Origin of the sequence: Neogemmobacter tilapiae, from assembly GCF_014652215.1 — a bacterium.
Classification (GTDB): Bacteria; Pseudomonadota; Alphaproteobacteria; order Rhodobacterales; family Rhodobacteraceae; genus Neogemmobacter; species Neogemmobacter tilapiae.
Genome location: NZ_BMYJ01000008.1, coordinates 1 through 55,976 on the forward strand (window position 1 = coordinate 1; position 55,976 = coordinate 55,976).

The window sequence follows — 55,976 nt, forward strand, 5'->3', positions numbered from 1 at the left end:
GTCTTGAAGTACCGAAAGGGCGAAGGCTGGGTCATCCCGGAAGGCTAGCCGTCAGAGGATGTCTGGGCAACCAGAGTTCCTCTGACAGTGCCCCGCCTCGCGCAGGGTTTTCTCATTCAGTTTCAGTCGCTTGACCATACATCACGCCTCCTTGCCCAACGACACAGGCCTAGACCCGCGCCACTATCAAGTCGGACCACGGGGTCGGGACTGGAATACAGGCGGAAGGTGGAATTGGGTTGGGAAGGGGCGTTCCGGCAAGCTTTATCAGTGGGTTACGCGAAGGCGTGGGGATGTGCACGATCAATCATCTCTTCATCGGACGCTGACAACAAGTATGCGCACCACAGCGCCTCAGGATTGCATTCCATCGCGGGGACAGCGATCTTGGCAGCATCAATCCATTGGGTGCCGAAATGCTCTTGAACCCTTCAGCTCTGGAAGAACAACTGAGCCATCTCGTCGATGACTCTGTACGCGAAGCCTACCTCGCATTTGCGCATGCCTGGCTTCCCGAGGGAATGACGGTTCGTCCAGCAGGGCATGGGTACATAGCACGGGAGTTGCGTTTTGAGGCTGATGGAGCATGGTTGTTTTCTGCCGTGCTGAATCAAAAGTGGGTCCTGTGGTATTTTCGAAAGCCAGCAATTAACGCTGGAATCGTACAGGCCGACCAAACGCTTGCAAGGTTTCCGACCGCAGAAACCAGTGGGCGGGGCGAGATAAAGCTACGGGTCAGGAATGTTGAAGAGGCGCGGGCTGTCTTGAACTGGTTCGGATGTGGCGAAGTAGTGTGAAGATAGTAGCATGAGATTTCACGCCGACGGACCTTCAATACCGGACATGCTGCTTGAACGGTGCGACGCCGGCCGAGTTGTTTTCCTTTGCGGTGCAGGCGTATCGCTGCCCTCTGGCATGCCTACTTTCGTCGGCCTCACGAAGCATGTCGTCGAGTTTCTTGATCCACCTGCCGATTCTGAAATCATGGCTGCGTTTCGGCCCTGGTTGGATGGCTCATCGGCAGGGAACGTTCCGCTTGATCAAATTTTTAACCTTCTGCACCAGGAGTATGGGAAGGAAGAAGTCAACGCGCTTGTAACGAAAAGGCTGATGGTCGCCTCAAGTGTTGGGAAAGTCGGACGTGAGCATGAACTAATCAAACGCATTTCATCAAGCCAGAGCGGCAAACCGCAGATCGTGACGACGAACTTCGACAGATTGTTCGAGCTGGCACCTAATAGCGAAAAGTTAGTTCTGCACGAGCCACCCGCATTTCCCGATTTGAACTTCGGCACGACAATTGAAGGGATCACGTACCTACACGGGCGATTGGTGGATCCAACCTCGGACCGATATCCTTATGTGCTTAGCAGTGCGGATTTCGGACGAGCCTATCTCTCGGAGGGATGGGCAACAAACTTCGTCCGAAGCCTTCTCGAGCGCTACACCGTAGTTTTGGTCGGTTACCAAGCCGAAGACCCTCCGATCAAGTACTTGCTCCAAGGTCTAAACCATGACGGTCAATATGATCGTTCGCGGCTTTATGCATTTGATCGTGGACTTCCGGAAGAAATCGAAACCAAATGGCGTGATCGGGGCGTGACTGCAATAGCGTATTCCGATCATCCAGTGCTATGGAAGACGATGGAGGCATGGGCGGACCGAGCTGATGATCCGCGATCTTGGCGTGCGTCTGTCATTGCTGCGAGTCGGCATGATCCAAAAGGATTCCCACCTCACATTCGGGGACAAGTGGCACACGTGCTTCGCACTGCACGTGGGGCGAGGTTGTTCGCCGAGAGCACTCCGGCGCCGCACGCGGAATGGATCTGCGTGATGGATGCAAATGTACGGTCAGCCAAGAAGAAGAGCGGCTACCGTGATGACTTGGAGGTCTTTGATCCCCAAGCCGCGTATGGACTCGACGACGACCTGGAGGATTTTTCGGAGGAGGACAAAAGGTACAGAAACGGCAACGATAACCTGCTTGTCTGGCGAGAAGATGATGACAATCCGACCGAGTTTCATCGATTAGTCGGGAGGCAAGCCGAAGGTTTCGAGGCGACCCCTATTCGGCTTGGTCACCTGATAAGCTGGATCGGCAAGTCAATCCAAAGCCCAGTGCTGGCCTGGTGGGCCGTTCGGCAAGACGGCATTCACCCGCGGCTGTTGCAGCAGATAGAGTGGCAGCTTGAACGTGGTGAGGATCTGGACCGGCGAGCCCGCCATGTCTGGAACCTGATCCTCGAACGCCACCGAGACCCACGCAATCGAAAATGGGATGGAGATTGGTTCGATTTCAAGAAACGTGTCGGTATTGAAGGCTGGACAGCAGGTGTATTGAGAGAGTTTCGACGGGTGGCCACTCCTCGTGTCGAAGTCCGGCCCCTGTTTGGAATAGGCGAGGTCAAGCCGCCCTTCACTCCGTGGGAAACAAGCCGTGTCGGCGACATTGGTCAGTTCGAGGTGAAGTTCCTCGAGCGCCACAATGACGACCTTGAAGTACCTGATGAGCACCTCCCCAGTATAATTGGTATCCTTGAGGACCAGCTCAAAGTAGCGTCTGGTCTTTTGGAGGATGTCGGGACGACGTATTTTCAGACCCCTACTTGCTATCCGATGCGAGAGGTCGACGGCAGAGAGCACGTGACAAAGGCTGCTGAGGTCATGAGCTGGTTTATCCAGCTTTTTGATCGGTTGGCGAGCATGTCGCCCAACCTTGCAAATGCGCATGCAGCGACCTGGCCAGCCTCTGACCGATTCTTCTTTCGAAAGCTAAAGCTCTACGCTCTGAACAAGGTCGGGGTATTCGGGGCAGAAGAAGTCGCCAATGTATTGCTGGCACTAGATCAGGAGGCATTCTGGGACATCGACGTCGTCAGGGAGCTTTTGTTCTTGCTTGTCGATCGATGGTCAGAATTCTCAGAAAAGGATAGGGAGCGCCTAACTGATCGGATCTTGTCGGGTCCAAATCAGCTTCCTCACTGGTCTGACGAAGAGTTCCCCGGAATCCGTGACGAGTTCGCTGCCCGTTATGCCCGTTACCTCGAACTTCAAGGCTGTATGTTGGCGGCTGATCGAACTGAACGGCTCGCACAGATGCTGCAGAAAATTCCGAGATGGAGCGACGGGTGGGCAAAATCGACAGTTACAGAGCGAGGGTCGCACGTCAGCTATGTCGGCACAGATGATGCGCCGGATGCCATCATCGACGTCCCAGTGGGTGAGATCGTAGCAAAGGCAAAGGAAGTCCTGAAACGAGACTTCGGCAGTTTCACTGAGAAGCGCCCGTTTACGGGCCTAGTGAAAGCCAGCCCGCGAAAGGCTCTTTCCGCCTTGACCGTCGCGGGGAAGGCTGGCGACTACCCGAAGGTGTTTTGGTCAGCATTGATCAACGAAATGCCACAAGATGTATCCCCTCGTCTTAGGACCGTCTTCCTACGTCGACTGGCAGGTCTTCCGCATGGGGTGGTTGCTGAACTTAGCCATACCTTGGGTCGATGGCTTGAAAAGAACCTGGCTTTGGTACTCGAGTTCGACAACGATCTTGGGTGGAAAGTGTTCGATCACATCGTCGATGGGATCATCAGCGGTGGACTTGAAGCTGCAAACAGTGGACTTGGTGAGGTTCGCCAAGGTGGAGAAGTAGTCAAGCGGTCGCGTCGCACACTCGATCATGCCATCAACGGACCAATTGGTATGTGCACCGAGGCGCTATTCGATGCTGTGCCTGGGAAGAAGCAGGAAGCCGGTTCGTTGGTTCCAAACCATATCAAGTCCCGCTTGGAACGCCTTTTTGCGGCACCAGGCGAGGGTTCAGATCACGCTGTGTCAGTAGCGACCAGCAAGCTCAACTGGCTCATGTTCATCGATCCCGATTGGACCCAAGAACGACTAATCCCATTGCTGGCTTTCGAACACCCGGCTTCAGAGCCTGCTTGGAACGGATTCTTGCACAGTGGCCGCGTGCCTTGGCCACCGCTGGCAGAAGCCATAAAGCCTCTACTGCTGCAACTTTTCCCCTTCATAGAGGGGTTTTCTTGGAACCGTGACGTTTCAAAGGTTGCAGCCCAGTGGTTGGGCTTCATGCGAATTTTTCATCCGGATGAGGCAGGTGGCCTGACGAGATCAGAGATGAGGTCTGTTCTCCGTGAAATGTCCGACGGCACACGAAACGACCTCATATTCTGGCTGGGACAAGTCGGACAGAAAAACGAAAACGGTTGGACGGACCTTGTCATCCCCTTCATCGAAGGTGACTGGCCGCGAGAGCGCCGATACAGGACTACTGCGTCCATGAAGGCTTGGATCAGTCTGCTTGACGATACCGGCGACAGGTTTCCGGTAGTTTATGAAGCAGTAAAGAAGTTCCTCGTCGGTGTGGAAGTGAATGACCAGCCGTTTTACCGCTTCACAAGGGAGATCAGTGGGGAAGTACCTCTGACGACACGGTTCCCGGAAACTACCTTGGACTTGATGGATAGGGTGACACCGCAGGTTGTGACCCGGCGACCGTATGAGCTGCCGAAGATCCTTGCCCTCATTGCTGAAGTCGCCCCTGCGCTGACGTCGGATCACCGTTACCTACGCCTAGTGGACCTTGTGGAACGAAGTTGATCGAACGATTGGACGTCTTGCTGTCTACCGGTTTCGAATTTCTAAGGTCGCCCGACCGACGCGCTTATATATTTCGCGGAGGCTTTGGCGATGATCTTGACGAGAATGATCCGGCGCACTTGTCAACGTCTGGTCAACCGTTGAATTCAGTCTGGGACCGTCCTGTTCCCTCGAAACGCGCTGGCATCCGTCCCGTGTCGAGAAGAAATCTAAACCTTTCAAAGGGATATGGGGCAAGTGCTTGATATGGATGAGGCCTGCAAAATTGTGCGGGTTCGGCTCATAACCTGAAGGTCGCAGGTCGGACCCCTTTCAGGCGTGCGAAAGGTCCATCTCATCTCGCTTGTCCATAGAATCATCAAATTGCCCGCAACATCAGACCTGCGTGACAGCCTCAATCTATCTTGACTGGACTACTTTATTTTGAGGGCCAAACTTTCCGCTATTCAATGCTTGGTTCAATATTCGGTGCTGTCGGCCGCCAGCATTTCATGGGCAATCAGGATGCTCCATTTCTTGCGTAAGGCGCGCATCTGCTTGCGCAACGCAGCGTCGATCCGAACGGGGTACAGGTCTTCGGGAAGCACAATGCGCCAGCGGGCAATCTGGGCGTCTGCGATCTCGAAGTGACGTTTCAGATCTTCGCGTTCCTTGGGGTCGGTCTCGGTGGCGATCGCCTCGCGGCACATTTCCCGCAGGATCACCTGATGGCGCAAGTGGTTGTAGGCACTATCATAGGTCCTTTTCTCTTCTGCCGTCATAGGCCCGCTGATGATGACAGTGCCGCGCTGCATGTCAAAGCGGATATGATCGGGATGGGGCAGCGGATCTGGTTCGCCGACAATACCCATGCGTGCGCGCCGCGTCAGTTCGTTTTCCCAGTTGATCTTGTAATCCAACGCCACATTGAACCACTCGTCATGCAGCGCCTTGTTGCTGGTTTCCACCGCAGAAAGAAGTTCCGCAAAAAGCCGTTGTGAACGGTGCTGGCCTTTGACGGCATTGACCGCCAGGGATCGCAACACGGCCTGCGCAATGGGCACGGTCACATTGCGGTCCCCGTCGCGCACCGTGATGCCGCGATAGGCCTCCGTCAGGATCAGGTCCTTCATGCGCTCTTCGTTCAGCGATGGCTTGCGGTTCTTCGCGCCTTTCGGGCGACCCTGCGGGTTGCCGGATTTCCCCTTCTGGAAACGACTGGCCTGCGGAGGCTTGGCGTAACCTACGGCATAGCCGGGCCGCACCGCCAGCGGACCCGTCTTGCCGGGGCCAGGTTGTTTTGGCGGAGTCAGGTCATCCGGCGTCATGCGACGGCTTCCGCCACAGAAGCGGCCCTTGGCCAACCACAAACCAATTGTTCCGCCATATCCTTGGCCTGGATTTCCCAACGGGTCAGGATCCGGTCACAATAGATTGGGTCGAGTTCCACCAGCCGCGCCCGCCGCCCGGTCTTCTCGGCCGCAATCAAAGTTGAACCTGATCCCCCGAAGACATCCAGCACAATCTCGCCGCGCCCCGACACATCCCGGATTGCATCCGCAATCATTTGCACCGGCTTGACCGTCGGATGCAGACGCAGTTCGTCCATGCGGCCCTTCCGCATGCTGTTCACACCCCGGTAGTTCCAGACATTGGTGCGGTAGCGACCATGCTGGCCCAGCTCAAAACTGTTCACATGGGGCGCGGTGCCCTTCTTGAAGGCAAAGATCAATTCATGGCGCGAGCGGTAAAAGGTGCCCATGCCGCCATTGTCCTTGGCCCAGACGATCAGGTTCTTCAATTCATCATAGACCGCATGACCCGCGGCCAGCATTTCGCCCATATGGCGCCAATCCATGCAGTGGAAGTGAATCGAACCGTCCACACTGTGATTGGCCATGTTTTGCAAAGCCCGTGTCAGGAAGGCGGTGAACTCCGACATGGTCATCTCACCGGCAGCCATCGCGAACTCACGGTGCTTCACCTTGCCGGAACCGCCGACATGGCCATCGATCTTCACATTGTAGGGCGGGTCGCTGAACACCATGCGCGCCTGATCCCCCTCCATCACCGCCGCAACGATGCCCGCGTCCAGCGCATCCCCGCAGATCAAACGGTGAGTGCCAAGCTGCCAAATATCGCCCGCATGGACCCGGCGCGGGGCAAACTCGGGCAGAATGTCATCCTCCGGATCCCCAGGTTCTTCGGGCGTCAGACCCTCCACCAGCGCATCGATCTCGGCCACTTCAAAGCCGATCACCCCGATGTCAAAGCCAATGTTTTCGGTGGCGAGCAGCCCTTGCAACTCCTGCGCCAGAAGTTCCTCATCCCAACCCGCGTTCAGGGCCAACTTGTTGTCGGCAATGACATAGGCCCGCTTCTCGGCCTCGCTCATATGCTCAATCCGCACACAGGGCACTTCTGTCAGACCCAGATGTTTGGCCGCCTCTACCCGGCCGTGACCGGCAAGGATCGTGTTGCTCTGATCGATCAGCACCGGATTGGTGAAGCCAAAGGTCTCGATCGACGCTGCGATCTGCTTCAGCTGCTTCTTGGAGTGTGTCCGAGCGTTCGTGGCCCAAGGCCGCAGCGAAGCCGGGGGGATCATCTCGATGGTCTGGGTCATGACAGCCTCCTTGGCGCATCGCTGAGTCGGGCGACGTATCACCCCTATTCGTAAGATATATCGTCCGCTTGTCTTGCGCAAGATCTGGGCGTATAGATTCGTAAGATGTGGCGAACGAACTGAAGGACCGACCCCATGAGCCTCGCAGAACGCCTGTTCGATCTGCGCCAAGGGACCAAATATTCCCTGCAGCAAGTTGCCGACGCGGTCGGCGTGTCCAAGGCGCATATCTGGGAATTGGAGAAAGGCCGGACCGCCAACCCCTCCTTTGAATTGGTGCAAAAGCTGGCGCAGTTCTTCGGGGTTTCGGCCGAGGCCTTGATCGGCGAGGCCGAGACGCCACCGCCGGTCGCTCAGCAGATCCAGCGCATTCATCGCGATCTGAAGGACCTGTCGGAACGCGATCGAGACATCATCGAGACGATGGTAAAGTCGATGCGGGCCAGTGCCGCCCCACCATCCGCCGAGGAGTAAAGCCCTGCAGCTTGATCGCGTTGATCTGGCCGACATCCATAAGCCCGACCAACTGGCGCAGGCCATTCATCGCCGGATGGGCCCACTGCAGGGCGCTGTCCCCGTTGATCAGATCGCCCGCAGCCTCGACATCGCCGACATACGCTATGAACAACTCGACGGTTTTGAAGGCATGCTGCTGACCGACCGCCTTCGCACCCAAGGCCAAATCCTGGTCAACACCAAGCGGGGGATGCCAGCCGCCCGGTTCAGCCTCGCCCATGAACTGGGGCACTTTCTGCTGGAGCGCCATGTGCTGGGCCTCGACGGCCGGTTCACCTGCACACAAAACGATCTGCGCGAGGCGCGGACGGCGCAACTGCATCAGAGGCAAGAGGCGGAGGCCAATGCCTTTGCCATCGCCCTCTTGGCGCCGCAGGCTCTGGCGGCCCTTTTTACTGTTGCGGAACCGAGCATAGCAGCCGCTAGGGGCCTCAGGGATCGGTTGGAACTCAGCCTGGAAGCCGCCGCGCGCTGTCTTGTCGCACGCCATGATGAACCCCTTGCTGCGGTTTGGACCAAGAACCGCGTCATCCGCTATGTCGTGCGCGGACCGCGATTTCCATGGATCGAACGCGGTCCACAACAGGTGGTTTCAGCACTCAGCCGGACAGCGGAAGCCTTCGGGCGCAGGTTAGAAGGCACCACGGCGATGGGCGAGGTCGCGCCCGCCGCTTGGACAAACGCGGACATCCCCGAACTCTTCGAACAGGTGCGCATTGGCAAGGAGGGTCATGCCTTGACCCTGCTCTGGGCCACCTTGCCGGAATGCGAAGACGAAGAAGATTGAGCGGGGCGGGTGGCTGGTGATCCTTGCTAGTGATCCAGTGCTGATTGGCAACGGCCTCGCGCCTTGCAAGTCTGTCCGAGCAGCGGTTCGCCCTTTTTTCGATCCCGGTGAGTAGCACGGGCTGTCGTCAGATCGACCAGACGCAACGAGCACTGTTCCATAAAATCAAAATCATAACCCCCTATGGCCTCCTTTCCATTGGACTTCACCGTGTTTTGGAGCGTTGGTCTGATCCAAGCCCGGTCCCGTCCGGGCTCGTTCCGGTACGCGTCGTCGCGTTGTGCGCGCCGCAAGTACCGGAGAAAGATCATGACCAGACAGAGGAAGAACGGATCAGCCGTCACCTGCAGCCCTAAGGGCGCGCCCAAGCCCGCGGCTGATGATGGTATGACGGTGCCAGCAACCAACGACCATCTAGATGGTGCCGTCCATTCCGCCGATATCCCGCCCGTCGGCAATACCGTCGAAGATCCGGCGGAAGATTTGGTCGAGGATAATTCAGCCAACATGGATGCGCCATCTGCGGCACAGGCTTCATTGATCGCAATCGCCCCTCGCCAAACCAAAGCCGCGCTTCTGCGGGAGAAGGTACTGGCCCCCGGCGGTGCCTCGCTGGCCGATCTGATGCGCTTGACCGGCTGGCAAGCCCATACCATCCGCGCGGCCTTGAGCGGCTTGCGCAAGTCAGGGCTCGTGCTCACCCGGCGTCGCGAGGGCACGGACAGTATCTATGGCGTGGAAAGTGCCGCGCTGGATTCTAGTGCTGTCGAGATTGCGGCAGCGGGGACGGGGGAAAGGGCGGCTGCAAACATCGCCGAACCCGCAGAAACGGGTGCGACCGATCCGACAATCTCTACGCCTGCCGCAACCGCCCAACTGCCGACAGACCCGGCGGCAGCCAGCCTTGACCCAGCCCCGGTGCGGACATGACCACCGTCAAAGAACTCGACGCGCTGGATCGGGCTGGTCTGGCCACGCTCTGGGCGGAACTGCTGGGCGGTTCTGTGCCGCCCGGCATGAGCCAGTTGATGCAACGCCGCTATCTCGCCTTCGCCCTGCAAGCGCGGAAGGGGGGCGATCTTGCCCCCGCACTTGCCGCGCGGCTTGACCGCTTGGCTGCAGGAGAAGTGCAGAAGGCTGCACTCAGCCTCAAGCCCGGCGCCCGGCTCCTGCGCGCATGGAACGGCACAACCCATGTCGTGGATGTCGTCGCAGACGGGTTCCTCTGGAACGGCACTTGCCATCGCTCCCTCTCCGCCATCGCCCGCGCCATCACCGGGGCCCGATGGTCGGGGCCTCGGTTCTTTGGTCTGATTGATGCCGCCGAGGCTACAACCAAGGCGGGTCAGGTTGTCGTCCCCCGGCGCAAGGCGGGTTCCAAATGACCCAAAAGCCCGCAATCCGCTGCGCCATCTACACCCGCAAATCCTCCGATGAGGGGCTCGATCAGGCCTTCAATTCGCTGGATGCCCAATATGAGGCTTGCGCGGCCTATGTCGCCAGCCAGCGCCATGAAGGCTGGAAGCTCATCGCCGAACGGTTTGACGATGGGGGGATTTCGGGGGGCACGCTGGAACGCCCGGGTTTGCAGCGCCTGCTGGCCGAAATCGACGCCGGACGCATTGGCATGGTGGTGGTTTACAAGATCGACCGCCTGACCCGATCGCTGGCCGACTTTGGTCGCTTGGTCGAGCGGCTGGACGCCAAGAACTGTTCCTTCGTCTCGGTGACACAGGCCTTCAACACGGCGACTTCCATGGGTCGCTTGACCTTGAATGTGCTGTTGTCCTTCGCGCAGTTCGAACGCGAAGTCACCGCCGAACGCATCCGCGACAAGATTGCTGCCTCCAAGAAGAAGGGCCTCTGGATGGGCGGCAGTCTCCCCTTGGGCTATGACCGCCACCCCGATCCCCAACGCCGGGAGTTGGTGATCCATCCGGGCGAAGCCGAGACCGTCAAACAACTGTTCCAACTTTACGCCGAACTGGGCAATCTGCGTCTGTTAGAGATCAGGGCACGTGAGCTTGGCCTGCTTCCCAAATCCAAGGAAGTCCTACTCGCAACCAGCGGCCCCGACATCACATCAGGCGCAAAACCCGACACGAGCCCATTCAGCCGTGGCCAGTTGCATTATCTGCTGATGAACCCGGTCTATACTGGCCGCATCCGACACAAGGACCAAACCTATCCCGGTCAGCATCCGGCCATTATCGATGCCGATCTTTGGCAGCAGGTGCAGACCAAACTCATGTCGGCAAGCGCCCGACCCCGCGGCCGCAGCCCGACGCCGACCGAGGCCCGTGTGCTGGCTGGCAAGCTGCGCGACGAGACAGGTGATGTCTTGACCCCAACCCACACCCAGCGCCATGGCCGCCGCTTTGCCTATTATGTCTCCCACCGCCTGATTGCAGGGGGCAAGGATCCCACAGGTTGGCGGCTGCCTGCCGAGGCCTTGGAAGCCACGGTCCGCCAATTGGTTGCGGCCCATTTGCGGGCAGCGGCAGAGCGCCATGGGCTGCTGGTCACACCGGATGTGACGCAGGCGACACAGATTGCGGCGCGTGCGCAGGGTCTCGCCGAAAAGCTTGAAGCGGACCCGCCGCTTCTGGCAGATCTGATTGCAAAGCTCGATCTTGGTCAGGGCTTTGTGCGCATCAGCCTTGCGCAGGACCCGATTTCCGCCGCCCTCGAAGTATCGGCCGATCACCTAGCCCCTGATCTGCTTTGCTTTGAGCAGCCCTTCTCACTGCGCCGCCGGGGAATTGAGACCCGGATGGTGGCAGGCGAGAGGCTTCCTGCGCCGGACCCTGTCCTTATCCGCGCGCTCGCCGAGGCCCGGCTTTGGGTCAGAACCTTGCGAGAGGGGACATCGCTGGCCGAGATTGCAAAAGCCGCAGGTCGATCTGAGCCCTATGTCCGCAACCGCATTCCGCTGGCGTTTCTGGCCCCAAGCCTGCAGGCCGTCATTTTGGAAGGGCGTCAGCCGCCAGACCTTTCCCTCGCCCGGCTCATCCGCGACGGCATCCCGATGGATTGGGCCGAGCAGGCGCGGAGTTTTGGGATCACCTGATCCAGAGAGGGGGCAACAACGTCTACGGGCACCCCAAACAGCCCTTAACGCAAGTCCCTGTTCTTCCCAATTCTTTCCCTGTTCTGCTGAATTTTATTCCCTGATCACCTTGATTAAATTCCCTGTTATTCCCGAACAGGGAATTCCGCGCTAAGCCACGGGCATTGCAGGATGATTCAGGACAGATTCCACCAGAACCGCCTCTCAGGGACGTCTATTCCCTGATAATTCCCTGTTTCTGCATTGGATCATCGCAAACCGAACCACTTCCAAACTCCGCGGAGACGCGGGCCGGAAAGGCGCGCAAGGAAGGAGGTGGGTTCAGTCTCCGCGCGCAGCGGCACCCGCTAAGCCCCGGAAACACGGGAGAAATTCGGCTTAGAACGAAATACAGGCGCTGAGACAGGGCTGGGTGGCGGAGAGGGTGGGATTCGAACCCACGGTAGGCTTGCACCCACACCGGTTTTCGAAACCGGCCCAATCGGCCACTCTGGCACCTCTCCGGGGTGGTGGCGTGGGCGGGGATTTAGCGAAGGGTTGCTGGGGGTGCAAGGGGGGCTGTGAAAAATAACGCCGGGAAAGGGCGCTCAGGCGGCTTGGGCGGGCAGAAAGGCGGGCAGGTTGTCCTCGATCCAGGCGGCGAGTTCGCGCAGGCGGTCGGCGGCGCCTTGGCCAAGGGGGGTCAGCGAATATTCGACATGGGGTGGGACGACATCATGCGCCACGCGCAGCACCAACCCGTCGCCTTCCAGCTGTTGCAGGGTCTGGGCCAGCATCCTTTCGCTGACGCCGCCTATATTGCGTTTCAATTCCGAAAAACGGTGGGTGCCGTGGCAAAGGACGATCAGCACCAAAGTGCCCCAGCGGCTGGTCATATGGCGCAGCACATCGCGCGAAGGGCAGCGTTCCGACAAGACGTCGGGGGCAGGGATGGGCAGGGAAAAGCGGTCAGAGTTCATGGTGGCACCAGAAAATTCAAACTTACAAAAATGTAGGTACTTCCTATTCGTAAGTAAAGGCGTATGTCGGGGGCAACGCAGCAAAACGCAAAGTAGGAGATGATCATGACAATTGGTGTGACGGGTGCGACGGGGCAGTTAGGGCGTCTGGCGGTGGCCGCGCTGAAGGCCAAAGGCGCGGATGTCGTGGCGCTGGTGCGCGACACGGGCAAGGCCGCGGATCTGGGCGTTGCGGCGCGTGTGTTTGATTACAAAGCGGCGGATGCTGCTGCCTTGGCGGGGATCGAAACGCTGGTGCTGATCTCGTCGAATGATTTTGACGACCGGGCGGGCCAGCATAAGAAGGTGATCGCGGCGGCCAAAACGGCGGGCGTCAAGCGGGTGGTCTATACATCGCTGCTGAAGGGCGACGCTTCGCCGATGATTTTGGCGGGCGATCATATTGCCACCGAAGCGGCCCTGAAGGATTCGGGCCTGACCTATACGATCCTGCGCAACGGCTGGTATCTGGAAAACCACACCGGCAATCTGGGCGGGGCGATTGGGGCCGGGGCGATGATCGGCTCCTCCGGTGAAGGGCGGATTTCGGCGGCGAGCCGTCAGGACTATGCCGAGGCGATTGCGGCCGTGGCTGGGGCCGGGCACGAGAACAAGGTCTATGAACTGGCGGGGGATGACAGCTTTACCGTGGCCGAAATGGCGACGGTGGTCAGTCAGGTGACGGGCAAGACGATCCCCTTCAACAACCTGCCGGAAGACACCTATGCGGGCATCCTGCAAAGCTTTGGCCTGCCGGAAGGTTTCGCAAAGATCTTGGCCGACAGTGACGTGCAGGCGTCGAAAGGCGCGCTATTTGACGACAGCAAGACCCTTTCGCGGCTGATCGGTCGTCCGACGACCAAGATGGCGGATGCGGTGAAGGCGGCGCTTTCCTAAGCACCTTTGCGTGACCGCTTAGCCCCCCGCTTGGCAAATCCACGCGGGGGGCCTAGCTTTCGGGCAGATCATCGAAAGGTCCGCCCATGGTTCTGCGCCCGCTGCTTATCTCGCTGCTGATCGCCACGGCAATGCCCTTGGCGCCTTTGCCTGTGATGGCGGAAACCACCATTAGGGGTGTCACCGCGCAACGGATCGGGGCGCTGACCCAGACGCTCAAGATGGACGACATCTTTCAGGTGATGCTGGATGAGGGCGTCGATTACGGTCAAAGCATTGAGGATGAGATGTTTCCGGGCCGGGGTGGGCCGGAATGGTTGGATCGCGTGCGGGCGATCTATGCCAAGGGGCCGATGCGCGAACGGTTTGAGGATCGTCTGCTGATCGAGCTGGCGTCGGACCCTGCGGCCTTGGATGCGGCGATGCAGTTCTTTGGTTCCGCCCGTGGCCAGCGGATCGTCGATCTGGAAATTGCGGCGCGCAAGACCCTGCTGGACGAGGCGGCGCAAGAGGCAGCGCGGGTGACGGTGGAGGATATGATCGCCGAAGGCCATCCGCGTATGGCGGCCTTGCAGAACTTTGCCGAAACGAATGAGCTGGTGGAACTGAACGTCGCGGCCTCGCTGAATGGGTCGATGGAGTTTTACAAAGGGCTGTCGGAAGGCGGGGCTTTCGGGCCGGGAATGACGGAAGAGGAAATCCTGTCGGACGTCTGGGGGCAGGAGCCGCAGATCCGGGCGGATACCGAGGAATGGTTGTTCGGCTTTCTGGTGATGGCCTATCAGCCCCTGTCGGATGAGGATCTGGCGGCCTATCAGGCTTTTGCCGAAAGCGCTGCCGGGCAAAAGGTGAACCGGGCGCTGTTTGCCGCCTTTGGTGAGGTTTTCGTGCCGGTGTCGCGGGCGATGGGGCGGGCATCGGCGGCGGAAATGGCCGGGGAAGATATCTGAATTCCCTGCAATTAGACGTTGACGAAGGCCCGATGATCCCCGATAAGCGCCCGTCTCTGCCGGGCATGGCCCGAGTGGGGGGATTCGCAATTTTGACAACCGTCCCGAAAGGGGCGCGCTGTCCGAGGCAAAGACCGAACGCTGGCAGAGGCCAGGGCCACAGGACGCGGCAATGAAAAGGAATGAACGCATGTTCGCGGTTCTGAAAACCGGCGGCAAGCAGTACAAAGTCAAGGCGGGGGATATCCTGCGCGTTGAAAAGCTTGCAGCTGTGGCTGGTGACAAAATCCAGTTCAACGAAATTCTGATGGTCGGCGGCGACAAACCCGTTCTGGGCGCTCCGCTGGTGGCTGGTGCGGCTGTGCAGGCCGAAGTGATCGAACAGATCAAGGGTGAGAAAGTCATCCACTTTGTGAAGCGTCGTCGTAAGCATTCGTCGCAACGCACGAAGGGCCATCGTCAGCAACTGACCTTGCTGCGGGTGACCGATGTTCTGGCCTCGGGTGCCGACAAGTCGGGCGTGACGGTTGCCACCGGCACCGCCGACGCGCGCCGTTCGGCCCATAATGCTGGTGCCGCTGCGGCCCCCGCTCCGAAAGCCAAGGCTGCGAAAGCGGCTGCTCCGGCGGCGGACGCTGCCGAAGCCCCTGCGAAACCGAAGCGTGCCGCCAAGGCCGCTGCTGCGAAGGAGTAATCCCCCATGGCACACAAGAAAGCAGGCGGTTCATCCCGTAACGGCCGCGATTCGGCCGGTCGTCGTTTGGGCGTGAAGCTGTTCGGTGGCCAGTCGGCCATTCCGGGCAATATCATCGTGCGCCAGCGCGGCACGACCTGGTTCCCGGGCAACGGCGTCGGCATGGGCACGGATCATACGATTTTTGCAACGGTCGAGGGCAAGGTGACGTTCAAGAAAGGCCTGAAGGGCCGCACGTTTATCTCGGTCCTGCCAGTGGCAGAGGCAGCAGAATAAGCCGAACCTTTACAATCTGATTGTAAACAGGGGATCGGCCAAAGGGCCGGTCCCCTTCTTCATTTCGGACCGGTCTGACAAGCCCCGCGCAAGCGGGTTCATGGTGAGAGAGACTGGAAAAGGAAATGACCGTCACCGGAAAAGATCTGATCGACCTTGGCTTCCCGCAAGGGAAAGCGCTTGCGGATGCTTTGGCCTATGCCAATGCGAATGGCCTGGAGGGCGAGGCGTTGCGCGCCTATGCCGCCAGCGTGATGCCAGCGCCCTTTATGGAACTGCACGAACAGGCCCCGGCTTGGCAGATGAACATTCAGGCCGAAGATGATCTGGAAGCGGTGAACGTTCAAAAGGTGCAGGAAACCATGGCGAGCCTGATGCGCACCCCCACGGTGCGTGGCGGTGCTGTCATGCCCGACGCCTGCCCTGCTGGTCCGGTCGGCACCATTCCGGTGGGCGGCGTTGTCGTGGCTGAAAAGGCGATCCATCCGGGGATGCATTCCGCCGACATCTGCTGTTCGGTCATGCTGACCGAATTTGCCGATGCCGACCCCAAGGCCGTTCTGGATGCCGCGCATGAGGCGACCCATTTCGGCCCCGGTGGGCGGGCCAATGGGCGACGCTTTACCGTGTCGCTGGATCTGCTGGATGGGTTCCGCGCCAACATGTTCCTGAATGATGACAAGATCATCCGGGCGGCGATCGAACATATGGGCACGCAGGGCGATGGCAACCATTTCGCTTTTGTCGGGCGCTCGGCGGCGAAGGGCACGGTTTGTCTTGTCACGCACCACGGCTCTCGCGGGCCGGGGGCGGGGCTTTACAAGCTGGGCATGCATATGGCGGAACGCTTCCGCAAGCGATTGTCGCCCAAGACCGACAAAGAGAACGCTTGGATTCCGTCGGACAGCCCGGAGGGCGTGGCATACTGGGACGCGCTGCAACTGATCCGCCGCTGGACCAAGGCCAACCACAACGCCCTTCATCAGGCGGTGACGGTGGCCTTGGGTCTGAAGGTGGTCGAACGGTTCTGGAACGAACATAACTTCGTCTTCCGGCGGGGGGATTTGTTCTATCACGCGAAGGGGGCTACGCCGATTGCCGCCGATTTCCTGCCAGATGGCAGTGGCACGCAGATTGTGCCCCTGAACATGGCCGAACCCGTGCTGCTGATTCGGGGCACGCCGAACGCCCAGAACTTGGGCTTTGCCCCGCACGGGGCAGGGCGCAACCTGTCGCGGATGGCGCATAAGCGCGGTTTGGGCGACCATTCCGAGGCCGAGGTTTTTGCACGCGAAACGGCGGGCTTGGATGCGCGCTTTTTCAGCGGCGAAATCGACGTGGCGGAACTGCCAAGCGCCTATAAACCCGCGGCGACAGTGCGGCGGCAGATGGCCCAGTTTGGTCTGGCCGAGGTGGTGGATGAAATCATCCCCTATGGTTCGATCATGGCCGGCGATTGGGAACGCAAAGCATCTTGGCGGATCAAGGCCAAGGCGAAACATGCGGCCCGTCAGGCGCAGGTGGCGGCATGAAACCTGCCGAACTTTCTTTGCCTAAATTTTCGCGGTGCCCTACGGGTGCCGCGATTCATGCAGATTGTGGACGAAAGGCGTTGATAAACGCCAATCGGCTATCCATGTGCTTCGAAGGAGGGAAGCCATGACGTTGGACATGATCACCGCGCCCGAAAAGGGTCAGATCGCTGCTGGTCGTTTCGTGCTGCGCCCGGTGCGCCGCTCGGATGCCGGGCTGTTCGCCATGTATGCGGGCGACAAGCGGGTGGCCGAGGCGACGCGATCCATCCCGCATCCCTTGCCGCCCGGCGCGGCCGAGGCTTTCGTGGCCCGCGCGATGGCAGGACCTGCGGATGAGGACATCTGGGTGATGGATGGCAGCGCCACGGGTCTGGCTGAGGTGCTGGGTGTCATCAGCCTGAAAAAGATGGACAGGAACCAGTCCGAGGTCGGCTATTGGGTCGCCCCCGCCTTCTGGAATCTGGGTATCGCGTCCGAGGCGGTTCAAGCACTGATCGCCGCCAACCCGCAAGGCAACTGCACCATCTTTGCCGAGGTGTTTCAGGACAATCCCGGTTCGGCACGCGTGCTGACCCATGCCGGTTTCCAGTATCTGGGCGACGCCGAAACCTTTTCGGTCGCGCGCAATGCCCGCGTGCCGACCTGGACCTATACCCGAAAGCTGGGCTAGCCTGCGGCTTCCTCCTCCCGTTCTCCCAATCTCCTCGGGGGGAGGAAACCACGCCACCGTGAGGGCCGAAAGTCCTCAGCCCGGAAAGAGCGGCTCGATGCCCCGAGAGACCGGTTTCAAGAGTGAACGCACCATGACAGACAGCACGATCCGCATGGCCGAACCCGTCGATCTGCCGCAGATCATGGCGATCTACAATCATGCGGTGCGCGAAACCACGGCGATCTGGAATGATACGCAGGTTGATCTGGACAACCGCGAACGCTGGTATGCCGACCGCATGGGGCGGGGTTTCCCGGTTTTTGTCGCCGTGCTGGGCAAGCAGGTTCTGGGCTATGCCTCGTATGGCGACTGGCGGGCCTTTGATGGCTATCGTGGCACGGTGGAAAACTCGGTCTATGTGGCGCCTGACATGCAAGGCCGGGGCGTGGGCAAGGCTTTGCTTCAGGCCTTGGTTGACGATGCCCGCGAACAGGGTAAACATGTGATGGTCGCAGGGATCGAGGCGGGCAACATCGGCTCGATCCGGTTGCATGAAAAATTGGGGTTTGTCGAAGTGGCACGGATGGAGCAGGTGGGACAAAAGTTCGGGCGCTGGCTCGATCTCGTCTTCCTGCAACTGCGGCTGGACGAACGACCAGAACCAACGGCCTGACGGACCTTGATCCTTTGCGGTTAGGGGTTTATCGCCATTCGACGCCCCCAACCCGAAAGTTTCCCCGATGAAGTTCCTCGATCTTGCCAAAGTTTATATCCGCTCGGGTGGCGGCGGTTCGGGCTGCGTGTCTTTCCGGCGGGAAAAGTTCGTCGAATTCGGCGGGCCGGATGGTGGCGATGGGGGCAATGGCGGTTCGGTCTGGGCTGAGGCTGTTGAAGGCCTGAACACGCTGATCGACTTTCGCTATCAGCAGCATTTCTTTGCCAAAAGCGGCCAGCCGGGGATGGGCAGCCAGCGGACGGGCAAGACGGGGGATGACATCATCCTGCGGGTTCCGGTGGGCACGGAAATCATCGACGAAGACGAAGAAACGGTGATTGCCGACCTGGTGACGGTGGGGCAGCGTGTGCTGTTGGCCAAGGGCGGCAATGGCGGTTGGGGGAACCTGGCCTTTAAGACCAGCACGAACCGCGCACCCGCACGGGCCAATCCGGGGCAAGAGGGGATCGAGCGCACCGTCTGGCTGCGGCTGAAGCTGATTGCCGATGCGGGGCTGGTGGGTCTGCCGAATGCGGGGAAGTCGACGTTCTTGGCGGCCGTGTCAAATGCGCGGCCAAAGATTGCGGACTATCCCTTTACGACGCTCGTGCCGAACCTCGGCGTGGTGGGCATCGACGGGGCCGAATTCGTGATGGCGGATATTCCCGGTCTAATCGAAGGGGCGAGCGAGGGGCGGGGTCTGGGCACGCAATTCTTGGCCCATGTGGAACGCTGTAAGGTGCTTTTGCATCTGGTGGATGGCACGTCCAGCACGATCACCAAGGATTACAAGACCATCGTGACCGAGCTTGAGGCCTATGCCGACGAGCTGGGCGACAAGCCGCGGGTCGTGGCGATCAACAAGATCGACGCTTTGGACAGCAAGACGCTTTCGTCCCGCAAGAAGGCGCTGGAAAAGGCTAGCGGTGGGCCGGTCTATGCCATTTCTGGCGTGGCCGGAAAGAACTTGCAGGATGTGTTGCGTGCCTTGATGACGGAAATCCGGGCGGAGGCCCCAGTTGTGGAGTCTGCGCCGTGGCAGCCCTGAAATCCTTGAAAGCGCCCGACATTCTGGCGGGCAAACGGATCGTCGTCAAAATCGGCTCGGCCCTGCTGGTGGACCGGGCGACGGGTCTGCGCACCGATTGGCTGGCGGGGCTTGCTGCCGACGTGGCCGCCGCGCGGGCGCGGGGGGCGGACGTGGTTTTGGTGTCCTCGGGGTCGATTGCTTTGGGGCGCACGGTGCTGAGCTTGCCGCATGCAGCGCTTCCCCTGGAACAGGCGCAGGCCGCGGCAGCGGTGGGGCAGATCCGGCTGGCGCGGGCCTATGAGGAAGTCTTGGCCCCCTATGGCATCACGGCGGGTCAGGTTCTGGTGACGCTGGAAGATACCGAGGATCGGCGGCGCTATCTGAACAGCCGGGCGACGATGGAAACCCTGCTGGGTTTGGGCGTGGTGCCGATCGTCAACGAAAACGACACGGTGGCGACGGATGAAATCCGGTTCGGGGACAACGACCGTCTGGCCGCGCAGATTGCGGTGACGGTGGGGGCGGATCAGTTGATCCTGTTGTCGGATGTCGATGGCTTCTATTCGGCCAATCCGAAAGAGGACCCCAGCGCGACACGCTTTGATCTGGTGGAGACGATCACGCCGGAAATCGAGGCGATGGCGGGCGATCCGATTTCCGGCCTGTCGAAGGGCGGGATGAAGACGAAACTGCTGGCGGCGAAAACGGCGGTGGCGGGGGGCTGCGCCATGGCGATCATGGAGGGGTCCGTTCTGCGGCCTTTGCAGGCCTTGGCCGAAGGTGCGAACCGGACGTGGTTCCTGCCGAAAGGCGATCCGCAGGCGGCGCGGAAGCGTTGGATCAACGCGATGAAGCCGCGCGGCGAATTGCGGCTGGACGCGGGGGCGGTCAAGGCGCTTTTGGCGGGCAAGTCGCTGTTGCCAGCGGGGGTGACGGCGGTGACGGGCCGCTTTGACCGCGGCGATCCGGTGGCTATTCTAGGGCCGGATGGGGTGGCTTTGGGTAAGGGCTTGGCAGGCTACGGCGCCACCGAGGCGCGGGCGATTGCAGGGCACAGGTCGGGAGAAATTGAGGCGATCCTGGGCCATGCGGGCCGGGCGGCCTTGGTGCATCGGGACGATATGGTGCTATGATGCCCGAGACCGCCTGCCAGCAGTGGGGTCTTGCAGGGCTTGATCCCTTTGCCGAAACAGCAACCAGCCGTTTGTGGCGCGCCGAAAGCCCGGACCACGGCCCTGCGGTTCTCAAGATATTAAAACCCTATGGTGCTGACGAAATCCATGGGGTGCAGTTGATGCAGGGTCTTGCCGGAGTTGGCATGGCGCAGGTGTTTGAGCGGTCTGATGACGCAATCCTGATGGAGTATCTGCCCGGCCAGACCCTGTCCGAGATGGTGCGCAAAGGCGAAGATGTTGGAGCAAGCCGGGTTATTGCTGATGTGGCGCGCCTGATCCGTCAAGGTTCGACCCCTAGGTTGGTGCCGCTGGAACGCTACCTGCAAGCGCTGTTTTCCGACGATCCGGCCAAACTGCCCATGGCCATCCGGCCGCAGATCCTTGCCGCTCGCGAGATAGGGCTGCGTTTGTTGGCAGAAACGAAAGCGACGGTGGCGCTGCACGGTGATCTACATCACGACAATATTCTGCAATCCACACGCGGTTGGCTGGCGATTGATGCCAAGGGTCTGGTGGGGAATGCGGCTTTTGAATTCGCAAATGCTTTTCGCAACCCGCACGACTGTCAGGAGTTGGCCCGCAAGCCGATACGGATCGCTGCAATGGCGCAGGTTTTCGCGGCAGAGTTGACGGTTGATCCGGCCTATATCTGTGCTTGGGCTGCCGTGAACTGTGCCTGTTCGCTGTTCTGGTCTGCTGCCAGCGGGAATAATTTGCAGGATGACCTGCATTTGCTGCCATTGCTGCTATCTGCGGCGAACAAAGACTGGGGTTTCTATGAATGATGCGAATAACATGAGCCGTCTGATGGCGGAAATGGGCGCCAAGGCCCGCGCGGCGGCAGCGGAATTGGCCTATGCCTCACAAGAGCGCAAGTATGCGGCGCTGATCTCGGCGGCCCATGCGGTTTGGGATCGTCGGGCGGAAATTCTGGAAGCCAACGCCAAGGACATGGCAGCGGCCAAGGCGCGGGATCTGACGCCTGCGATGTTGGACCGGCTGGCGCTGAACGAAGACCGCTTGCGGGGGATCGTGGATGGTCTGCGCACCGTGGCAGAACTGCGCGATCCGGTGGGGCGGGTTCTGGCCGAATGGGATGTGCCCAGCGGTTTGCATATCCAGCGGGTGGCGACACCTTTAGGCGTTGTCGGCGTGATCTATGAAAGCCGACCCAATGTGACGGCGGATGCCGGGGCCTTGTGCCTTAAGGCTGGCAATGCGGTGATCCTTCGCGGAGGCTCGGAATCTTTCCACTCCAGCCGCGCGATCCATGCCTGCATGCAGCAGGGTCTGAAACAAGGCGGTCTTCCCGAGGACGCAATCCAGATGGTCGATACCACCGACCGGGCGATGGTCGGCGAAATGCTGCGGGCGACGCAGTGGATCGACGTCATCGTGCCGCGCGGGGGCAAAGGTCTGGTGGGGCTGGTGCAATCCGAGGCGCGGGTGCCGGTCTTTGCCCATCTGGAGGGCATCTGCCACGTCTATGCCGACCGCGACGCCGATCTGGAAAAGGCGCGGCGGGTGGTCTTGAACGCGAAAACCCGGCGCACCGGGGTTTGCGGCTCGGCGGAATGCCTGCTGATCGATTGGCAGTTCTATACGAAACACGGGGCGGTTCTGATCGAGGATCTGATCAAGGCGGGGGTTGAGGTTCGGACCGAAGGCGAATTGCTGAAAGTGCCCGGAACGGTCAAGGCAAACCCCGAAGATTTCGGGCATGAATTCCTCGACATGATCATCGCCGCAAAACTGGTCGATGGTGTGGATGAGGCGATTGGCCATATTCGCAAATATGGCTCGGGTCACACTGAAAGCATCCTGACCGAAAATGACGCCACGGCGGCGCGGTTCTTTGAACGGCTGGACAGCGCGATCCTGATGCGCAACGCCTCCACTCAGTTTGCGGATGGCGGCGAATTTGGCATGGGCGCGGAAATTGGCATTGCGACGGGAAAGATGCACGCACGCGGCCCGGTGGGGGCGGAACAGTTGACCAGTTTCAAATATCTGGTAACCGGGGATGGAACCATTCGCCCCTAAGGTGTTCTAATGCCGTTTTTCTTTGCGCTGATTGCCCTGGCCGCCGGGGTTTTGATCTGGTCTTCCCGTGCAAAGGCCGCCCATGGCGCGGCGCAGGAACTGGCCGATATGGCGGGCGATGTGATCTCTGCCGCCCGCCGTTTCGGATTTCGCCGCAAGGCCAACATCCATCCCGTTGATGCGCTGGAGGATGGTGATGTCGCCATTGCTGGGGCAGGGGTGGCCTTTCTGGAATTGGCGGGCCTGCCTTCGACCGAAACCCAAGACGCTTTGGCACGCAGCCTGCAGGTGACTTTGGGGCAAAGCGCCGATCAGGCGCGTGAGGCGCTGGTTCTGGGCCGCTGGCTCATGGGGCAATGTGGTGGGCCGGTGCCTGCCCTGTCGCGCCTGACGCGGCGGTTGGCCAAGCTGAAAGGGGCCGACAGCCTGAACCCGCTGATGCAGGTTCTAAAGGATGTCGCGGCTGCCGCAGGCGGTCAGGTGACCGAGGCGCAAAAGGGCGCGCTGGAAGATATCGCCAGGCTATATCGACTGAAATAAAGCCCGCTTAGGCGGGCTTTTGGCAGTAGGACTGCTGCGAGGTAAAGCTCATCATTTCCGCCCGCTTGCCCGCATTGCGGAAAGGCATCCAGTCACGCCCCATGCCCGCAGCCCCAGTTCCGGCCACCGCGTCATCTTTTGCCACCTGAACAGCCGCGATATCCACCGCACAAGACAGGTTCGCCGCCCCATCCTTCAACGCACTGGAACTGGTCGCCTCGCAGCCATATTGCTGCGCCGTGCGCGGCGAGATTTGCGTCAGGCCGATCCAGCGCCCGCCACCGCCGGCCGCTGCTGGGTTCCAGGTGCTTTCATGTTTGGCAAGGGCCGAGATCAGGCCGACCCAGAATTCCCGCCGCTGTTCAATCGGCGCTTCGGCATAGCCGGGGCACCATTGCGCGATGTCGCGCGGCACTTCGGCGGCAAGGGCGTGGTCTTCTTCGGCCACGGCCAACAGGGTCTTTTGCGTCCAATCGGGCGCTTCGGGCCGATGGTCCCAACCCATCACAGGTTGCGACATCGACACATCTTCCTTCTTGGCCTGCATACAGGCGCTGGGCAAAAGACCCATCATCAGAAGGGCCGTTGCTTTCGCTATGGTTTGCATCCGTGAACCGGCAGTTGTTGTCCCCAGACGCGGTGACTAGGCGATTTTCACGATTCGGACAAACCGAGGGGGCAAAAATCGGCGGCTTTCCGCCTTTTTGCCCCCCGTTCCCTCAATCGATGATGTAGATATGCGCCGGAATTTCGCTAAAGCCGGCTTGGGTTTTTGCGAACAAAATCTTGGCTATAGTGCCTGTCCCATCGGCATCATACCAAATCTGCCCCGTTTCGCGGCTATAGATCAATCGGTCGTCCGCATCCTTGGCCGCATTGCCATAGGCAAGGTTCTTCATGTCGAATTTACCCACCGGACCGATGGCTTTGAAAACGTCATTGTCCAGATGCAGCCGATCCGCTGGCCCGTTGTAGAACACATCGATTCGGTCGACGTTCTTTTTGCCGTCCAGTTTCGTGTCGAAGACAAAGGTGTCATTCCCATTCGTCCCGATCAGCGTGTCGTTCCCCAGACCCCCGTTCAACGTATCATCCCCACCTTGCCCATTCAGCAAATCGTTCCCAGCATAGCCGTAAAGCCGGTCATCCTCTTCCCGCGCCATGATCAGGTCGTCCTGCGCAAACAGCATAGCCCGCGCCTGATCCAGCTTGCCCCGGCTGATCAGATCGAACATCCGCGCGAAATTGACGTTGATGTCATAATAGCTGACGTCGATCTCATGTTCCGAATAGAAGGTTACCGCCTGAATGGTGCCACCCTTTACATCGACGATCTTGCCGTTCTTCAGCACCACATTCAGGCCCAGACCATCCACCCGCGCGACATAGCCATAATCCAGCTTGAACGTCATTTCGCGCGCCGAAACCTTGGCGGGTTTCAGGGCGAGCAGTCCGGTGAAATCGAAGGTCATGGTATCAATCAGCGTATCGGCATCTTGATTGGCAACGATGGTGGTCATGGTTTTTCCCCTTCCAGAACTCTCGGGCGGCCTCCTATAACGTTATAGATCAAAGATCAAAGCCGACCTTTGTCGGATAGGGCAATGACCGGCCCGCTCATGGGCCTTGCCGTGACCATCCCCCCGCCTTAGAACGCAAGCGTTGCAAAGGAGACCGCGATGCTGGACCTGACCTATACCGCCCCAAAGCCCAAAGTGATCCAGGGGGCCAAGGACGATTGGGAACTGGTCATCGGTATGGAAATCCACGCGCAGGTCTCGTCCAACGCCAAGCTGTTTTCGGGGGCCTCAACAGCGGTAGGGGCGGAGCCGAATTCCAACGTCTCGTTTGTGGATGCGGCCATGCCCGGCATGTTGCCGGTGATCAACGAATTCTGCGTGGAGCAGGCGGTTCGGACGGGTCTGGGGCTGAAAGCCGCGATCAATCTGCGTTCGGCTTTTGACCGCAAGAACTATTTCTACCCGGACTTGCCGCAGGGCTATCAGATCAGCCAGCTTTATCACCCGATCGTGGGCGAGGGCGAGGTGATCGTGGAAATGGGCCCCGGCGTGGCCCGGCATGTGCGGATCGAACGGATCCATCTGGAACAGGACGCGGGCAAGTCGATCCATGACATGGACCCGACGCAGTCTTTCGTCGATTTCAACCGGACGGGCGTGGCGCTGATGGAAATCGTCAGCCGCCCAGATATTCGGGGCCCCGAGGAAGCGGCGGCCTATGTCGTCAAGCTGCGGCAGATCCTGCGCTATCTGGGGACCTGCGATGGCAATATGCAGAACGGCAACCTGCGGGCCGATGTGAACGTGTCGGTCTGCCGTCCGGGCCAGTATGAGAAGTATCAGGCGACGGGCGATTTTTCTCATCTGGGAACGCGCTGTGAAATCAAGAACATGAACTCCATGCGGTTCATTCAGGCGGCGATTGACTATGAGGCGCGGCGTCAGATTGCGATTGTCGAAGACGGCGGTTCGGTGACGCAGGAAACGCGGCTCTATGATCCCGACAAGAACGAAACCCGGTCGATGCGGTCCAAGGAAGAAGCACACGACTACCGCTATTTCCCCGACCCCGACCTGCTGCCCTTGGAAATCGAACAGGCCTGGGTCGATGACATTGCGGCCCGGATGCCGGAACTGCCCGACGCGAAAAAGGCGCGGTTCATGGGGGATTTCGGGCTGACGGATTACGATGCGAACGTGCTGACGGCCGAGCTGGAGGCGGCTTCGTTCTTTGAGGCTGTGGCGCTGGGGCGGGATGGCAAGCAGGCGGCGAACTGGGTGATCAACGAATTGTTCGGGCGGCTGAACAAAGAGGGTCTGGCGATTGGGGAAAGCCCGGTGTCGGCGGGCCAGTTGGGCGGCATTCTGGACCTGATGCAGAAGGGCGAGATCAGCGGCAAGATGGCGAAGGACCTGTTCGAAATCCTGTGGACAGAGGGGGGTGACCCTGCCGAAGTCGCCGCCGCAAAGGGGATGAAGCAGGTGACCGACATGGGGGCCATTGAGGCGGCGGTGGACGCGATCATCGCGGCGAACCCGGATCAGGTGGAAAAGGCCAAGGCAAACCCGAAACTGGCGGGCTGGTTCGTGGGGCAGGTGATCAAGGCGTCGGGCGGCAAGGCGAACCCGGCGGCGGTGAATGATCTGGTGGCGAAAAAGCTGGGGATGTGATGCGCATTTGGCTGGGCCTGTTCCTGTGGTTATTGGCTGTGGGGGCAGGCTGGGCGGAGTCGAGCCGGTTTGGTGAGATTTCCACTGTTCCTGCCGATCCCGCAGGACGCATGCCGAACATGCTTTTGCTTGATGGCGAGCCGATCCCGGGCCTCGAGTCATTTGGCCCTTCGGGGATAACCGTCTTGCGGATTATTGACTGGGGTATGAAGGGTGACGCCGTTCTGTTGCAGACTTGGAGTGGCGGGGCGCATTGCTGCTATGCTTACCATTTTTTGCTGCTAAACGAGCAGGGGGCTACACTGAGTCCTGAGTTTGGTGAGCATGGTCGGGACCTTTCACATTTTGAAGTGTCGCCAGACAGTATCGGTTTCCGGATGGTGCGGGATTATCCAGCGGACATCGAATATCAACAGGTGATTTACGATGGCGCTGTTGGGCGCGTTACAAATGTCATGGAAAACGACGAAGGTGTTGCCGTTGCTGGGCCTGGGAAGGACGTGACGCGATGGGATGGAGTGTGGGTCGAGGATCTTTTTGATGACCCAAGCGAACGCCAGCGCTTTCGCGGCATTATGACGCAAAAAGAGTTGACGCAGTTTCGCACGGTTGTTGGTACTTTCGGAAAGTATGAGATCAGAAATGGTCTTCTGGTGGGTTCGGCCTGCTGGCAGTCACGGTGCGATGTTCGTTTTGGCCTCGTCGCGGTCGAAATTGAAACGGGTGACGCTTTTGCGATTCAGTATTTTGACGGCGACAGAACAGATTTTCTGCCGAAAGACCGAGGTATACCAGTCGTCTTGCAAGAGATGATCGCTGAACGGTTGGCGCAATAGCTTGTAAAGGGGCGGCCCTCGGGGGGCCTTGAGCCCCCGCTCGGGCCGGTGGGGTTTCCCCACACCCCAAGGTATTTTGGGCAAGATGAAAGGGCAGGCGAAGGCTTGCCCTTTGGTTTTGGGGCGGGTTGGCGATGGGGGGACGTTCTGGTAAAGGGGGCGGAAAGGCAGGAGCAGGCCCATGCAAAGCTATGAATACAAAGTGATCCCCGCGCCCTTGCGGGGGGAAAAGGAACGGGGGGCGAAGACGGTTGCCGAACGTTTTGCGGTGGCTTTGACCAATGCGATGAACGCGATGGGGCGGGAGGGTTGGGAGTATCTGCGGGCGGATACCTTGCCTTGTGAGGAACGGGTGGGCTTCACCGGGAAGGCCACGAATTTCCAGCATATGCTGGTGTTCCGTCGGGTTGTGGGGGCGTCGGCCCCGCTGATTCTGGACGAGGCGGCGCCTGTCGTGCCGAAGCTGGGGGCGGCTGTGGCGGATGAGGGGGGCAAGGCCCCGGCTTTGGGCCCCGCCCAAGGGTCAGAGGCTGCGCAGGACGCGGGGTAGGGCCTCGGCAAGTATGTCCAAAGTGGCATCGTCCGCCAAACTGATGCGGATGCAGCGGTTCAGGGGGGCAACCCCCGGCATGCGGATGAAGATACCCTGGGCTTGCAGGCCCGTCAGGATGGCGCGGGCATAGGCAGCATCGCGGCCGCAGTCGATGGTCACGAAATTGGTGGACGAGGGCTGGGGTTTCAGGCCGTTCCTTTCCGCGATGCGGGTCAGGCTCTGGCGGGCATGGCGGATCTTGTCTTGGACCTGCGTTAGCCAAGCCGTGTCTTGCAAAGCCGCAATCGCCCCGGCCTGCGCAATGCGCCCCAGCGCGAAATGGTTGCGGATGCGGTCAAAGGCGCGGGCAAGGGCGGGGTTGGTTATGGCGTAGCCAACGCGGAGGCCCGCAAGGCCGTGGGCCTTGGACAGGGTGCGGAAGCGGATGACCTGCGGATGGTGCGGGTCGATCTGCGGCAGGGGCAGGGTGGCGAGATCGCCGTAAGCCTCGTCCAGCACCAGCAGGCAATGCGGGGGCAGGTTCTGGGCCATGGCTTCGATGATCTGGGGGGCCAGCTGGCTGCCCATCGGATTGTCAGGGTTGGCCAGATAGATCATCCGGGCGCGGGTTTCATGGGCCTTGGCCAGCAGCGCCTCGGGGTCCTCATAGTCGGCCTGGTAGGGGACTTTGTGGAGGGTGCCGCCAAAGCCCGCGACATGGAAGTTGAAGGTGGGATAGGCCCCTTCCGAGGTGACGACAGCGTCGCCCGGCGCAAGGATCAGGCGGCAGGTCAGACCCAAGAGGCCGTCGATGCCTTCCCCGACGGCGATATGGTCGGACGTGACGCCATGGCGGGCGGCGATGGTGGCTTTCAGGTCATGCCCTTCGGGGTCGCCATACATCCAGACATCCCGCGCCGCCTGTTCCATCGCCTTTATCGCCAAAGGGGACGGCCCAAAGGTCGATTCGTTGGCCCCAAGCCGGGCGCGGAAGGGAAAGCCCTGCATGCGTTCCAGCGTTTCCGGCCCGGTGAAGGGCACAGTTTCCGGCAGGCTGGCGGGCAGGGGGGCGAGATCCATGCTGTGTCCTTTGGGCTAGGCCGGGGGTTTCACACCCCCGGACCCCCGTGAGGTATTTTTGGCAAGATGAAAGTCATTCTAACTCGGCCAGACGGGCGAGGGCGGCTTTCAGGGTGTTCGCCTCTTCCTCGCGGGCTTCCAGGTTGGCGCGGGCCTCGGCCACCACATCCTCGGGCGCTGAGGCCACGAAGTTCGGGTTATTCAACCGCCCCTTCAGCCCGCCGATTTCCTTACCCAACTTGTCCAGCGATTTCGTCAGCCTGGCCTTTTCTTCGGCCACGTCGATGATCCCCGCCAAGGGGATAGCAAAAGTCGCGCCTTCCGCTGGGATGGTGATCGCGCCCTTGGGCGTGGCCGCCGCATCGGTCACGCTTTCCAGACGGGCCAGCCGCTTGATCAGCGCCTCGTTGCGGGCAAAGGCGGCGCGGGCGTTGTCGTCCATCTGGACGGCCAGCATGTCAAGCTTCAGCCCCGCCGGCACATGCATTTGCGCCCGGGCGGAGCGGATGTCGTCGATCAGACCCGTCACCCAGGTCATTTCGCGTTCCGCATCGGGGGCCGACAGGTCGCCATATTCGGGCCAGTCGGTGTGGACCAGCAGTTTGGCGCGGGTGCCGGTGGTGGCCCACAGCTCTTCGGTGATGAAGGGCATCATCGGGTGCAGCAGGATCATGCATTGATCCAGCACCCAAGCCATCGTCGCCCGCGTTTCCGCCGCATCCGGCCCGTCGAACAGCGGTTTGGCGAATTCGACATACCAGTCGCAGACCTTGCCCCAGACAAAGGCGTAAAGCGCGTTCGCGGCATCATCAAAGCGATGCTTTTCAAGGGCTTCGTTGACGGCCTGTGCGGCGCGGGCGCTTTCGGCGATGATCCAGCGGTTGGCGGTGGCCGTGGCTTTCGGCGCTTGCGCTTGCGTCGCGTGGCCTTCCCAGACGCCGTTCATTTCGGCGAAGCGGCAGGCGTTCCAGAGTTTCGTTCCGAAATTGCGATAGCCCGCGATGCGGTCTTTCGACAGCTTCAGATCGCGGCCCATGGCGGCCATGGCGGTCAGCGTAAAGCGGACGGCATCGGCGCCGTATTCGTCAATCAGGTCCAGCGGATCAAGGACGTTGCCCAAGGATTTGCTCATCTTCTTGCCCTTTTCGTCGCGGACAAGGGCATGAACATAGACGGTCTTGAACGGCACCTGGTTCACGACGGCCAGTTGCATCATCATCATCCGGGCGACCCAGAAGAAGATGATGTCGAACCCGGTGATCAGGGTCGAGGTGGGGAAGTATTTTTGCAGTTCGGGGGTGTCCTCGGGCCAGCCAAGGGTGCCAATGGGCCAGAGGCCCGAGGAGAACCAGGTGTCGAGGACGTCTGGGTCGCGCCAAACCGGTATCCCGCCATTAGCCTCGAACTCTTGTTTGACCTCGGAAGCTGCAACGTAGCCCTTGTGCCAGAAATCTATATCTAAGCCATTCTGTTCCAGATGCTTTGCAATCAGCGTTTGGGCGTCAAGTTCGTTTGCGGCACAGAAGGCAATAGGATTGTCGAAATCCACACTTGCATCGGCAATTGCGCGGCTGTTTTTCGTGGCCACAATGTTAGGGATATACCAAACCGGAATCTGATGCCCCCACCAAAGTTGGCGGGAGATGCACCAAGGCTCGATATTCTCCAGCCAATGGAAATAGACCTTGGCATCCCGCTCTGGCAGGATCACCGTGTCGCCGTTGCGCACCGCATCAATCGCTGGCTGCACGATTTTCGCCGTGTCCACGAACCACTGATCCGTCAGCATCGGCTCGATCACCACTTTTGACCGATCGCCAAAGGGCTGCATGATCTTTTTCGATTCAACGGCCGGCTCCAAAGTCAGATGTTCTGACCCCGTCGCCTCGTCCACCGCTTTCACCAGCACCGTCACCGCAAGGCCCGCCGCATTGATATCGGCCACCACCTGCTTGCGCGCCTCAAACCGATCCAAGCCCCGATATTTCGCGGGCACAAGGTTGAGGCTGTCGACCTCGTTTTCATTCGTCGGTGAACCCGCCGCAATCTCGCGCGCACGGGCGACGGCCACGTCATAATCCGCCCCATCCGCCCGCATGAACCCGCGCGTGTCCATCAGCCGATACATCGGCAGGTTCGCCCGCTTCGCCACCTGATAGTCGTTGAAATCATGCGCCCCGGTGATTTTCACCGCGCCCGAGCCGAAATTCGGATCGGGGTATTCGTCGGTGATGATCGGGATCAGACGGTCGCACAGGGGCAGATGCACCATCTTGCCCACAATCGGCGCATAGCGCGCATCGGACGGATGCACCGCCACAGCCCCATCGCCCAGCATGGTTTCGGGCCGCGTGGTGGCAATGGAAATGTAGTCCCGCATTTCGCGGAAAATCACCGCCCCTTCGGCGTCTTTCTCCACATATTCATAGGTTTCCCCGCCCGCCAGCCGGTATTTGAAATGCCACATATGGCCATCGACTTCGGTATTCTCGACCTCAAGATCCGAAATCGCCGTTTCAAAATGCGGGTCCCAGTTCACCAGACGCTTGCCCCGGTAAATCAGGCCCTTGTTGTACATATCGACAAAGACTTTGATCACCGCGTCGTGGAAATTGCCTTCCTCGCCCGCTGGCGCCCCCGGCGCGCCGGACATGGTAAAGGCCTCACGCTCCCAATCGCAGGTCGCCCCCAGACGCTGCAACTGGCCAATGATCGTGCCGCGCGATTTGATCTTTTGCTGCCAGACGCGGGCCAAGAATTTCTCGCGGCCCATCTCGCGCCGGTTCGGTTCCTGATGCAGCGCCATGTCGCGTTCGGTGACCATCTGCGTGGCAATCCCCGCATGGTCGGTGCCCACCTGCCACAGCGTGTCATGCCCTTGCATCCGGTGCCAGCGGATCAGGATATCCTGCAAGGTGTTGTTGAAGGCATGGCCCATATGCAGGGAACCCGTCACATTCGGCGGCGGGATCATGATGGAAAAGGGTTCAGCCCCCGGTTTGGCATTCGCCCCGGCAGCACCGACCTTGCCGTCGATCCACTGCTTGGAAATCCGGGCCTCGGCCTCAGCGGCGTTAAAGTTCTTTTCCATCGGCATGTCACATTCCCCTTGTCGCATGGCGTTCTAGCGCGCGTCGGGGCCAAGGGAAAGCGTCAGATCGCTTGCCCTGCCCGCAGGGTTTGCTAGACCGGGGTATGGCCAAAACATCCTACCATCACGGCAATCTGGGCGCGGCGCTGCTGCTGGCGGCGGGTGAGGAATTGGAGGCCGTGGGGGTCGAAGGCTTTTCCCTGCGGAAGGTGGCCGCTAGGGCCGGGGTCAGCCATACGGCGGTGCAGCACCATTTCGGCGATATGCAGGGGCTGCTGACCGCACTCGCGGCGCAGGCCTACCGCGATATGGAGGCGGCGATGCTGGGGGCGGGGTCCACCTTGCCGCCTGCGGATCGGCTGGTTGAAATGGCGCTGGCCTATGTGGCTTTCGCCGAAAGCCGCCCCGCGCTGTTCCGCCTGTTGTTCGGATCGAAACGGCCCGATTATGACAATGCCGATTTGCATGCCGCCTCCACCGCGACCTATGCCACCGTGCAGCGCCTGGTGGGCGCGGCGGGCGGGCAGGGGGCCGTGGACGAGGCGGCGATCTGGGGCACGGCGCATGGGCTGGCCGAACTGTCGATCACGGGCAAGCTGGGCCATGTGGTCGGCATGGATGCTGCGGTCAAAACCCAGGCTCTACGCCACATCTTGCGCCGGGTCGTGCCGCAATCTGTGGATAAGACTTGACACAAAGCGGGAACATGGGCAGAACATTGCGTTAACAAACGCTTTGCCGGGGTGGCCCAATGCTGACGCGCAAACAGATCGAGCTGTTGAATTTCATCAAGACCCGTATGGATCAGGACGGGGTTCCGCCCTCGTTTGACGAAATGAAGGATGCGCTGGACCTGCGCTCCAAATCCGGCATTCACCGGCTGATTACCGCGTTGGAGGAGCGGGGCTTTATCCGTCGTCTGGCCCATCGTGCGCGGGCGCTTGAAATTCTGAAACTGCCCGAGGCGATGGAAAAACCGGGCTATGTGCCGCCCAAATTCACCCCCAAGGTGATCGCAGGCGACCGGGTCGATCCGCCCAAGGGTGCCATCCCGATTGCTGCGGTGCATGCGATGGAATTGCCGGTCATGGGCCGCATTGCGGCTGGCGTGCCGATCGAGGCGATTTCCGAGGTGTCGCATCACGTGGCGGTGCCGGGGTCGATGTTGTCAGGCCGTGGCAACCACTATGCGCTGGAGGTCAAGGGCGACAGCATGATCGAGGCGGGGATCAACGATGGCGATATCGTGGTGATCCGCGAACAGAACACAGCGGACAATGGCGACATCGTCGTGGCGCTGGTCGAAGATGCCGAAGCCACGCTGAAACGCTTCCGCCGCCGGGGCAATATGATCGCGCTAGAGGCGGCCAATCCGGCCTATGAAACCCGCATGATTCCGGATCATCTGGTCAAGGTGCAGGGTCGGCTGGTGGGGCTGATCCGCAGCTATTGATGGACGGGCTGGCGGCTTTCGCTCTGGCGGCCAAGGCGGCCTGCTATGTGGGCGACGGGGCCAAGGCCCGCGCCTCGCGCATCGGGGCGCATGATCTGACCTTTGCGTCTGGCGACTGGGCCTATCGTGACAGCTATTTCGGCGGCACGGATTTTCTGGGGCAAGAGGTAGTCTGGCATCGTAGCCGCCCTGTTTGGGCGATGAACTACCACGGCTTCATCCATCGCGATGATCTGATGACCGGGGCCGATGGCGGCCGGGTCATCAAGGCGGCCTTGTCGGCGATGTATGCTGAAGGGCGGTTTCTGGGCGGCTTTCGCTTTCGGCTGGGTCCGTTCGCCTATCAGGATGACAATCAGGGTGATGTGCTGCGCTTCGATGGGGTGGAAACAATCCGCGTGGACGGGATCAAGGCCTATCGCCTGCTGTATCACGGTGGCCTGATCCGGGTCTGAACGGGGCTATTCGTTCCGCCAGACCATCACCCCCTTCGCTGGTTCCGGCACCGACCAGCGCCGCCGCGCCAGATGGGTGGGTTCCAACCGCAACGCGCCGTCGGGCCGCAGTGTCAGCGCCAAAGGTCCGGTCTGGCGCAGCAGCAGGCGATCGATGACGTGGCAACCATCGGGCACCGCATCGGTGTCGTCCGCCAGAACCACCAGATCGGCGCTTGCGCAAGCCTCGTCCAGCCGCCCTTCCGCCCCCTTGCCGGTCAGGATCATTCCCCGCCATTCGCCCAAACGAAAGCCGCGCGTGGTCTTGGGCCCTTCAAACCCCGGCCTTTCCGCCGCCGCTTCCTGCCCCGCCAGATCGCCGTCATTCTCTAACCAGCTTTTCACCGTAAAGCCTGCCCCCTTGGGCGCAGAAATCGCCCGTCCCTCAGCGGTCAGGATCCCCACCACCCCGCCTTCGGCATCGACCAAGGCCAAAGGCCTTTCATGCTGCATCCACAAGATCAGCGCCAAGACCAAGGGGAGCCAACCAAAGTGCCGCGCGCGGCTTTGCCAGACGATCAGCCACAGCCCCCCCAAGGTGATCAGCGGCACCGCCAAGGGCGAGGGCGTGGGTAGGCCCGTCACCGACCCTTCCCATCCCGCCACCCAATGCGCCACGAACAGAATCCAGCGCGATCCCTGTTCCATCACCCACAGCGGCAGGGCGGCCAGCCCAAAGGGGGCCAGCAGCGCCGCAATGGCCCCGGCAGGCATCACCACGGCCCCCATCACCGGCACCGTCAAAAGGTTCGCCAGCAGGCCATAATCGGTAAAGCGGTTGAAATGCGCCGCCGCATAGGGGGCTGTGGCAAAGCCGCCCAGCACTGACGACAGGATCAGCGTATAGAACGGCATCCCCCACCACGGCAGGCGGCCCCGCATCGCCTGCCGGTCCATCGCGCCAAAGCCCACGATCAGCGCCACCGTCGCGGCGTAAGACATTTGGAAACCGGGCTCCAACAGGCTTTCCGGCTGCCAAAGCAGCAGGATCACCGCCGAAATGGCGACCGACCGCAGCGTCAGCGCGCGCCGGTCCAGCAGCACCGCCCCCAGCATGACCGTGACCATGATAAAGGCCCGTTCGGTGGCGACATTCGCCCCCGACAGCAGCAGATAGAAAAGCGCCACGCCAAAGGCCAGAACGGCGGCCACCTTTTTGGCATTCACCCGCAATGCGAAGGGCGGGATCAGGGCGATGCCATAGCGGATCAGCGCAAAGACAAAGGCAGAGATAAAGGCCATGTTCATCCCCGAAATCGCCAGCAAATGCGCCAGCGACGAATCCCGCAGCGCCTGCACGGCTTCCAGCGAAAGACCCGAGCGGTCGCCCGTCATGACGCCCGATGCAAAGGCCCCCGCATCGCCGGGCATGGCGGCCATCATGGCATTTGACAGATGGCTGCGCAGGCGGTTGATGCCCTGCGTCGCCCCCTTCGGCTGTTCCCAAAGCAGAACCGGGCTGGCGGTATAGCCCACCGCCCCCAACTGGTCAAAAAACGCCATGCGGCGGAAATCAAAGGTGCCGGGTTCGGCTGGCCCTTGCGGGGCCGTCAGATGCCCCGTGGTGATCACCACCTGTCCCGGCAAAAAATCCCCTACATCCTCGCCATGCAGCGACAGCCGCACCCTTAGGGGCGTGCGGTCGGGGGCGACATCTTCCAGCACCACAAGATCCAGCGTCAGCCGCAGCGCGTCGGATTGCGAGCGGTCGATTTCAGTGACACGGCCCTGCACCGGACCGTAATAGCGAAAGTCGAGCATCGGGGCCGCCACCAGATAGACCCGCAGGCCGCCGGCCAGCGGGCCGATCAGCAGGCAGACGAGGCCAAGACACAGGATGCGCAAGCGATCCTCGGCTCGCAGGCCGATCCACAGCAGGGCAACCACGGCCAGACCGATCACCGCATAGAAAGCCAAGCCCGGCTCTTCGGCCCCTTGGAACCACAGACCCACCCCCGTCCCGATCAGCACCGGCACAAAGGGGAACAACCCGCGCGGTTGGGCGGCCAGAGCGTCCAAAGGCCGCAGGGCACGGTCCCACAGGCCCGTCCGACCCCAATTGATGCCCAGCATGGCCACCTTGCCAGCCCCGCCCCGATTGCCTAAACCCGGCCCGACCCTAGCCCCATCACGGTTTCCGAAAGGTTAACGCCATGACCCCGCCCGTCGTCACCCGCTTTGCCCCTTCGCCCACCGGATACCTGCACATCGGCGGGGCACGGACGGCGCTGTTCAACTGGCTTTACGCGCGGGGCAGGGGGGGCAAGTTCCTGCTGCGGATCGAGGATACCGACAGGGAGCGTTCGACCGATGAAGCCACAGCCGCCATCCTGCAAGGTTTGACATGGCTCGGTCTCGATTGGGATGGCGAGCCGATCACCCAGTTCGCCCGCAAGGATCGCCATGCCGAGGTCGCCTATGCCATGCTGGCCAGCGGCAAGGCCTACAAATGTTTCTCCACCCAGGAAGAAATCAACGCCTTCCGCGAAGAAGCCGAGGCGCGGGGTTCCTACGCCGTTTTCCAAAGCCCATGGCGCGGTGCGGACCCTTCGACCTATCCCGATGCCCCCTATGTCATCCGTATGCTGGCCCCGCGCGATGGTGAAACCATCATCCAAGACGAAGTGCAGGGCACTGTCACCGTCCAGAACTCCGCTTTGGATGATATGATTTGTTTACGCTCGGATGGTACCCCCACCTATATGTTGGCGGTTGTCGTCGATGATCATGACATGGGCGTCACCCATGTCGTTCGCGGGGTGGAACATTTGAACAATGCGGCCCGTCAGCAGATGGTCTATGATGCTATGGGTTGGGCCGTGCCGGTCTGGGCCCACATCCCGCTGATCCATGGTGAGGATGGTAAAAAGCTGTCCAAACGTCATGGCGCCTTGGGAGTCCATGAATATCAGGTCATGGGGTATCCTGCCGCCGCCATGCGCAACTACCTTGCCCGTCTTGGTTGGTCGCATGGCGATGATGAATTCTTCACCTCCGATCAGGCCAAGGCTTGGTTCGATCTGGCGGGAATCAACAAGGCCCCCGCTCGGCTCGATTTCAAAAAACTTCAACACATCAGCGGCCTGCATATCGCCGCTGGGGACAATGCTGCATTGCTGCATGAATTGCAGGCTTTTATGGCGGCGGCAGGACTTACCCCCTTGTCGGCTGCACAATCGGCCTTAATGGAAAAAGGCATGGACTCGCTGAAAGACCGCGCCAAAACCTTCCCTGATCTGCTTGATAAGGCTCAGTTTATCCTCGCCAACCGCCCCGTCCCGCGCGATGAGGCTGCTGAAAAGGCGCTCGATCCGGTATCCCGTGGTATACTGCGCGAATTGACGCCGCGCCTGCAAACTGTTAACTGGACGAAAGAGGCGCTAGAGCCGGTTCTGACCGAACTCGCCGCCGCGCATGGACTGGGCTTTGGCAAATTGGCCGCCCCCCTCAGGGCCGCCCTTGCCGGTCGCACAGTCAGCCCGAGCGTCTATGACATGATGCTGGTCATCGGTCGCGACGAAACCATCGGGCGCCTGCAAGACGCGGCGGCCTGACCGGGCCGCCCGAACAACACGAGCGCTGCCCCCGGTCGCTGCCGGGCCGGGACAGCGGCGGATGGAAACGGGCAAGACCGGAGGGCTGCGATGGCCGATACGAAAACCAACCCCGAAGCTGTGAGCGCCAAGCTGAGCCTTGGCGATCAGACCATCGAACTGCCCGTGATGCGACCGACGGTCGGGCCGGACGTTCTGGACATCCGCAAGCTCTATGCCCAGGGCGATGTCTTTACCTATGACCCCGGCTTTACTTCGACCGCCGCTTGCGAAAGCGCCATCACCTATATCGACGGCGACAAGGGCGAACTGCTGTATCGTGGCTATCCCATTGAACAGCTTGCCGACAAATCGACCCATCTGGAAACCTGCTTCCTGTTGCTTTACGGCGAACTGCCGACAGCAGCGCAGTTGGCTGATTTTACCGAACGGGTGACGAAACACACGATGGTGCATGAACAGATGCACTATTTCTTCCGGGGTTTCCGCCGCGACAGCCACCCGATGGCGACGATGGTGGGGGTCGTTGGGGCCATGTCCGCCTTCTATCACGACAGCACCGACATTGCCGACCCGTGGCAGCGTGAGGTGGCAGCGATCCGGCTGATTGCAAAACTGCCGACCATTGCCGCGATGGCCTATAAATACTCCATCGGCCAGCCCTTCGTTTACCCGAAGAACAGCCTCGATTACGCCTCGAACTTCCTGAACATGTGCTTTGCCGTCCCGGCCGAGGATTATCAGGTGAACCCGATTCTGGCCAAGGCCATGGACCGGATCATGATGCTCCATGCCGACCATGAACAGAACGCTTCGACCAGCACGGTGCGTCTGGCGGGCTCTTCGGGGGCCAATCCCTTTGCCTGTATCGCGGCGGGCATTGCCTGCCTTTGGGGCCCGGCGCACGGCGGGGCGAACCAGGCCTGCCTTGAAATGCTGCGCGAAATCGGCACGGTGGACCGAATCCCGGAATATGTGGCGAAAGCCAAGGACAAGAATTCCGGCTTCCGCCTGATGGGCTTTGGTCACCGTGTCTACAAAAACTTTGACCCACGGGCCAAGGTGATGAAGGAAAGCGCGGATGAGGTTCTGAACCTGCTGGGCGTGGGCAACAACCCGCTGCTGCAAGTGGCGAAAGAGCTGGAGCGGATCGCTTTGGAGGATGAATATTTCATCTCGAAAAAGCTGTATCCGAACGTCGACTTCTATTCGGGCATTATCTTGGAAGCGATGGGCTTCCCGACCTCGATGTTCACGCCGATCTTTGCGCTGTCGCGCACGGTGGGCTGGATTGCACAGTGGAAAGAAATGATCGCCGACCCGACCCAAAAGATCGGCCGCCCGCGGCAGTTGTACACGGGGCCTGCTGCCCGGGATTATGTTGATCTGCGGCATCGGTAAGAAAAAGGGGCGGTCCGAAGGGCCGCCCTTTGTCTTTGAAACGCCCCCCACCCCCGGCCCCTCCCCACGAGGGGGAGGGGAGGGTTCCCGGCTTTTCGGGCGCAGCACGACGGGCCAAAAGTAAAAGCCCCCGCCTTTTTGAAAAAGGCGGGGGCCATGGTTTTACCAAGAACGATCACGACGAAATCCTGGCGCCCTCCCCTCCCCCTCGTGGGGAGGGGCCGGGGGTGGGGGGCAGGGCGATCAGACCGCCGCGCTCAGCACCGTCGCCATCGTCAGCTCGCCAAAACCGTTGAAGCGCGTATTGGTCACCGTCGAATAGGCCCCCATGCCCAGGAACACGACATAGTCGCCCTCGGCAATGTCCCCCGCCAGCATCACATCGCCCGGCAGACGGTCCACCGAATCGCAGGTCGGCCCGAACACGATGCGCGGGGCTTTCGGCGCGGTGCGCTTCACCGCCTCGGGCGACAGCACTTCGATGCGATCGATCACGCCCACCAGCGGCAGTTCCGCCAGCGCGCCATAGATCCCGTCGTTCAGGAACACATGGCCCCCGTCGCGCACGGCTTTCACTTTGGCGGCATGAACGAAACCATCGCCGCACAACCCACGGCCCGGCTCACACACCAGCGCCGGACGGTCCGCGCCAAAAGCCTCGGTCGCGACGCGGTCGATCAGGGCAAAGGTTTCTTCCAACTGCGGAACAACGCCTTCCAGCCGGTGGTTCGGGAACCCGCCACCCACATTGAGGCGGGCAATCTTCACCCCAGCATTGCGGGCAATATCCGCAGCCGAGCGGATGTAGGCTTCCCAAGCATGCGGATCGATGCATTGCGTGCCGGGGTGGAAGGTGATCGAGGGGATAAAACCTGCGTCGGCCACGGTTTTCAGCAGGTCCGCAGCCAGTTCGACCGTCGCCCCGAACTTGGCGCCAAAATTATAGGCGGCACCCGAGACCGGCAGCTTGAACCGGACCGAGATTTCACAGCCCTGCGGCGGCACCAGTTCAACCAGTTTTGCCAATTCGCTGGCGCTGTCGACCGACCAGGATTTCACCCCCGCCTCGACCGCCATCTGAATTTCAGCGCGCGAACGCACCGGGTTGTTGTAGTGCAGCGCTGCATCCGGGGCCAAACGGCGGATCATGCGAATCTCAAAGGGCGAGGCCACGTCAAAGCCGGAAACCCCGGCCGCGACCAAATTTTCGACCACGACTTCCTCGGGGTTAGACTTGACGGCATAGGTCACAAGCCCCGGAAAACCATCAATGAAACGACGGGCGGTGGCCTGAATCACGCTGGGCGCAAAGAAAAGCACCGGATTTTCCGGTTTGACCGAGCGCAGATATTCGGTGGGGTTCGTCCAGATCGTTTTCGACAGTCCCATTCGCGGCCTTCCTTCCTTTGGCAGAACGCGATAGGTGTGCAGCCGTCAGCCTGAAAGGCCACAGCACCTCGCGCGGTTTTACAACCAGGCCAGGTGCGTATGAGCCGCCCTTTTCCTGTAGCTTCGGTCCGCGATATGGGGCACAGTTCCACCGATGAAAACTGCAAAAATGTAGCGTAGGGCTGTCATTTTGTAGCATGGGATCGGCTTTTTGCATGGACGAACTGGACCGCAACATTGTGACACTTTTGGGGGCCGATGCGCGTATGTCGGTGGCGACTTTGGCGCGACGGCTAAAGGTTGCGCGGTCCACCATTCAGGCGCGGCTAGAGCGGTTGGAAAGCAGTGGCGTGATCGTCGGCTATACGATCCGGCTGGGGGAAGCGGCGCGCGAGGGGCGGTTGCGGGCGGCGGTTCTATTGACCATCGAACAGCGGGCGCAGGCGGCAATTCTGACGAAACTCAAGGCCGTGCCCGAGGTGGAACGCGCCGTCACAACCTCGGGCCGCTATGATCTGTTGTTGCAGATCGCGGCCCCGACGACTCAGGTTCTGGACAATGTGCTGGACCAGATCGAGGCGATGACGGGCGTGCTGACCAGCGAAAGCCTGATCTATCTGACCACGCGGCTGGATCGGGCGGTCTAGATCGGCAGGTAGCTGACCCTGTCGCCCGCCCGGCGCGCGGCATCGCCCAGGGGGCGGATCAGCAGCGCATTGGCCTGCGACAAAACCCCCAGCAGGGCCGAATCCTGATCCGCAAAGGGGCGCAGGATCGGCAGATCGGCCCCCGCCTCCACCCTTGCCCGCATGTAATGCGTGCGGGGCCCCGTGGGGGCGACGTCTTCGGCCAGAACCGCCTCTGCCGCCACCGGCAGCGGATCAGCCGCCCCCTGCAAGGCGCGCAACAGCGGCAGCAGAAACAGATGGCCGCAAACAATCGCCGACACCGGATTGCCCGGCAGGCCCAGCATCACCGCATCCCCCAAACGCCCCGCCATCAGCGGTTTTCCCGGCCGCATGGCGACCTTATAGAACGCGCGCTCCATGCCCAGATCGGCGGTCACCTGTCCCACCAGATCATGATCGCCGACCGAGGCCCCGCCGACGGTGACGATCACATCCGCCCCCTGCGCCAATTCCACCACCTTGCGCAGATCCTGCACCGTATCCCGCGCAATGGGCAGCATCCGCACCTTGGCCCCCTCTGCCTCGGCCATCGCCTTCAGCGCAAAGGTGTTAGAGCAAACGATCTGATCGGGGCCGGGCTCGCCCCCCGGCATCACCAACTCATCCCCCGTCGCAATCATCGCCACCACTGGCCTACGACGGCAGGGCAGGCGCGGCAGGTTCATCGCCGCCAAAAGCGCCACATCATTCGCCGTCAGCCGTTTTGGCGCAAAGCTTTGCCCGGCGGAAAAGTCATTCCCCTGCGGGCGGATATGCGTCGCCCCCGTGGCGGGCGCGTTCAGGCGGATATTGTCGCCTTCCCGCGTCACATCCTCTTGCAGCACCACCCGCAGCGCCCCGCGTGGCACCGGGGCCCCGGTAAAGATGCGAACCGCCTGATCCGGCCCCACCGTCCCCGCGAAATGATGGCCTGCGCCCGCCTCGCCCACCACATGAAACGTCATGCCTTCCTCGGCATCGCCCGCAATCGCATAGCCATCCATCGCGCTGGCATCAAAAGGCGGCTGATCGCGCCGCGCCTGCACCGCTTCCGCCAGCCAGCGCCCCGCTGCATCCGCCAAAGCCACATGCTCTACGGGCAGGGCCAAAGCCAATCCCAGAACCTTGGCCTGCGCCTCGCCCACCGGCATCATGGTGCGACAAAACGGCCCGATTTGCCGCCCTCTTTCAGCATCAGCCGAACGCCCTCGATCACCATCGCCTTGTCCACCGCCTTGACCATGTCATAGACCGTCAACCCTGCCACAGACACCGCTGTCAGCGCCTCCATCTCCACCCCCGTCTGGCCGGATGTGGCCACGGTCGCCCGAATGCGCACGCCCGGAAGGCTGGCATCCGGCTCAAGATCCAGCGAAACCTTCGTCAAAGCCAACGGATGACACAGCGGAATCAGATCCGACGTCTTCTTGGCCGCCATGATCCCCGCCAGCCGCGCCACGCCCAGCACATCGCCCTTTTTCGCCCGGCCTTCGTTGATAAGGGCCAAGGTTTCCGCCGCCATCCGCACAGCGCCCTCAGCCACCGCCAGACGGTCGGTCACGTCCTTGCCCCCCACATCGACCATATGGGCATTCCCTTGCCTGTCGAAATGGGTCAGCGCCATCACAGGCCCCCGTGCGCAGTCAGCGGCCGCGCCAGAATGGCCTGTGTGGCGGCGGTCACATCCGCCTGCCGCATCAGGCTTTCCCCGATCAGGAAAGACCGCGCCCCATATTGCGCCAGATCCGCCAGATCGTCCGGCGTATAAAGCCCGCTTTCCGCGACGATCATCCGATCCTCGGGCACCATCCGCGCCAGACGGCGCGTGGTTTCCAGCGTCACCTCAAAGGTGTGCAGATTCCGGTTGTTGATGCCGATCATCGGCGATTTCAGCCGGGTGGCGCGTTCCAGTTCCGCCTGATCATGCACTTCGATCAGCACATCCATCCCAAGCCCCATCGCCACCGATTCCAACTCGGCGGCCTGCGCGTCGCTGACCGAGGCCATGATGATCAGAATACAATCCGCATTCAGCGCGCGGGATTCCACGACCTGCCAAGGGTCATACAGAAAATCCTTGCGCAGACAGGGCAGATCACAGGCGGCCCGCGCTGCCACCAGAAATGCATCATCGCCCTGGAACGAAGGCCCATCCGTCAAGACCGACAGACAGGTCGCCCCCCCCTCGGCATAGGCTTTCGCCAAGGCCGGCGGGTCAAAATCTGCACGAATCAAGCCTTTGGAAGGGCTTGCCTTTTTGATCTCGGCAATCAGCCCATAGCCCGAGGTCGCGGCCTCGCGCAGGGCCCGCATGAACCCCCGCGGCGCATCGGCCCCTTTGGCAGCGTCTTCAACATCGGCAAGCGGCCGCACAGCCTTACGGGCGGCGACATCTTCCAGCTTATAGGCTTTGATACGGTCAAGAATGGTGCTCATCGGCAAAGGTTAGCCGAGGGGGGCGGGGAAGGGAAGGCGGCGGTGCCAAGTATCTTGCTCACAGAAAGCCAGACACGTCGCGTCAAACTGCGGTCAATCTGGCTTTGTGCGAAGATGCTTGATCAGCGGCGGCAGTTCGATCTGAATGGTTTGCCAGACTACCCTCAAGTCAACGTCAAAATAGCCATGGGCAATGCGGTTTCGCATCCCCCGCATGCCACGCCAGGGGATTTCTGCGTGATTTGCGGCAAACACCGGGTATTCCGCCACAATCCGCGCCGCCGCCTCGCCAACAATCATCAGGCTCATGATCACCGCGCGTTGGGTCCGAAGGTCACGCTCGAAATCCGTTTCGTCCATGCCCTCGGTAAAGGTCACAGCATCCGTCGCGGCCAAGATCATTTGCCCAATATAGTCCGGTAGGCGGTTCGGGAAGCTCACACAGGCACAGCTTGCTGAAGCACATTCACGCGGATATGGGGGGGCAGATCCAAGGGCGTCTTCACCTCAACCCGCACACCCAAGGCTTCTTCAAGCGCCTCTTGCAGCCCACCAAGATCGAAAAGGGTGGTTTCTGGCAGCGGCTCCACCAAGAGATCAAGGTCACTGTCGACGCGATCTTGGCCGGTCAACGCCGATCCGAAAACACGGGGGTTGGTCGTGCGGTGACGGGCCGCCAGTTCGCGGATCAAGGCACGCCCATTTTGCAGGGCTTCGGAAGGCGTCTGAATGCGCACGCGTATTCTCCTGCAATCAATATAGGCCAACAGAGCCATTTGGGCAATGCAACCGCAGGGCCCGGCAAACCTCTTGCCTTCAGAATTGCGCCTCCTGCCAGACCATAGCCGCGGGCCTTTTAACCCCGCGTCGCCGCCACCAGCGCCTCGATCTTGCCCAAGGCCGCCCCGCTGTCGATGGATTCCCGCGCCAGTTCCACGCCCAAAGGCAGGCCAGAAGCCTTACCCGCCACCACCAGCGCCGCCGCGGCGTTCAGCAGCACCGCATCGCGGTAGGCGCCCAACTCACCCTCCAGCAACCGCCGAAAGGCCGCCGCGTTCTCTGATGGCGTGCCGCCCATGATCGCCTCGAACGGATGCACTGGCAGGCCCGCCTCATCCGGATGCACCTCAAATTCCCGCACAGCACCATTCTCAATTGCCGCCACCGCCGACGAACCGCAGATTGACAGCTCATCCGTCCCATCCGACCCATGCACCAGCCAGGCCGCCTCAGACCCCAGCGCCAACAGCGTTTCGGCCATCGGCCGCAGCAGCGTCGCATTAAAGGCTCCGGTCAACTGCCGCTTGACCCCTGCCGGATTGGTCAGCGGCCCCAGGATGTTGAAAATCGTCCGCGTCCCCAGTTCCGTCCGCACCGGCATCACATGCCGGATCGCCGGATGGTGCATCGGGGCCATCATGAAACCGATCCCCGCCGTGGCCAGCGCCCGTTCCACCACCTCCGGGCCAACCATCACGTTGATCCCCATTTCGGTCAGCGCATCCGCCGCCCCGGATTTCGACGACAAGTTCCGGTTGCCATGCTTGGCCACCACCACCCCCGCGCCCGCCACCACAAAGGCCGTCGCCGTCGAAATGTTCAGCGTCCCCTTGCCGTCGCCCCCGGTGCCCACGATGTCCATCGCGCCCGCAGGCGCTTTCACCGCGTTGCACTTGGCCCGCATCACCGAAGCCGCCGCTGCATATTCCTCAACCGTTTCGCCGCGTACCCGCAGCGCCATCAGGAAACCGCCCATCTGGGCCGGCGTCGCCTCGCCCTCAAACAGCGCCTCGAACGCCATTTCCGCCTCGTCCCGCGTCAAGGGGCGCTGCGCCGCCAGCCCGATCAGCGGCTTCAAACGGTCGCTCATGCCGGAACCCCGACCTTTGCCAGATCCAGAAAATTTCGCAGCAACTGATGCCCATGCTCGCTGGCAATACTTTCCGGATGGAACTGAACCCCTTCAATCGGCAGCGTCTTGTGCCGCAACCCCATGATCGTGCCGTCTTCCAACTCTGCCGTCACTTCCAGACAATCAGGCAGCGATGACCGCTCCACGATCAGCGAATGATAACGCGTTGCCAGAAACGGCGAAGGCAGGCCCTTGAACACCCCTTTGCCCTCATGGTGCATCGTCCCCATCTTGCCATGCACAATCTCATGGCAGCGGATCACTTTCCCCCCGAAAGCCTCGCCAATCGTCTGATGCCCCAGACAAACCCCCATCAGCGGGATCTTCGCCTCGGCCGCCGCCAGTGTCAGCGGAATGCAAATCCCCGCCTGCGCCGGATCGCAGGGGCCAGGCGACAGCACAATCGCCTGCGGGCCAAGCCCCATCGCCGCCTGCACATCCATCGCGTCATTGCGGACGACACGCACATCGGCCCCAAGTTCCCCAAAGTAATGCACGAGGTTGTAGGTAAAGCTGTCGTAGTTATCGATCAAAAGCAGCATGGCACCCGTCCGTTGCATTATTCAGACATTCCGCAGGTTTGGCAGATCAAAGGGGGTGATCCGCAGCGCATGTCGCGCTATACATGTGCAAAGCTCGGGCGGCGCGTCAAGGGGAGGGCCCCTTTGGGCGCCGTTTCGGGGTGAGGAAAAATCAAGGGGCAGGCCAATGGCAGGATATCTGTCGGGTATCGTCTGGGGTGGATTGTTTACAGCGGCCGGTTTGGCCGTGGTGTCTGAATTGACTCTGCCCAGCGGGCTGGGTGCAACGGCGGCCAACAGCGCCGAGGCCCCGACCGTTGTCGATCAGCCCGCCGAGCCTGTCGCGACAGAAACGCCCGTGCCCGAGCAAACACCAGCCGCAGAGTTGGCCACAAGCGACACGCCTGTCACCCCGGAACCCGCCCCCGAGGCGCCGACGGCGACAGAGGCCACTCCGGCTGAGACGACGGTTGTGGTCGAACCCGCCCCCGTTGAACCTGTGGCCGCTGAAGCTGATGAGCCCGCGCCCCAACCTGTGGTGGCCGAGCCTGAACAAGAAAGCGCCGTTCAGCCCGCCACGACAAGCGAAACTGCGGCGGTGGCGGAGCCTGTGGTCGAATTGCCGCCCATCGTTACGGTCACGGCAGATCAAGCCAAGGCGCAAGTTGCAGAGCGCGCGGCTGAAATTGCGGCCACGACGCCGCCTGTCGCGGCCCCCTTGGAAACGGCTGTCGACGCGGCAACGGCACCCGATTTGACGGACGGGGCCACGGCAAGCCAGCCCGCCACCGAAATCGCAACGGCGGCAGAAGCTGCCTCAGTCGACGCGACCGCTCCGTTGGCCGAGGCGGCTTCAGAACCGTTGGTGACGGAACCGACAACCGCTGAAACCGAACCGGCCCCCGCCGCCGATGCCGAAGCGGCCGCCGCGGCTTTGGTTGAAACCAATCCCGCCGCCACGGCGCCCGGTGCCGGGGATGAGGCGGAATTGGCCGAGATGGGCAGCAGCACGACCCGCCGCACCGCCGCCCTGCCGGGTCAGATGCCGGGCCAGACCATCGGCGACGGGGATGATGCCGAAGGCATGGTCCGCGTTGATGACGCCGCTCTGGAAAGTGCCGTTTCGGACAATGAAAGCCCAACACCGCCCGCAGAAGTGGTCAGCACCGTTCCCGCAGCCGAAACCGACGCCCCTATCGCCCCCGAGGCCGAGCAGACCGAAGTGGCCGTGGCCCCCGAAGTTTCAACGCTGACCGAGGTTCCCGCCGAAGCGGCAGAGGACACGCCCGCGCTGATCGCCCCGGACGCCGGTGGCGAAAGCGTCGCGCAAGATCCGGCGATTGATACAACAACAGAGCCGGCCCCGGAGACCGAGATGGCCAGCGCTGACCCCGATGCGCAAAAGGGTCAATTGCCCCGCAAGATTCAGACCGAAGGCCAGCGCGCCGCCGAACAGGCTGCTGCCGATTCCACGGCACAACCCTTGCCCGCCACCACAGAGGAACCAGCACAGACCGCAGGCTCGCTAGAGCCGTCGCGTCTGCGTGGCTCGGCCGAAGGTGTTGTGGTGAACCGGCTGCCGCGCATTGGCGACGACGAAAAGCCAAAGGTCGAGGAGGCCGATGCCGACGCTGCCAATTTGCCTCCCCTTGAACGTTTCGGTAGCGAGTTTGAAAACACCGGCGCGGCTCCGGTTATGGCTGTGGTTCTGGTCGATCAAGGGGCCAGCCAATCACTTCGCGATCAAGTGGCGGAGTTGCCGTTTCCTGTGGCCGTCGCGTTGGACCCCTTGGCCCCCGACGCGGTCGAGGCGGCCGCCTTCTATCGCGCAGCCGGTATTGAGCTGGTGATGCTGGCCACAGGATTGCCACGCGGGGCTGAAGCAACGGATGTCGAGGTCACGTTCACCACCCATGCCGAGACCCTGCCCGAAGTGGTGGCCGTGATGGACACCGAACAAGGCGGTTTCCAGAACAACCGCCCACTGGCCACCCTCATCGCGCCGACAGTCAAGGCCCAAGGTTGGGGTTTGATCACTTGGGATGGCGGATTGAATGCAGGTGATCAGGTCGCCCGCCGCGAAGGGATGGCCGCCGGGTTGATCTTCCGCCGCTTTGACGAAGCCGGCAACAATGACACCGGAATGCGCCGCACCTTGGACCGCGCGGCGCTCAAGGCGGGGCAGGATGGCAAGGCCATTGTCACGGGCATGGTAAATGCCCAGACGCTCCAATCGCTGGTGGCTTGGACCTTGAGCGCAAAAGGCCAGGCCGTCGCCATGGCCCCCGTTACGGCAGCATTGGACATTCCAGAAGATATGGAAGTGCCATCCCCGGTCGCCACCGAATAGGGCAGGGGGCAAATGCAAAGGGGCGGTCCAATCAGACCGCCCCTTTGCGTTAAGGTATGAGTTTCAGCCGTTGCCGCGCCTTGTGAACATCCCTGCCGCCTCGGCCGCTTTGCGCAGTGCCTTCGACTTGTTCACCGTTTCCTCATATTCCGCCTGCGGGTCGCTGTCATAGACGACACCTCCACCCGCTTGCGTATACAGCACCTGGTTCTTCAGCACCGCCGTCCGCAGCGCAATGCAGAAATCCATCTCGCCATTGGCCGCAAAATAGCCGATCCCGCCGCCATAGACGCCGCGCTTTTCGGGTTCCAGCTCGTCGATGATCTCCATCGCGCGGACCTTGGGTGCCCCCGAAACCGTCCCGGCTGGCAGCCCCGCCAGCAAGGCCGACAAAGCATCCTGCCCATCCGCAATCTGCCCCACCACGTTCGACACGATATGCATCACGTGGCTATAGCGTTCGATGATGAATTTTTCGGTGGGCTTCACCGTCCCCACCTTGGCCACCCGGCCCACATCGTTGCGCCCCAGATCCAGCAGCATCAGATGTTCGGCCAGTTCCTTTTTGTCCGACAGCAGATCAACCTCATAGGCCTTGTCCTGTTCGACCGTCGCCCCACGGGGCCGCGTCCCGGCAATCGGGCGAATGGTCACCTCACCATCCCGCAGCCGCACCAGAATTTCCGGGCTGGCCCCCACCACCTGATAGCCGCCAAAGTTGAAGAAGAACATGAAGGGCGACGGGTTCGTCCGGCGCAGCGAGCGATAAAAAGCAAATGGCGGCAGGTCGAATTTCTGCGCCCAACGCTGGCTGGGGACGACCTGAAAGATGTCGCCTGCGCGGATGTATTCCTTGGCCTTCTCCACCGCCGCCTGATAGCCGCCCGCCGGAAAGTTTGACACCGCGGGCCCGACGCCCGCGCCCGCATCACCCAGATCGCGCGTCATATCAGCAGGCGCCCGGTCCAGATCGCGCAAAGCGTCCATCACCCGTTCGGCGGCCTGCGCATAGGCGGCCTTGGCCGACAGGCCCGACCCCACAAAGGCGGGGGAAACCACCGTCACCTCGCCCTTCACCCCGTCCAGCACCGCCACGACCGAAGGCCGCATCAGCACTGCATCGGGCAGGCCCAGCGGATCGGGGTTTACATTCGGCAGATGTTCCACCAGCCGGATCATGTCATAGCCCAGATAGCCGAACAGCCCCGCCGCAATCGCGGGCAGGTCATCGGGCATGTCGATCCGGCATTCCGCCACCAGATCGCGGATCCGGTCCAGCGGGTTGCCGGTCTGCGGCTTGAAGGCCGCCCCGTCAAAGCGCGCCTCGCGGTTGATTTCCGCCTCGGTCCCCCGGCAGCGCCAGATCAGATCGGGCTTCATCCCCACAACGGAATAGCGCCCCCGAACCTCGCCCCCTGTCACGCTTTCCAGCATGAAGGTGTCTGGCCGCGCCTCGCCCAGTTTCAGCATCAGGCTGACCGGCGTGTCCAGATCGGCCGCCAGCCGCGCATAGACCACCTGATTCTGCCCCGCGTTCCAGCCCTTTTCAAAGGCTTCAAAGGTCGAAATCATCGTCATGGGAAATTCGCATTCACCGCAGCAATCGCCGCATCATCCAGCCGGATGCCCGCGCCTTGCGCCAGCCCCGCCCCATACAGCCCGAACAGATCGTTTTGCAGACTTTGCGCCAACTGTGCCTCCAGCGCCGCCAGATCCGCCTTGGCCTGATCACTCGCCGGGTCCGCCGCGATGATCTTGTCCAGCCGCACCAGCCCGGTAAAGCCCGCACCTTCGACGACTTTCAACTCGCCCTCGGCCATGCCGAAAACCGTCACCATGAAATCCGAAGGCACACCTTCGACAAAACCATCGCGTGTGATTTCCGGCGTCACCGACAAGATGCCCAGGCTGCCCATGTCGGTGCCGCCCTCAACCGCTGTCTTCATTTCCGCCGCCCGCGCCGCCAAAGCCTTGGCCAAGGCCTCGGCCCGCCAGCTTTCGGTCACCGCTTCCTTCGCCTCATCAAAGGGAATCGGCGCGGCAGGCACCATTTCGTCCAGCCGCAACGACACCAGCCCCCCATCATCCAGCAGGATCGCCTCGGGGAAATCCCCCTCGGCCACAGCCCCGGCCGCCTGACGGAAGGCCGGATAGGCGGCAATCGCCTCGTCGCTGGCGGTGCTGAAATCAATCGTCGCCAGCTCCATCTTCTGTTCTTCTGCCAACTCCTCCAGCGTTGCCCCGCCGGCCAGCAGATCGTCGATCTCTTCCACCCGCGCGCCGATTTCCCGACGTGCTGCATCGCGCTGGAATTCGATGGTCAGGTCGGCCTTCGCCTCGTCAAAACTCACTTCCTGCGCGTCCAGAATGGCGTTCATCCGGAACAGCGCCGGCCCCAGGTCCGACATCAGCGGCCCCGCCACTTGCCCGTTTTCTGTCAGCGCAAAGATTGCGTCCCCCGCAGCCCCCAGGTCGGCCTTCGACACATCGCCCAGATCAATGTCGTCCAGCGTCAGCCCGCGCTCCGTCACCAGATCCTCGAACTTGGCCCCGCCGTCCAGTTTCGCCTTGGCCGCATCCGCCGCCGCCTGATCCGGGAACACAAGCCGTTCCACCAACCGCCGTTCCGGCTGCACGTAATCGGCAATCCGATCGTCATACAGCGCCTTCACGGACGCCTCATCCACCGCCATTCCTTCGGCCAAAGCCTCGGGCAGCAGCGCCGCATAGGTGATCCGCTTCGCCTCAGGCTTGGTGAATTTGGCGATGTTCGCGTCGTAATGCGCTTTCAGTTCGTCTTCGGTCGGCTCGGCCAAGGGCACCGTCAGATCCGCCTCGGCCAATCGCAGCAGCGTCAGCCCCCGCTTTTCGCCCCGATAGGTGAACAGCTTTTCCGCCATTGTCTTGGGGGCCACAACACCGCCGATCACCGCCCCTTGCAGCATCGTCCGCGCCAGATCGGCCCGCACCTGCCCCTCATAATCCCGCGCGTTCATTCGGTTCTGTTCCAGAACCTGCCGATAGATCGCTGGGTCAAAGGCCCCATTCAGACCCTGAAACTCGGGCCGCAGCGCCACTTCTTTCGCCACCGCCTGATCCCCTGCCGACAGGCCCAGCCGTCCCGCCTCGCCGTCCAGCGCCGCCCCCACGACCAGCCGCTGGATCACGCTTTGGGGAATGCCAAACATCTGCGCCTGTTCCATCGTCAGGTTCTGCCCGAACTGTGACGAAACCTGCCGAATTTCCGCTTGCAAGGCATTGGCATAGTCATCTGTCCCAATAGGACGATCACCCACATCCCCGATCTTGCTGATCCGCCCGCCGAAATCGGTGATGCCAAAGCCGCCAAGCCCCACCACCAGCATGGCCATCAGCACCCAGATCACCACATCCGAAGCCTTGCGCTTGCGCTTGTCAGTCTGCGGCTCGGTCGTCTTGGCCATGGGTCACATCCGTTGGGCTAAGGTAAATCCGCCTCTGTCTAGAGGCTTGGGTTCGGTCGGGCAAGGCCCGCTGTTTCAGGCGCGGAAACCGGCCAGCCGGTCGAACAGCGTGGCAATGCCGCCCGCATCGACATTGGCAAAGGCAATGCGCAACTGCCGCTGGCCCTCGGCTGATCCTTCGGGCGTGAACATCGTGCCGGGCAGCATCAGCACATGCGCCTGATCGACCAGCGCCTTCGCCAGCTCCGCCGAGCCCATACCAAAAGGATGCTCCACATAGGCGAAATAGGCTCCGCAGCCCATCAACCGCCAGTCGGGCAGCGCCTGCGCGAAACCTGATACCATCGCCGCGCGACGCGCCAGAATCTTGGCCCGCTCTCCCGCCACCCATTGCGTCAGGTTCCGCATCCCCCAAAGCGCCGCCATCTGGCCCAACTGGCTGGGGCAGATCGCCACCGTGTCCAGAAACTTTTCCACCTCGGCCAGCCGCGCCGTGCTGGCAACAATCGCCCCTACCCGATGCCCCGTCAGCCGAAACGCCTTGGAAAAGGAATAAAGCTGCACAAGCGTATCGTCCCAATCGGGATCAGCAAACAAATCATGCGGGGCCCCCGTCCGGCTGTCAAAATCGCGGTAGGTTTCATCGACGATCAAGGCGATGTCCCTGCTGCGCGCCAGATGGCGGAAGGCCGTCAAGGTTTCCGCCGGATATTCCACCCCGCCCGGATTGTTCGGGCTGACCAGAACAATCGCCCTCGTCCGGTCCGTGATCAGTTGCGCCGCCTTGGCGGCATCGGGGATCAAATCGCCCCCCGTCGCCAAAGGCACGGTCCGCACCCCCGACATATCCAGCCACATTTTGTGGTTGAAGTACCACGGTGTCGGCAGGATCACCTCATCCCCAGCCCCCGCCAAGGTCGACATGATCGCGCAAAACGCCTGATTGCAGCCTTGCGTGATCGCCACTTGGTCGGCCCGCACCGTCCCCCCATAAGCCCCGCTCCACTGCGCCGCGATTTCCGCCCGCAGATCGGGCAAGCCCAACACCGGCCCATAAAGATGCGCCGCCGGATCGTTCAGCGCCGCCTCGGCAATCACATGCCGCAGAGCCAACGGCGGCGGGTCCACCGGGGCCGCTTGGCTCACGTTGATCAGGGGTTTGCTTTCGGGAAAGCTCCGCCCCGTCACCCAACGCCGCGCCTCCATCACCGGTGGGGCCTCGGTCAGCGCAAAGGCGGGGTTCAGCGGCAGCGTCATCTTGGGGCCTTTCGTGGGACCAGTCTTTTCCGTTTCAGTCCGCCCCGCGGAAGGGCTGCACATATTGCAGCGCCATATCCCACGGGAAAAAGATCCACGTATCTTGGCTCACCTCGGTGATATAGGTGTCCACCATCGGGCGACCCGACGGTTTTGCATAGACCGTCGCAAAATGCGCCTTGGGATACAGCTTGCGCACCAGTTCCAGCGTCTTTCCGGAATCCACCAGATCATCCACGATCAGGATGCCCGTCCCATCGCCCATCAGTTCCGCCTGCGGCGATTTGATCACCTTCGCCTCGGTCTGGCTTTGATGGCTATAGCTTTTCACGCTGATCGTATCGACCACGCGAATGTCCAGTTCTCGCGCCACGATCATCGCCGGAACCAGCCCGCCCCGCGTGATTCCCACCACCGCCTTCCAGGCCCCTTCGTCTGGCCCCCGCCCATCCAGCCGCCAGGCCAAGGCCCGCGCATCGCGGTGCATCTGATCCCAGCTGACGTGAAAGCCTTTTTCGTGCGGCAGACGGTCGTTCATGGCAAACCTCAGGTGGCGGCGACCTTGATCCCCAGCAGGGCCAAAAGCCCACCGAAGCTGCGGTCGATGATGGTTTTCAGGCTGATATAGCCGTTGCGTGTCCGGTCAAGCGAGAAGATCCGCGCGACCAGCGTATTCCAGATCGTTTCGTTCAGAAAGATCACCGCCAACAAGGCGCCGTAAACCCAAAGCGGGGTTTCTGGCGGCACGGTGCCCAGAAAAATGGCGCTGAACATCACCGCCGGTTTAGGATTGGCCAGTTGCGTGAAAAGCCCCAACCGAAAGGCCGAAAGTGCCGAACGCGGCACGGGTCGGTTGTCAGTCATGTCCAGCTTTTCCGGTGCCGATTTCCACAGCTTCCAACCCATCCAGATCAGATAGCCACCACCCAGAATTTTCAGCGCCCAAAGCAGGGCAGGGGCAGCCGCAAAAAGAATGTTCAGCCCGAACATCGCCGCACTGGCCCAAACCACCGCGCCCGCGCCAATGCCGGCAGCCAGCATCGCCCCGGTCCGGAAACCCTCGGTCAACCCTGTCCGCGCCGACATCAGCACGGCGGGGCCGGGGCTGACGGCGGCGAACAGGGAAAGGCCCGCAAAGGCCAGAAAGGCCGCCAGTGTCATTCCTTGCGCCCCGTCACCACGTCGATATCGGGCGCATCAACGGCCTTCATCCCCACGACATGATAGCCCGCATCGACATGCAGAACCTCACCCGTCGTGCCCGAACCCAGATCAGACAGCAGGTAAAGCGAGGCCTTGCCCACCTCTTCCTGCGTCACATTCCGACGCAGGGGCGAGTTCAGCTCGTTCCACTTCATAATATAGCGGAAATCGCCGATACCGCTGGCCGCCAAGGTCTTGATCGGCCCCGCCGAAATGGCGTTCACGCGGATGCCGTCCTTACCCAGATCCTCGGCAATATACTGCACCGAGGTTTCCAGCGCCGCCTTGGCAATCCCCATCACATTGTAATGCGGCATCACCTTTTCCGCCCCATAATAGGTCAGCGTCAAAAGGCTGCCCCCGTTCGGCATCATTGCGGCGGCACGGGCGCAGACGGCGGTAAAGGAATAGACCGAAATGTCCATTGTCATGCGAAAGTTTGCAGCCGACGTGTCCACATAGCGCCCGCGCAATTCGTTCTTGTCCGAAAAGCCGATGGCATGAACGACGAAATCCAAGCTGCCCCAGCTTTCCTTCAGATGCGCAAACAGCGCGTCTAGCGATGCCTCATCCGACACATCGCATTCGAACAGGTTCGACATCCCGATGCTGGCGGCCAAAGGCTCCACCCGCTTTTTCAGCGCCTCACCCTGATAGGAAAAGGCCATCTCGGCCCCCTGTGCGGCGCAGGCCTGCGCAATGCCCCAGGCAATCGATTTGTCATTGGCCAGCCCCATGATGAGGCCGCGTTTCCCTGCCATCAATCCATTCGTCATGCAGATCCCGCCTGTCCCTAGCCTATTATTGTGACAAACAGCCTTAGGCGATCCGCGCCAAGGCATCAAGCGGCGGCAGAGAACCGGCTGGGCATTCTGCCTGCCAAAACGGCACAGCCCTGTCGCGTTTCCGCCACTATGACGATTACGGACTTGCGAGAGACTCGCAAAGGTCTTACCAAGTTGTCAACGAGAAGGCTGGCAGGCGGATTTCTGTCGCAGCACACAGCAGGATAAACGATGGACAGGGATGGTATCTTTGCGGGCGATGACCCTTTCCGCCTGGCGCGGAAATGGCTTGCTGACGCCGAAAGCGCAGAGATCAATGATCCCAACGCCATCGCGCTGGCCACCGTGGATGCCCACGGCTTGCCGAATGTCCGCATGGTTTTGTTAAAGGACATCGAGGCCGACGCCTTTGTGTTTTATACCAATTACGGCAGTGCCAAGGGGCAGGAACTAGCCCTGAACGGCAAGGCTGCCTTTGTGATGCATTGGAAATCGCTGCGTCGGCAGATCCGGGTGCGGGGCCTTGTCGAACGCGAAGATGGGCCGCAAGCGGATGAATATTTTGCCAGCCGCTCGCTGAAATCGCGGCTGGGGGCTTGGGCGTCCAAACAGTCACAACCGTTGTCGTCAAGGACAGCATTGGTGGCCGAGGTGGCCAAGGTTGGGTTGATCCATGGGGTGAACCCAAAGCGGCCGCCCTTCTGGGGTGGTTTTCGAATCCGTCCGCTGGAAATCGAGTTCTGGGCGGATGGCGAGTTTCGTTTGCATGATCGTTTCCAATGGAGGCGCAATGAACTCGCAGAGGCGTGGATTGTTGATCGGTTGAATCCTTAGGATCGTGTTCAGGGCGAGTGAAGCAAAATTTCCGGTCACGGGCCTTGCGCCGAGACACGGTTATGTTGAAAGAATTGCCAGCGAGGAGCTTGCTCTGGGGAATGGCTCTGGAAATGACTGATGAAGAAGCCGCCGTGACGATGGTTCACGGCAAGGTAAAATGGTTTGATTCCGTCAAGGGATTCGGCTTCATCCTCTCGGATGAGGGTGGGTCGGACATTCTGCTGCATGCGAATGTCCTGCGGAACTTCGGACAAAGTTCGGTGGCCGATGGCGCGCTGATCTCCGTTTCGGTGCAGATGACACCGCGCGGCGTTCAGGCGGTGGAGGTGCATCGCATAGAACCGCCCCCGGGCGCAGCTTTCCCATTGGGAGAGGAGTCTGGCGAGGCCACCTCTGACGAAATTTCGTCACGCCCGCTGGAAGCAGCCCGGGTGAAATGGTTC

The 55,976-nt window shown here is 61.3% G+C and carries 52 protein-coding genes, 1 tRNA gene and 1 pseudogene (1 of these 54 running past the window's edge); 31 read left to right on the forward strand and 23 right to left on the reverse strand.

Going from position 1 to position 55,976, the window contains the following annotated elements; genetic code table 11:
- The first annotated feature begins 422 nt into the window (after positions 1-422).
- Positions 423-797 carry a hypothetical protein gene (locus IE095_RS12835; protein WP_229804771.1) on the forward strand — a complete coding sequence of 125 codons (375 nt, stop codon included), beginning with the start codon at positions 423-425 and terminating at the stop codon, positions 795-797.
- A gap of 46 nt (positions 798-843) precedes the next feature.
- Positions 844-4,617 carry an SIR2 family protein gene (locus tag IE095_RS12840; RefSeq protein WP_229804772.1) on the forward strand — a complete coding sequence of 1,258 codons (3,774 nt, stop codon included), beginning with the start codon at positions 844-846 and terminating at the stop codon, positions 4,615-4,617.
- A gap of 458 nt (positions 4,618-5,075) precedes the next feature.
- On the opposite strand, the gene IE095_RS12845 is transcribed toward IE095_RS12840, so the two are convergent.
- The gene (locus IE095_RS12845) at positions 5,076-5,924 is read right to left on the reverse strand and encodes a DUF5681 domain-containing protein (RefSeq protein ID WP_189412079.1); all 849 of its coding nucleotides are present in this window, start codon (positions 5,922-5,924) and stop codon (positions 5,076-5,078) included.
- The gene (locus IE095_RS12850) at positions 5,921-7,222 is read right to left on the reverse strand and encodes a site-specific DNA-methyltransferase (RefSeq protein ID WP_189412080.1); all 1,302 of its coding nucleotides are present in this window, start codon (positions 7,220-7,222) and stop codon (positions 5,921-5,923) included. The genes IE095_RS12845 and IE095_RS12850 overlap by 4 nt, the downstream gene beginning before the upstream one ends.
- Positions 7,223-7,357: 135 nt before the next feature.
- Between IE095_RS12850 and IE095_RS12855 the strand changes: the two genes are divergently transcribed.
- From IE095_RS12855 to IE095_RS12875, 5 genes are all read left to right on the forward strand, one after another.
- Positions 7,358-7,696 carry a helix-turn-helix domain-containing protein gene (locus IE095_RS12855; protein ID WP_189412081.1) on the forward strand — a complete coding sequence of 113 codons (339 nt, stop codon included), beginning with the start codon at positions 7,358-7,360 and terminating at the stop codon, positions 7,694-7,696.
- A 76-nt stretch (positions 7,697-7,772) separates the two neighbouring features.
- Positions 7,773-8,525, forward strand: a complete 753-nt coding sequence (locus IE095_RS12860; protein WP_189412082.1) for an ImmA/IrrE family metallo-endopeptidase — start codon at positions 7,773-7,775, stop codon at positions 8,523-8,525.
- Positions 8,526-8,912: 387 nt separating this feature from the next.
- Complete coding sequence (locus tag IE095_RS12865) at positions 8,913-9,455, forward strand: DUF3489 domain-containing protein (RefSeq protein ID WP_189412083.1); 543 nt, start codon at positions 8,913-8,915, stop codon at positions 9,453-9,455.
- Positions 9,452-9,910 carry a DUF2924 domain-containing protein gene (locus tag IE095_RS12870; RefSeq protein ID WP_189412084.1) on the forward strand — a complete coding sequence of 153 codons (459 nt, stop codon included), beginning with the start codon at positions 9,452-9,454 and terminating at the stop codon, positions 9,908-9,910. Before IE095_RS12865 ends, IE095_RS12870 begins: the two co-directional genes overlap by 4 nt.
- The gene (locus IE095_RS12875; RefSeq protein WP_189412085.1) at positions 9,907-11,595 is read left to right on the forward strand and encodes a recombinase family protein; all 1,689 of its coding nucleotides are present in this window, start codon (positions 9,907-9,909) and stop codon (positions 11,593-11,595) included. The genes IE095_RS12870 and IE095_RS12875 overlap by 4 nt, the downstream gene beginning before the upstream one ends.
- A gap of 413 nt (positions 11,596-12,008) precedes the next feature.
- Here IE095_RS12875 and IE095_RS12880 read toward each other — a convergent pair.
- A tRNA-Ser gene (locus IE095_RS12880) sits at positions 12,009-12,098 on the reverse strand.
- 84 nt (positions 12,099-12,182) lie between these two features.
- Positions 12,183-12,554, reverse strand: coding sequence for a winged helix-turn-helix transcriptional regulator (locus tag IE095_RS12885; protein ID WP_189412086.1), 372 nt, complete (start codon positions 12,552-12,554; stop codon positions 12,183-12,185).
- Positions 12,555-12,659: 105 nt separating this feature from the next.
- Here IE095_RS12885 and IE095_RS12890 point away from each other — a divergent pair, with 105 nt between their 5' ends.
- The 12 genes and pseudogenes from IE095_RS12890 (at position 12,660) to IE095_RS12945 (ending at position 23,100) form a co-directional block, all read left to right on the forward strand.
- Entirely contained in the window at positions 12,660-13,490 is an 831-nt protein-coding gene (locus tag IE095_RS12890; protein ID WP_189412087.1) for an SDR family oxidoreductase, read from the forward strand.
- Positions 13,491-13,576: 86 nt separating this feature from the next.
- Positions 13,577-14,440 (forward strand): DUF2059 domain-containing protein, encoded by an 864-nt coding sequence (locus IE095_RS12895; RefSeq protein WP_189412088.1) that lies wholly within the window; start codon positions 13,577-13,579, stop codon positions 14,438-14,440.
- Between the two features lie 190 nt (positions 14,441-14,630).
- Positions 14,631-15,017 (forward strand): annotated as a pseudogene (gene rplU / locus IE095_RS12900) (50S ribosomal protein L21); the annotation flags it as partial.
- A 123-nt stretch (positions 15,018-15,140) separates the two neighbouring features.
- Positions 15,141-15,410, forward strand: coding sequence for a 50S ribosomal protein L27 (rpmA, locus tag IE095_RS12905; RefSeq protein WP_189412089.1), 270 nt, complete (start codon positions 15,141-15,143; stop codon positions 15,408-15,410).
- 125 nt (positions 15,411-15,535) lie between these two features.
- Positions 15,536-16,942, forward strand: a complete 1,407-nt coding sequence (locus IE095_RS12910) for an RtcB family protein (RefSeq protein WP_189412090.1) — start codon at positions 15,536-15,538, stop codon at positions 16,940-16,942.
- Positions 16,943-17,069: 127 nt separating this feature from the next.
- Positions 17,070-17,615, forward strand: coding sequence for a GNAT family N-acetyltransferase (locus IE095_RS12915; protein WP_189412091.1), 546 nt, complete (start codon positions 17,070-17,072; stop codon positions 17,613-17,615).
- Positions 17,616-17,748: 133 nt separating this feature from the next.
- Entirely contained in the window at positions 17,749-18,270 is a 522-nt protein-coding gene (locus tag IE095_RS12920) for a GNAT family N-acetyltransferase (RefSeq protein WP_189412092.1), read from the forward strand.
- A 67-nt stretch (positions 18,271-18,337) separates the two neighbouring features.
- On the forward strand, positions 18,338-19,360 hold the full coding sequence (gene obgE, locus IE095_RS12925; protein WP_189412093.1) for a GTPase ObgE: 1,023 nt from the start codon (positions 18,338-18,340) through the stop codon (positions 19,358-19,360).
- Complete coding sequence (gene proB / locus IE095_RS12930) at positions 19,348-20,475, forward strand: glutamate 5-kinase (RefSeq protein WP_189412094.1); 1,128 nt, start codon at positions 19,348-19,350, stop codon at positions 20,473-20,475. The genes obgE and proB overlap by 13 nt, the downstream gene beginning before the upstream one ends.
- Positions 20,475-21,302 (forward strand): aminoglycoside phosphotransferase family protein, encoded by an 828-nt coding sequence (locus IE095_RS12935; RefSeq protein WP_189412095.1) that lies wholly within the window; start codon positions 20,475-20,477, stop codon positions 21,300-21,302. The genes proB and IE095_RS12935 overlap by 1 nt, the downstream gene beginning before the upstream one ends.
- Positions 21,295-22,560 carry a glutamate-5-semialdehyde dehydrogenase gene (locus IE095_RS12940; protein ID WP_189412096.1) on the forward strand — a complete coding sequence of 422 codons (1,266 nt, stop codon included), beginning with the start codon at positions 21,295-21,297 and terminating at the stop codon, positions 22,558-22,560. The genes IE095_RS12935 and IE095_RS12940 overlap by 8 nt, the downstream gene beginning before the upstream one ends.
- Positions 22,561-22,569: 9 nt before the next feature.
- The gene (locus IE095_RS12945) at positions 22,570-23,100 is read left to right on the forward strand and encodes a hypothetical protein (protein ID WP_189412097.1); all 531 of its coding nucleotides are present in this window, start codon (positions 22,570-22,572) and stop codon (positions 23,098-23,100) included.
- Positions 23,101-23,107: 7 nt separating this feature from the next.
- Here the strand turns inward: IE095_RS12945 and IE095_RS12950 are convergent, their stop codons facing one another.
- A complete protein-coding gene (locus tag IE095_RS12950) occupies positions 23,108-23,647 on the reverse strand; it encodes a transglycosylase SLT domain-containing protein (RefSeq protein WP_229804774.1) in 540 nt (179 codons plus the stop codon).
- Positions 23,648-23,819: 172 nt separating this feature from the next.
- Entirely contained in the window at positions 23,820-24,620 is an 801-nt protein-coding gene (locus IE095_RS12955) for a calcium-binding protein (protein WP_189412099.1), read from the reverse strand.
- 159 nt (positions 24,621-24,779) lie between these two features.
- On the opposite strand from IE095_RS12955, the gene gatB reads away from it, so the two are divergent.
- The 3 genes from gatB to IE095_RS12970 all read left to right on the forward strand — a co-directional run bounded on the left by gatB (position 24,780) and on the right by IE095_RS12970 (position 27,677).
- A complete protein-coding gene (gene gatB, locus IE095_RS12960; RefSeq protein ID WP_189412100.1) occupies positions 24,780-26,291 on the forward strand; it encodes an Asp-tRNA(Asn)/Glu-tRNA(Gln) amidotransferase subunit GatB in 1,512 nt (503 codons plus the stop codon).
- Positions 26,291-27,127 (forward strand): hypothetical protein, encoded by an 837-nt coding sequence (locus tag IE095_RS12965; RefSeq protein ID WP_189412101.1) that lies wholly within the window; start codon positions 26,291-26,293, stop codon positions 27,125-27,127. The genes gatB and IE095_RS12965 overlap by 1 nt, the downstream gene beginning before the upstream one ends.
- Before the next feature lie 181 nt (positions 27,128-27,308).
- On the forward strand, positions 27,309-27,677 hold the full coding sequence (locus IE095_RS12970) for a DUF4177 domain-containing protein (protein ID WP_189412102.1): 369 nt from the start codon (positions 27,309-27,311) through the stop codon (positions 27,675-27,677).
- Here IE095_RS12970 and IE095_RS12975 read toward each other — a convergent pair.
- Complete coding sequence (locus tag IE095_RS12975; protein WP_189412103.1) at positions 27,651-28,739, reverse strand: pyridoxal phosphate-dependent aminotransferase; 1,089 nt, start codon at positions 28,737-28,739, stop codon at positions 27,651-27,653. The two genes, IE095_RS12970 and IE095_RS12975, sit on opposite strands and share 27 nt — an antisense overlap.
- A gap of 73 nt (positions 28,740-28,812) precedes the next feature.
- A complete protein-coding gene (locus IE095_RS12980; protein ID WP_189412104.1) occupies positions 28,813-31,836 on the reverse strand; it encodes a valine--tRNA ligase in 3,024 nt (1,007 codons plus the stop codon).
- 98 nt (positions 31,837-31,934) lie between these two features.
- On the opposite strand from IE095_RS12980, the gene IE095_RS12985 reads away from it, so the two are divergent.
- Genes IE095_RS12985 through IE095_RS12995 form a run of 3 tightly spaced genes read left to right on the forward strand, consistent with a single transcriptional unit; the run spans position 31,935 to position 33,738 of the window.
- Positions 31,935-32,522, forward strand: a complete 588-nt coding sequence (locus IE095_RS12985) for a TetR/AcrR family transcriptional regulator (RefSeq protein ID WP_189412105.1) — start codon at positions 31,935-31,937, stop codon at positions 32,520-32,522.
- Between the two features lie 59 nt (positions 32,523-32,581).
- Entirely contained in the window at positions 32,582-33,283 is a 702-nt protein-coding gene (gene lexA / locus IE095_RS12990) for a transcriptional repressor LexA (RefSeq protein ID WP_189412106.1), read from the forward strand.
- Positions 33,283-33,738, forward strand: coding sequence for a DUF5680 domain-containing protein (locus IE095_RS12995; protein ID WP_189412107.1), 456 nt, complete (start codon positions 33,283-33,285; stop codon positions 33,736-33,738). Before lexA ends, IE095_RS12995 begins: the two co-directional genes overlap by 1 nt.
- Before the next feature lie 6 nt (positions 33,739-33,744).
- Here the strand turns inward: IE095_RS12995 and IE095_RS13000 are convergent, their stop codons facing one another.
- A complete protein-coding gene (locus tag IE095_RS13000; protein ID WP_189412108.1) occupies positions 33,745-35,850 on the reverse strand; it encodes a ComEC/Rec2 family competence protein in 2,106 nt (701 codons plus the stop codon).
- Positions 35,851-35,930: 80 nt separating this feature from the next.
- On the opposite strand from IE095_RS13000, the gene gltX reads away from it, so the two are divergent.
- Together gltX and IE095_RS13010 are read left to right on the forward strand one after the other, a co-directional pair.
- Positions 35,931-37,331: a glutamate--tRNA ligase gene (gltX, locus tag IE095_RS13005; RefSeq protein WP_189412109.1), complete on the forward strand. Its 1,401-nt coding sequence runs from the start codon at positions 35,931-35,933 to the stop codon at positions 37,329-37,331.
- Between the two features lie 90 nt (positions 37,332-37,421).
- Positions 37,422-38,732: a citrate synthase gene (locus IE095_RS13010; RefSeq protein WP_189412110.1), complete on the forward strand. Its 1,311-nt coding sequence runs from the start codon at positions 37,422-37,424 to the stop codon at positions 38,730-38,732.
- Between the two features lie 243 nt (positions 38,733-38,975).
- Here IE095_RS13010 and IE095_RS13015 read toward each other — a convergent pair whose 3' ends face one another.
- Positions 38,976-40,121 carry a type III PLP-dependent enzyme gene (locus tag IE095_RS13015; protein WP_189412111.1) on the reverse strand — a complete coding sequence of 382 codons (1,146 nt, stop codon included), beginning with the start codon at positions 40,119-40,121 and terminating at the stop codon, positions 38,976-38,978.
- Between the two features lie 215 nt (positions 40,122-40,336).
- Here IE095_RS13015 and IE095_RS13020 point away from each other — a divergent pair, with 215 nt between their 5' ends.
- Complete coding sequence (locus IE095_RS13020) at positions 40,337-40,768, forward strand: Lrp/AsnC family transcriptional regulator (RefSeq protein ID WP_189412253.1); 432 nt, start codon at positions 40,337-40,339, stop codon at positions 40,766-40,768.
- Here IE095_RS13020 and IE095_RS13025 read toward each other — a convergent pair.
- From IE095_RS13025 to IE095_RS13055, 7 genes are all read right to left on the reverse strand, one after another.
- Positions 40,765-41,943 carry a molybdopterin molybdotransferase MoeA gene (locus IE095_RS13025; RefSeq protein WP_189412112.1) on the reverse strand — a complete coding sequence of 393 codons (1,179 nt, stop codon included), beginning with the start codon at positions 41,941-41,943 and terminating at the stop codon, positions 40,765-40,767. The two genes, IE095_RS13020 and IE095_RS13025, sit on opposite strands and share 4 nt — an antisense overlap.
- Positions 41,940-42,416 carry a cyclic pyranopterin monophosphate synthase MoaC gene (moaC, locus tag IE095_RS13030; protein ID WP_189412113.1) on the reverse strand — a complete coding sequence of 159 codons (477 nt, stop codon included), beginning with the start codon at positions 42,414-42,416 and terminating at the stop codon, positions 41,940-41,942. Before moaC ends, IE095_RS13025 begins: the two co-directional genes overlap by 4 nt.
- The gene (gene trpC, locus IE095_RS13035) at positions 42,413-43,225 is read right to left on the reverse strand and encodes an indole-3-glycerol phosphate synthase TrpC (RefSeq protein WP_189412114.1); all 813 of its coding nucleotides are present in this window, start codon (positions 43,223-43,225) and stop codon (positions 42,413-42,415) included. Before trpC ends, moaC begins: the two co-directional genes overlap by 4 nt.
- Positions 43,226-43,318: 93 nt before the next feature.
- Positions 43,319-43,627: a HepT-like ribonuclease domain-containing protein gene (locus IE095_RS13040; RefSeq protein WP_189412115.1), complete on the reverse strand. Its 309-nt coding sequence runs from the start codon at positions 43,625-43,627 to the stop codon at positions 43,319-43,321.
- A gap of 35 nt (positions 43,628-43,662) precedes the next feature.
- A complete protein-coding gene (locus tag IE095_RS13045; protein ID WP_229804778.1) occupies positions 43,663-43,962 on the reverse strand; it encodes a nucleotidyltransferase family protein in 300 nt (99 codons plus the stop codon).
- Positions 43,963-44,081: 119 nt separating this feature from the next.
- Entirely contained in the window at positions 44,082-45,095 is a 1,014-nt protein-coding gene (gene trpD / locus IE095_RS13050) for an anthranilate phosphoribosyltransferase (RefSeq protein WP_189412117.1), read from the reverse strand.
- Positions 45,092-45,679 (reverse strand): anthranilate synthase component II, encoded by a 588-nt coding sequence (locus IE095_RS13055; RefSeq protein ID WP_189412118.1) that lies wholly within the window; start codon positions 45,677-45,679, stop codon positions 45,092-45,094. The genes trpD and IE095_RS13055 overlap by 4 nt, the downstream gene beginning before the upstream one ends.
- A gap of 166 nt (positions 45,680-45,845) precedes the next feature.
- Here IE095_RS13055 and IE095_RS13060 point away from each other — a divergent pair, with 166 nt between their 5' ends.
- Complete coding sequence (locus IE095_RS13060; RefSeq protein WP_189412119.1) at positions 45,846-48,008, forward strand: divergent polysaccharide deacetylase family protein; 2,163 nt, start codon at positions 45,846-45,848, stop codon at positions 48,006-48,008.
- A gap of 63 nt (positions 48,009-48,071) precedes the next feature.
- Here the strand turns inward: IE095_RS13060 and trpE are convergent, their stop codons facing one another.
- The 6 genes from trpE to fabI form a co-directional block, all read right to left on the reverse strand.
- The gene (gene trpE / locus IE095_RS13065) at positions 48,072-49,586 is read right to left on the reverse strand and encodes an anthranilate synthase component I (RefSeq protein ID WP_189412120.1); all 1,515 of its coding nucleotides are present in this window, start codon (positions 49,584-49,586) and stop codon (positions 48,072-48,074) included.
- Positions 49,583-51,451 (reverse strand): peptidylprolyl isomerase, encoded by a 1,869-nt coding sequence (locus IE095_RS13070; protein WP_189412121.1) that lies wholly within the window; start codon positions 51,449-51,451, stop codon positions 49,583-49,585. The genes trpE and IE095_RS13070 overlap by 4 nt, the downstream gene beginning before the upstream one ends.
- A gap of 75 nt (positions 51,452-51,526) precedes the next feature.
- A complete protein-coding gene (locus IE095_RS13075; RefSeq protein WP_189412122.1) occupies positions 51,527-52,708 on the reverse strand; it encodes an aminotransferase in 1,182 nt (393 codons plus the stop codon).
- A 34-nt stretch (positions 52,709-52,742) separates the two neighbouring features.
- Entirely contained in the window at positions 52,743-53,246 is a 504-nt protein-coding gene (gene gpt / locus IE095_RS13080; protein ID WP_189412123.1) for a xanthine phosphoribosyltransferase, read from the reverse strand.
- A gap of 8 nt (positions 53,247-53,254) precedes the next feature.
- Complete coding sequence (locus IE095_RS13085) at positions 53,255-53,869, reverse strand: LysE family translocator (RefSeq protein ID WP_189412124.1); 615 nt, start codon at positions 53,867-53,869, stop codon at positions 53,255-53,257.
- Positions 53,866-54,687, reverse strand: coding sequence for an enoyl-ACP reductase FabI (gene fabI / locus IE095_RS13090; protein WP_189412125.1), 822 nt, complete (start codon positions 54,685-54,687; stop codon positions 53,866-53,868). Before fabI ends, IE095_RS13085 begins: the two co-directional genes overlap by 4 nt.
- A 240-nt stretch (positions 54,688-54,927) precedes the next feature.
- Between fabI and pdxH the strand changes: the two genes are divergently transcribed.
- Together pdxH and IE095_RS13100 are read left to right on the forward strand one after the other, a co-directional pair.
- Positions 54,928-55,530, forward strand: coding sequence for a pyridoxamine 5'-phosphate oxidase (gene pdxH, locus IE095_RS13095; protein ID WP_189412126.1), 603 nt, complete (start codon positions 54,928-54,930; stop codon positions 55,528-55,530).
- Between the two features lie 113 nt (positions 55,531-55,643).
- On the forward strand, positions 55,644-55,976 hold the 5' portion of the coding sequence (locus IE095_RS13100) for a cold-shock protein (protein ID WP_189412127.1). 213 nt of this gene lie beyond the right edge of the window; 333 of the gene's 546 nt are visible here — the first part of the coding sequence; its start codon is at positions 55,644-55,646; the stop codon falls past the right edge of the window.

Bases quoted from the DNA above. Each gene is read 5' to 3' on its own strand.
- IE095_RS12840 (WP_229804772.1), top strand. From the start codon at position 844: ATGCTGCTTGAACGGTGCGACGCCGGCCGAGTTGTTTTCCTTTGCGGT.
- pdxH (WP_189412126.1), top strand. From the start codon at position 54,928: ATGGACAGGGATGGTATCTTTGCGGGCGATGACCCTTTCCGCCTGGCG.
- IE095_RS12975 (WP_189412103.1), bottom strand. From the start codon at position 28,739: ATGGATCTCGCCCCCCTGCCCGCCAGCCTGCCGGAAACTGTGCCCTTC.
- IE095_RS12870 (WP_189412084.1), top strand. From the start codon at position 9,452: ATGACCACCGTCAAAGAACTCGACGCGCTGGATCGGGCTGGTCTGGCC.
- IE095_RS12915 (WP_189412091.1), top strand. From the start codon at position 17,070: ATGACGTTGGACATGATCACCGCGCCCGAAAAGGGTCAGATCGCTGCT.
- IE095_RS13010 (WP_189412110.1), top strand. From the start codon at position 37,422: ATGGCCGATACGAAAACCAACCCCGAAGCTGTGAGCGCCAAGCTGAGC.
- IE095_RS13040 (WP_189412115.1), bottom strand. From the start codon at position 43,627: ATGATCTTGGCCGCGACGGATGCTGTGACCTTTACCGAGGGCATGGAC.
- IE095_RS12945 (WP_189412097.1), top strand. From the start codon at position 22,570: ATGCCGTTTTTCTTTGCGCTGATTGCCCTGGCCGCCGGGGTTTTGATC.
- IE095_RS12970 (WP_189412102.1), top strand. From the start codon at position 27,309: ATGCAAAGCTATGAATACAAAGTGATCCCCGCGCCCTTGCGGGGGGAA.
- rpmA (WP_189412089.1), top strand. From the start codon at position 15,141: ATGGCACACAAGAAAGCAGGCGGTTCATCCCGTAACGGCCGCGATTCG.
- IE095_RS12910 (WP_189412090.1), top strand. From the start codon at position 15,536: ATGACCGTCACCGGAAAAGATCTGATCGACCTTGGCTTCCCGCAAGGG.
- lexA (WP_189412106.1), top strand. From the start codon at position 32,582: ATGCTGACGCGCAAACAGATCGAGCTGTTGAATTTCATCAAGACCCGT.
- IE095_RS13020 (WP_189412253.1), top strand. From the start codon at position 40,337: ATGGACGAACTGGACCGCAACATTGTGACACTTTTGGGGGCCGATGCG.
- IE095_RS12965 (WP_189412101.1), top strand. From the start codon at position 26,291: ATGCGCATTTGGCTGGGCCTGTTCCTGTGGTTATTGGCTGTGGGGGCA.
- trpD (WP_189412117.1), bottom strand. From the start codon at position 45,095: ATGAGCGACCGTTTGAAGCCGCTGATCGGGCTGGCGGCGCAGCGCCCC.
- IE095_RS13070 (WP_189412121.1), bottom strand. From the start codon at position 51,451: ATGGCCAAGACGACCGAGCCGCAGACTGACAAGCGCAAGCGCAAGGCT.
- IE095_RS13085 (WP_189412124.1), bottom strand. From the start codon at position 53,869: ATGACACTGGCGGCCTTTCTGGCCTTTGCGGGCCTTTCCCTGTTCGCC.
- gpt (WP_189412123.1), bottom strand. From the start codon at position 53,246: ATGAACGACCGTCTGCCGCACGAAAAAGGCTTTCACGTCAGCTGGGAT.
- IE095_RS12950 (WP_229804774.1), bottom strand. From the start codon at position 23,647: ATGCAGGCCAAGAAGGAAGATGTGTCGATGTCGCAACCTGTGATGGGT.
- trpE (WP_189412120.1), bottom strand. From the start codon at position 49,586: ATGACGATGATTTCGACCTTTGAAGCCTTTGAAAAGGGCTGGAACGCG.
- IE095_RS12995 (WP_189412107.1), top strand. From the start codon at position 33,283: ATGGACGGGCTGGCGGCTTTCGCTCTGGCGGCCAAGGCGGCCTGCTAT.
- IE095_RS12860 (WP_189412082.1), top strand. From the start codon at position 7,773: ATGGGCCCACTGCAGGGCGCTGTCCCCGTTGATCAGATCGCCCGCAGC.
- IE095_RS12935 (WP_189412095.1), top strand. From the start codon at position 20,475: ATGCCCGAGACCGCCTGCCAGCAGTGGGGTCTTGCAGGGCTTGATCCC.
- IE095_RS12985 (WP_189412105.1), top strand. From the start codon at position 31,935: ATGGCCAAAACATCCTACCATCACGGCAATCTGGGCGCGGCGCTGCTG.
- IE095_RS13060 (WP_189412119.1), top strand. From the start codon at position 45,846: ATGGCAGGATATCTGTCGGGTATCGTCTGGGGTGGATTGTTTACAGCG.
- IE095_RS12890 (WP_189412087.1), top strand. From the start codon at position 12,660: ATGACAATTGGTGTGACGGGTGCGACGGGGCAGTTAGGGCGTCTGGCG.
- IE095_RS13025 (WP_189412112.1), bottom strand. From the start codon at position 41,943: ATGATGCCGGTGGGCGAGGCGCAGGCCAAGGTTCTGGGATTGGCTTTG.
- IE095_RS12855 (WP_189412081.1), top strand. From the start codon at position 7,358: ATGAGCCTCGCAGAACGCCTGTTCGATCTGCGCCAAGGGACCAAATAT.
- obgE (WP_189412093.1), top strand. From the start codon at position 18,338: ATGAAGTTCCTCGATCTTGCCAAAGTTTATATCCGCTCGGGTGGCGGC.
- IE095_RS12850 (WP_189412080.1), bottom strand. From the start codon at position 7,222: ATGACCCAGACCATCGAGATGATCCCCCCGGCTTCGCTGCGGCCTTGG.
- IE095_RS12885 (WP_189412086.1), bottom strand. From the start codon at position 12,554: ATGAACTCTGACCGCTTTTCCCTGCCCATCCCTGCCCCCGACGTCTTG.
- IE095_RS13055 (WP_189412118.1), bottom strand. From the start codon at position 45,679: ATGCTGCTTTTGATCGATAACTACGACAGCTTTACCTACAACCTCGTG.
- IE095_RS12980 (WP_189412104.1), bottom strand. From the start codon at position 31,836: ATGCCGATGGAAAAGAACTTTAACGCCGCTGAGGCCGAGGCCCGGATT.
- IE095_RS12865 (WP_189412083.1), top strand. From the start codon at position 8,913: ATGACGGTGCCAGCAACCAACGACCATCTAGATGGTGCCGTCCATTCC.
- IE095_RS12875 (WP_189412085.1), top strand. From the start codon at position 9,907: ATGACCCAAAAGCCCGCAATCCGCTGCGCCATCTACACCCGCAAATCC.
- IE095_RS13075 (WP_189412122.1), bottom strand. From the start codon at position 52,708: ATGACGCTGCCGCTGAACCCCGCCTTTGCGCTGACCGAGGCCCCACCG.
- IE095_RS12955 (WP_189412099.1), bottom strand. From the start codon at position 24,620: ATGACCACCATCGTTGCCAATCAAGATGCCGATACGCTGATTGATACC.
- trpC (WP_189412114.1), bottom strand. From the start codon at position 43,225: ATGAGCACCATTCTTGACCGTATCAAAGCCTATAAGCTGGAAGATGTC.
- IE095_RS12895 (WP_189412088.1), top strand. From the start codon at position 13,577: ATGGTTCTGCGCCCGCTGCTTATCTCGCTGCTGATCGCCACGGCAATG.
- gatB (WP_189412100.1), top strand. From the start codon at position 24,780: ATGCTGGACCTGACCTATACCGCCCCAAAGCCCAAAGTGATCCAGGGG.
- gltX (WP_189412109.1), top strand. From the start codon at position 35,931: ATGACCCCGCCCGTCGTCACCCGCTTTGCCCCTTCGCCCACCGGATAC.
- IE095_RS13015 (WP_189412111.1), bottom strand. From the start codon at position 40,121: ATGGGACTGTCGAAAACGATCTGGACGAACCCCACCGAATATCTGCGC.
- IE095_RS12940 (WP_189412096.1), top strand. From the start codon at position 21,295: ATGAATGATGCGAATAACATGAGCCGTCTGATGGCGGAAATGGGCGCC.
- IE095_RS12845 (WP_189412079.1), bottom strand. From the start codon at position 5,924: ATGACGCCGGATGACCTGACTCCGCCAAAACAACCTGGCCCCGGCAAG.
- IE095_RS13000 (WP_189412108.1), bottom strand. From the start codon at position 35,850: ATGCTGGGCATCAATTGGGGTCGGACGGGCCTGTGGGACCGTGCCCTG.
- IE095_RS12920 (WP_189412092.1), top strand. From the start codon at position 17,749: ATGACAGACAGCACGATCCGCATGGCCGAACCCGTCGATCTGCCGCAG.
- fabI (WP_189412125.1), bottom strand. From the start codon at position 54,687: ATGACGAATGGATTGATGGCAGGGAAACGCGGCCTCATCATGGGGCTG.